General features: G+C 67.7%; 57 protein-coding genes, 4 tRNA genes and 2 pseudogenes (2 of these 63 running past the window's edge). 26 read left to right on the top strand and 37 right to left on the bottom strand.

Annotation, left to right across the window (positions count from 1 at the left end; all coding sequences use genetic code 11):
* The 4 genes from AB0K82_RS13060 to AB0K82_RS13045 form a co-directional block, all read left to right on the top strand.
* Window positions 1-369 carry the 3' end of a helicase-related protein gene (locus tag AB0K82_RS13060; RefSeq protein WP_364396018.1) on the top strand. It extends 2,760 nt beyond the left edge of the window, so 369 of the gene's 3,129 nt are visible here — the last part of the coding sequence; its start codon lies beyond the left edge, outside the window; it ends in the stop codon at window positions 367-369.
* Window positions 366-2,219, top strand: a complete 1,854-nt coding sequence (locus tag AB0K82_RS13055) for a DUF1998 domain-containing protein (RefSeq protein ID WP_364396016.1) — start codon at window positions 366-368, stop codon at window positions 2,217-2,219. Before AB0K82_RS13060 ends, AB0K82_RS13055 begins: the two co-directional genes overlap by 4 nt.
* Entirely contained in the window at window positions 2,213-3,319 is a 1,107-nt protein-coding gene (locus tag AB0K82_RS13050) for an AAA family ATPase (RefSeq protein WP_364396014.1), read from the top strand. Before AB0K82_RS13055 ends, AB0K82_RS13050 begins: the two co-directional genes overlap by 7 nt.
* Before the next feature lie 66 nt (window positions 3,320-3,385).
* Complete coding sequence (locus tag AB0K82_RS13045) at window positions 3,386-5,164, top strand: hypothetical protein (RefSeq protein ID WP_364396012.1); 1,779 nt, start codon at window positions 3,386-3,388, stop codon at window positions 5,162-5,164.
* Window positions 5,165-5,431: 267 nt separating this feature from the next.
* Here AB0K82_RS13045 and AB0K82_RS13040 read toward each other — a convergent pair whose 3' ends face one another.
* Both AB0K82_RS13040 and AB0K82_RS13035 read right to left on the bottom strand, forming a co-directional pair.
* Window positions 5,432-5,653, bottom strand: coding sequence for a DUF397 domain-containing protein (locus AB0K82_RS13040; protein WP_364396010.1), 222 nt, complete (start codon window positions 5,651-5,653; stop codon window positions 5,432-5,434).
* A gap of 17 nt (window positions 5,654-5,670) precedes the next feature.
* Complete coding sequence (locus tag AB0K82_RS13035) at window positions 5,671-6,519, bottom strand: helix-turn-helix transcriptional regulator (protein WP_364396008.1); 849 nt, start codon at window positions 6,517-6,519, stop codon at window positions 5,671-5,673.
* A gap of 385 nt (window positions 6,520-6,904) precedes the next feature.
* Here AB0K82_RS13035 and AB0K82_RS13030 point away from each other — a divergent pair, with 385 nt between their 5' ends.
* Window positions 6,905-7,315: an ATP-binding protein gene (locus AB0K82_RS13030; RefSeq protein ID WP_364396007.1), complete on the top strand. Its 411-nt coding sequence runs from the start codon at window positions 6,905-6,907 to the stop codon at window positions 7,313-7,315.
* On the opposite strand, the gene AB0K82_RS13025 is transcribed toward AB0K82_RS13030, so the two are convergent.
* Together AB0K82_RS13025 and AB0K82_RS13020 are read right to left on the bottom strand one after the other, a co-directional pair.
* Complete coding sequence (locus AB0K82_RS13025; RefSeq protein ID WP_364396005.1) at window positions 7,283-8,188, bottom strand: IS3 family transposase; 906 nt, start codon at window positions 8,186-8,188, stop codon at window positions 7,283-7,285. The two genes, AB0K82_RS13030 and AB0K82_RS13025, sit on opposite strands and share 33 nt — an antisense overlap.
* Window positions 8,189-8,190: 2 nt before the next feature.
* Entirely contained in the window at window positions 8,191-8,514 is a 324-nt protein-coding gene (locus tag AB0K82_RS13020; protein ID WP_364396003.1) for a transposase, read from the bottom strand.
* Between the two features lie 67 nt (window positions 8,515-8,581).
* On the opposite strand from AB0K82_RS13020, the gene AB0K82_RS13015 reads away from it, so the two are divergent.
* From AB0K82_RS13015 to AB0K82_RS13005, 3 genes are read left to right on the top strand one after another with little or no spacing between them, the layout of a single operon-like run.
* The gene (locus tag AB0K82_RS13015; RefSeq protein ID WP_364396001.1) at window positions 8,582-8,824 is read left to right on the top strand and encodes a helix-turn-helix domain-containing protein; all 243 of its coding nucleotides are present in this window, start codon (window positions 8,582-8,584) and stop codon (window positions 8,822-8,824) included.
* A gap of 14 nt (window positions 8,825-8,838) precedes the next feature.
* Complete coding sequence (locus tag AB0K82_RS13010) at window positions 8,839-9,246, top strand: hypothetical protein (protein ID WP_364395999.1); 408 nt, start codon at window positions 8,839-8,841, stop codon at window positions 9,244-9,246.
* 2 nt (window positions 9,247-9,248) lie between these two features.
* Window positions 9,249-10,103, top strand: coding sequence for a tyrosine-type recombinase/integrase (locus tag AB0K82_RS13005; protein WP_364395997.1), 855 nt, complete (start codon window positions 9,249-9,251; stop codon window positions 10,101-10,103).
* A 50-nt stretch (window positions 10,104-10,153) separates the two neighbouring features.
* Here the strand turns inward: AB0K82_RS13005 and AB0K82_RS13000 are convergent.
* From AB0K82_RS13000 to AB0K82_RS12990, 3 genes are all read right to left on the bottom strand, one after another.
* A tRNA-Val gene (locus tag AB0K82_RS13000) sits at window positions 10,154-10,228 on the bottom strand.
* Window positions 10,229-10,251: 23 nt separating this feature from the next.
* Window positions 10,252-10,322 (bottom strand) — tRNA-Cys (locus tag AB0K82_RS12995).
* Window positions 10,323-10,347: 25 nt separating this feature from the next.
* Window positions 10,348-10,420 (bottom strand) — tRNA-Gly (locus AB0K82_RS12990).
* A gap of 140 nt (window positions 10,421-10,560) precedes the next feature.
* On the opposite strand from AB0K82_RS12990, the gene AB0K82_RS12985 reads away from it, so the two are divergent.
* The 5 genes from AB0K82_RS12985 to AB0K82_RS12965 all read left to right on the top strand — a co-directional run bounded on the left by AB0K82_RS12985 (window position 10,561) and on the right by AB0K82_RS12965 (window position 18,051).
* Complete coding sequence (locus tag AB0K82_RS12985; protein WP_364395995.1) at window positions 10,561-11,280, top strand: winged helix-turn-helix domain-containing protein; 720 nt, start codon at window positions 10,561-10,563, stop codon at window positions 11,278-11,280.
* 187 nt (window positions 11,281-11,467) lie between these two features.
* Window positions 11,468-13,738 carry a hypothetical protein gene (locus tag AB0K82_RS12980; RefSeq protein ID WP_364395993.1) on the top strand — a complete coding sequence of 757 codons (2,271 nt, stop codon included), beginning with the start codon at window positions 11,468-11,470 and terminating at the stop codon, window positions 13,736-13,738.
* A complete protein-coding gene (locus AB0K82_RS12975) occupies window positions 13,738-14,727 on the top strand; it encodes a MoxR family ATPase (protein WP_364395991.1) in 990 nt (329 codons plus the stop codon). Before AB0K82_RS12980 ends, AB0K82_RS12975 begins: the two co-directional genes overlap by 1 nt.
* A gap of 1 nt (window position 14,728) precedes the next feature.
* Window positions 14,729-15,856, top strand: coding sequence for a DUF58 domain-containing protein (locus AB0K82_RS12970; protein ID WP_364395990.1), 1,128 nt, complete (start codon window positions 14,729-14,731; stop codon window positions 15,854-15,856).
* Window positions 15,853-18,051, top strand: coding sequence for a DUF3488 and transglutaminase-like domain-containing protein (locus AB0K82_RS12965; RefSeq protein WP_364395989.1), 2,199 nt, complete (start codon window positions 15,853-15,855; stop codon window positions 18,049-18,051). Before AB0K82_RS12970 ends, AB0K82_RS12965 begins: the two co-directional genes overlap by 4 nt.
* A gap of 20 nt (window positions 18,052-18,071) precedes the next feature.
* On the opposite strand, the gene AB0K82_RS12960 is transcribed toward AB0K82_RS12965, so the two are convergent.
* Complete coding sequence (locus tag AB0K82_RS12960; RefSeq protein WP_364395987.1) at window positions 18,072-19,814, bottom strand: serine/threonine-protein kinase; 1,743 nt, start codon at window positions 19,812-19,814, stop codon at window positions 18,072-18,074.
* Between the two features lie 284 nt (window positions 19,815-20,098).
* Here AB0K82_RS12960 and AB0K82_RS12955 point away from each other — a divergent pair, with 284 nt between their 5' ends.
* Window positions 20,099-20,965 carry an aminotransferase class IV gene (locus tag AB0K82_RS12955; protein ID WP_364395985.1) on the top strand — a complete coding sequence of 289 codons (867 nt, stop codon included), beginning with the start codon at window positions 20,099-20,101 and terminating at the stop codon, window positions 20,963-20,965.
* 81 nt (window positions 20,966-21,046) lie between these two features.
* Here the strand turns inward: AB0K82_RS12955 and AB0K82_RS12950 are convergent, their stop codons facing one another.
* On the bottom strand, window positions 21,047-21,469 hold the full coding sequence (locus tag AB0K82_RS12950; protein WP_364395983.1) for an SsgA family sporulation/cell division regulator: 423 nt from the start codon (window positions 21,467-21,469) through the stop codon (window positions 21,047-21,049).
* A gap of 205 nt (window positions 21,470-21,674) precedes the next feature.
* Between AB0K82_RS12950 and AB0K82_RS12945 the strand changes: the two genes are divergently transcribed.
* Entirely contained in the window at window positions 21,675-22,043 is a 369-nt protein-coding gene (locus AB0K82_RS12945) for a TIGR02611 family protein (protein ID WP_364395981.1), read from the top strand.
* 62 nt (window positions 22,044-22,105) lie between these two features.
* A tRNA-Val gene (locus tag AB0K82_RS12940) sits at window positions 22,106-22,177 on the top strand.
* A 97-nt stretch (window positions 22,178-22,274) separates the two neighbouring features.
* Here the strand turns inward: AB0K82_RS12940 and AB0K82_RS12935 are convergent.
* The 7 genes from AB0K82_RS12935 to AB0K82_RS12905 all read right to left on the bottom strand — a co-directional run bounded on the left by AB0K82_RS12935 (window position 22,275) and on the right by AB0K82_RS12905 (window position 26,259).
* The gene (locus AB0K82_RS12935) at window positions 22,275-22,997 is read right to left on the bottom strand and encodes a site-specific integrase (RefSeq protein WP_364395980.1); all 723 of its coding nucleotides are present in this window, start codon (window positions 22,995-22,997) and stop codon (window positions 22,275-22,277) included.
* A gap of 224 nt (window positions 22,998-23,221) precedes the next feature.
* Window positions 23,222-23,413, bottom strand: coding sequence for a helix-turn-helix domain-containing protein (locus tag AB0K82_RS12930; protein WP_364395978.1), 192 nt, complete (start codon window positions 23,411-23,413; stop codon window positions 23,222-23,224).
* Window positions 23,414-23,477: 64 nt separating this feature from the next.
* A complete protein-coding gene (locus AB0K82_RS12925; RefSeq protein ID WP_364395976.1) occupies window positions 23,478-25,334 on the bottom strand; it encodes an FtsK/SpoIIIE domain-containing protein in 1,857 nt (618 codons plus the stop codon).
* Complete coding sequence (locus AB0K82_RS12920; RefSeq protein WP_364395974.1) at window positions 25,331-25,642, bottom strand: hypothetical protein; 312 nt, start codon at window positions 25,640-25,642, stop codon at window positions 25,331-25,333. The genes AB0K82_RS12925 and AB0K82_RS12920 overlap by 4 nt, the downstream gene beginning before the upstream one ends.
* A gap of 36 nt (window positions 25,643-25,678) precedes the next feature.
* The gene (locus AB0K82_RS12915; RefSeq protein WP_364395972.1) at window positions 25,679-25,867 is read right to left on the bottom strand and encodes a hypothetical protein; all 189 of its coding nucleotides are present in this window, start codon (window positions 25,865-25,867) and stop codon (window positions 25,679-25,681) included.
* 15 nt (window positions 25,868-25,882) lie between these two features.
* Entirely contained in the window at window positions 25,883-26,026 is a 144-nt protein-coding gene (locus tag AB0K82_RS12910; RefSeq protein ID WP_364395970.1) for a hypothetical protein, read from the bottom strand.
* Complete coding sequence (locus AB0K82_RS12905) at window positions 26,026-26,259, bottom strand: hypothetical protein (protein WP_364395969.1); 234 nt, start codon at window positions 26,257-26,259, stop codon at window positions 26,026-26,028. The genes AB0K82_RS12910 and AB0K82_RS12905 overlap by 1 nt, the downstream gene beginning before the upstream one ends.
* 267 nt (window positions 26,260-26,526) lie before the next feature.
* Between AB0K82_RS12905 and AB0K82_RS12900 the strand changes: the two genes are divergently transcribed.
* Window positions 26,527-27,273, top strand: coding sequence for an XRE family transcriptional regulator (locus AB0K82_RS12900; protein ID WP_364395967.1), 747 nt, complete (start codon window positions 26,527-26,529; stop codon window positions 27,271-27,273).
* 4 nt (window positions 27,274-27,277) lie between these two features.
* Complete coding sequence (locus AB0K82_RS12895) at window positions 27,278-27,754, top strand: NUDIX domain-containing protein (protein WP_364395965.1); 477 nt, start codon at window positions 27,278-27,280, stop codon at window positions 27,752-27,754.
* Here the strand turns inward: AB0K82_RS12895 and AB0K82_RS12890 are convergent.
* From AB0K82_RS12890 to AB0K82_RS12875, 4 genes are all read right to left on the bottom strand, one after another.
* A complete protein-coding gene (locus tag AB0K82_RS12890; RefSeq protein WP_364395963.1) occupies window positions 27,747-28,298 on the bottom strand; it encodes an HD domain-containing protein in 552 nt (183 codons plus the stop codon). The genes AB0K82_RS12895 and AB0K82_RS12890 overlap by 8 nt on opposite strands.
* 52 nt (window positions 28,299-28,350) lie before the next feature.
* Window positions 28,351-28,800, bottom strand: coding sequence for a GntR family transcriptional regulator (locus AB0K82_RS12885; protein WP_364395961.1), 450 nt, complete (start codon window positions 28,798-28,800; stop codon window positions 28,351-28,353).
* A 238-nt stretch (window positions 28,801-29,038) separates the two neighbouring features.
* Window positions 29,039-29,275 carry a winged helix-turn-helix domain-containing protein gene (locus AB0K82_RS12880; RefSeq protein WP_364395959.1) on the bottom strand — a complete coding sequence of 79 codons (237 nt, stop codon included), beginning with the start codon at window positions 29,273-29,275 and terminating at the stop codon, window positions 29,039-29,041.
* Complete coding sequence (locus AB0K82_RS12875) at window positions 29,272-29,685, bottom strand: ATP-binding protein (protein WP_364395957.1); 414 nt, start codon at window positions 29,683-29,685, stop codon at window positions 29,272-29,274. Before AB0K82_RS12875 ends, AB0K82_RS12880 begins: the two co-directional genes overlap by 4 nt.
* A 273-nt stretch (window positions 29,686-29,958) precedes the next feature.
* On the opposite strand from AB0K82_RS12875, the gene AB0K82_RS12870 reads away from it, so the two are divergent.
* Entirely contained in the window at window positions 29,959-30,690 is a 732-nt protein-coding gene (locus tag AB0K82_RS12870; RefSeq protein WP_364395956.1) for an XRE family transcriptional regulator, read from the top strand.
* 205 nt (window positions 30,691-30,895) lie between these two features.
* Here AB0K82_RS12870 and AB0K82_RS12865 read toward each other — a convergent pair whose 3' ends face one another.
* Complete coding sequence (locus tag AB0K82_RS12865) at window positions 30,896-34,234, bottom strand: hypothetical protein (RefSeq protein WP_364395954.1); 3,339 nt, start codon at window positions 34,232-34,234, stop codon at window positions 30,896-30,898.
* A gap of 581 nt (window positions 34,235-34,815) precedes the next feature.
* On the opposite strand from AB0K82_RS12865, the gene AB0K82_RS12860 reads away from it, so the two are divergent.
* Window positions 34,816-35,217, top strand: a complete 402-nt coding sequence (locus AB0K82_RS12860; protein WP_364396028.1) for a hypothetical protein — start codon at window positions 34,816-34,818, stop codon at window positions 35,215-35,217.
* Window positions 35,218-35,247: 30 nt separating this feature from the next.
* On the opposite strand, the pseudogene AB0K82_RS12855 reads toward AB0K82_RS12860, so the two are convergent.
* The 3 genes and pseudogenes from AB0K82_RS12855 to AB0K82_RS12845 all read right to left on the bottom strand — a co-directional run.
* A pseudogene (locus tag AB0K82_RS12855) lies at window positions 35,248-35,361 on the bottom strand (hypothetical protein); the annotation flags it as partial.
* 544 nt (window positions 35,362-35,905) lie between these two features.
* Window positions 35,906-36,496, bottom strand: coding sequence for a DUF2637 domain-containing protein (locus AB0K82_RS12850; RefSeq protein ID WP_364395952.1), 591 nt, complete (start codon window positions 36,494-36,496; stop codon window positions 35,906-35,908).
* Window positions 36,489-36,713, bottom strand: coding sequence for a hypothetical protein (locus AB0K82_RS12845; RefSeq protein WP_364395950.1), 225 nt, complete (start codon window positions 36,711-36,713; stop codon window positions 36,489-36,491). Before AB0K82_RS12845 ends, AB0K82_RS12850 begins: the two co-directional genes overlap by 8 nt.
* A 625-nt stretch (window positions 36,714-37,338) precedes the next feature.
* Here AB0K82_RS12845 and AB0K82_RS12840 point away from each other — a divergent pair.
* From AB0K82_RS12840 to AB0K82_RS12825, 4 genes are all read left to right on the top strand, one after another.
* Window positions 37,339-37,707: a hypothetical protein gene (locus AB0K82_RS12840; protein WP_364395948.1), complete on the top strand. Its 369-nt coding sequence runs from the start codon at window positions 37,339-37,341 to the stop codon at window positions 37,705-37,707.
* On the top strand, window positions 37,704-38,105 hold the full coding sequence (locus AB0K82_RS12835; protein ID WP_364395947.1) for a TniB family NTP-binding protein: 402 nt from the start codon (window positions 37,704-37,706) through the stop codon (window positions 38,103-38,105). The genes AB0K82_RS12840 and AB0K82_RS12835 overlap by 4 nt, the downstream gene beginning before the upstream one ends.
* Window positions 38,077-39,000, top strand: coding sequence for a phosphotransferase (locus AB0K82_RS12830; RefSeq protein WP_364395945.1), 924 nt, complete (start codon window positions 38,077-38,079; stop codon window positions 38,998-39,000). The genes AB0K82_RS12835 and AB0K82_RS12830 overlap by 29 nt, the downstream gene beginning before the upstream one ends.
* Window positions 39,001-39,511: 511 nt before the next feature.
* A complete protein-coding gene (locus tag AB0K82_RS12825) occupies window positions 39,512-40,063 on the top strand; it encodes an isochorismatase family cysteine hydrolase (RefSeq protein WP_364395943.1) in 552 nt (183 codons plus the stop codon).
* Between the two features lie 43 nt (window positions 40,064-40,106).
* Here AB0K82_RS12825 and AB0K82_RS12820 read toward each other — a convergent pair whose 3' ends face one another.
* The gene (locus AB0K82_RS12820; protein ID WP_364395941.1) at window positions 40,107-40,445 is read right to left on the bottom strand and encodes a short-chain fatty acyl-CoA regulator family protein; all 339 of its coding nucleotides are present in this window, start codon (window positions 40,443-40,445) and stop codon (window positions 40,107-40,109) included.
* On the opposite strand from AB0K82_RS12820, the gene AB0K82_RS12815 reads away from it, so the two are divergent.
* Window positions 40,389-40,661, top strand: a complete 273-nt coding sequence (locus AB0K82_RS12815) for a citrate/2-methylcitrate synthase (protein WP_364396026.1) — start codon at window positions 40,389-40,391, stop codon at window positions 40,659-40,661. The genes AB0K82_RS12820 and AB0K82_RS12815 overlap by 57 nt on opposite strands.
* 129 nt (window positions 40,662-40,790) lie before the next feature.
* Here the strand turns inward: AB0K82_RS12815 and AB0K82_RS12810 are convergent, their stop codons facing one another.
* A complete protein-coding gene (locus AB0K82_RS12810) occupies window positions 40,791-41,024 on the bottom strand; it encodes a hypothetical protein (protein WP_364395939.1) in 234 nt (77 codons plus the stop codon).
* 9 nt (window positions 41,025-41,033) lie between these two features.
* On the opposite strand from AB0K82_RS12810, the gene AB0K82_RS12805 reads away from it, so the two are divergent.
* On the top strand, window positions 41,034-42,578 hold the full coding sequence (locus AB0K82_RS12805; RefSeq protein ID WP_364395937.1) for an MFS transporter: 1,545 nt from the start codon (window positions 41,034-41,036) through the stop codon (window positions 42,576-42,578).
* A gap of 107 nt (window positions 42,579-42,685) precedes the next feature.
* Here AB0K82_RS12805 and AB0K82_RS12800 read toward each other — a convergent pair whose 3' ends face one another.
* From AB0K82_RS12800 to AB0K82_RS12750, 11 genes and pseudogenes are all read right to left on the bottom strand, one after another.
* Window positions 42,686-42,976: a helix-turn-helix domain-containing protein gene (locus AB0K82_RS12800; RefSeq protein WP_364396024.1), complete on the bottom strand. Its 291-nt coding sequence runs from the start codon at window positions 42,974-42,976 to the stop codon at window positions 42,686-42,688.
* Between the two features lie 240 nt (window positions 42,977-43,216).
* Window positions 43,217-44,398, bottom strand: a complete 1,182-nt coding sequence (locus AB0K82_RS12795) for an MmgE/PrpD family protein (protein ID WP_364396022.1) — start codon at window positions 44,396-44,398, stop codon at window positions 43,217-43,219.
* Window positions 44,352-44,621: pseudogene (locus tag AB0K82_RS12790) on the bottom strand (MmgE/PrpD family protein); the annotation flags it as partial. The gene AB0K82_RS12795 and the pseudogene AB0K82_RS12790, both read right to left, overlap by 47 nt.
* Window positions 44,622-45,600: 979 nt before the next feature.
* Window positions 45,601-47,208, bottom strand: a complete 1,608-nt coding sequence (locus AB0K82_RS12785) for a helix-turn-helix domain-containing protein (protein ID WP_364395935.1) — start codon at window positions 47,206-47,208, stop codon at window positions 45,601-45,603.
* A gap of 121 nt (window positions 47,209-47,329) precedes the next feature.
* A complete protein-coding gene (menC, locus tag AB0K82_RS12780; RefSeq protein ID WP_364395933.1) occupies window positions 47,330-48,436 on the bottom strand; it encodes an o-succinylbenzoate synthase in 1,107 nt (368 codons plus the stop codon).
* Window positions 48,433-49,281, bottom strand: a complete 849-nt coding sequence (locus tag AB0K82_RS12775) for a GNAT family N-acetyltransferase (RefSeq protein WP_364395931.1) — start codon at window positions 49,279-49,281, stop codon at window positions 48,433-48,435. The genes menC and AB0K82_RS12775 overlap by 4 nt, the downstream gene beginning before the upstream one ends.
* Window positions 49,278-50,399, bottom strand: a complete 1,122-nt coding sequence (locus tag AB0K82_RS12770; RefSeq protein ID WP_364395929.1) for a M20 family metallopeptidase — start codon at window positions 50,397-50,399, stop codon at window positions 49,278-49,280. The genes AB0K82_RS12775 and AB0K82_RS12770 overlap by 4 nt, the downstream gene beginning before the upstream one ends.
* 1 nt (window position 50,400) lies before the next feature.
* On the bottom strand, window positions 50,401-51,762 hold the full coding sequence (locus tag AB0K82_RS12765) for a serine hydrolase domain-containing protein (protein ID WP_364395928.1): 1,362 nt from the start codon (window positions 51,760-51,762) through the stop codon (window positions 50,401-50,403).
* The gene (locus tag AB0K82_RS12760) at window positions 51,755-53,662 is read right to left on the bottom strand and encodes a S9 family peptidase (RefSeq protein ID WP_364395926.1); all 1,908 of its coding nucleotides are present in this window, start codon (window positions 53,660-53,662) and stop codon (window positions 51,755-51,757) included. The genes AB0K82_RS12765 and AB0K82_RS12760 overlap by 8 nt, the downstream gene beginning before the upstream one ends.
* 343 nt (window positions 53,663-54,005) lie before the next feature.
* On the bottom strand, window positions 54,006-55,871 hold the full coding sequence (locus AB0K82_RS12755; protein ID WP_364395924.1) for an ATP-binding cassette domain-containing protein: 1,866 nt from the start codon (window positions 55,869-55,871) through the stop codon (window positions 54,006-54,008).
* Window positions 55,868-55,974, bottom strand: partial view of a Nif11-like leader peptide family natural product precursor gene (locus tag AB0K82_RS12750; RefSeq protein WP_364395922.1) — the final stretch only. 796 nt of this gene lie beyond the right edge of the window; the window shows 107 of its 903 coding nt (coding positions 797-903); its start codon lies off the right edge, out of view; it ends in the stop codon at window positions 55,868-55,870. The genes AB0K82_RS12755 and AB0K82_RS12750 overlap by 4 nt, the downstream gene beginning before the upstream one ends.

Genomic DNA, 55,974 nt, shown 5'->3' with positions numbered 1-55,974 from the left:
CATGCCGCATTGGTGATCCTTGTCCGGCACGGCCTCGGGCTGTCGGCGGACGATCAGGCCGGTGACGTCCTCCACCATGCCGGCGACCTGACCGAGGCCGCGTCCCGGCTGGCCCGCTGGGCGGCCACGGCGGACCCGTCCGCCGCCGGCGAGGCGAGGATGGATCTGGACGGCCTCCGCCGGACCTGGCTGGACGCGGCCGAGCAGGCGAGGCAGGCGGGCAAGCGTCTCTACTACAAGCCCGCGGGGAAGGCGCAGACGAGCCTGCTCAAATACTTCGACCGGCCCGGCGGTATCTGGGAGGCGCAGCATTCCATGCGGAGCGTCGACCGTGAATGCCAGGTCATCGTGAAGGGGGCCGGGGAATGAGCACCCGCAAACTACGCGTTCGGCAGGCGCAAACAGTGGCGCCTTTCGGAGTGGGCGCAATATTCGACGTCCAAGGCGAATCGTTCGTCGCGGCCGGGATCGCCGACTGGCCGCCACCACGGCAACTAGAACGAATTCACGCGCCCCGATTGGAACGGAAACTGAAGGTCACGGGCCTGTGGGCGCCGTTGCAGGCGCCGGTCGCTGACTACGACGTTCCGAACGCGTCCGGGCCTGCGTTCGTTCGCTTCCCGGCCTGGCTCTTCTGCGGATCCTGCCGGAGAATGATGCACTGGCGGATCCAGGATGAGAAGTTCGGGCATCCGCCTTACTGCGCTTTTTGCAGCCCGCAGCACAAACTCACTCCGATGCGGTTCGTTCAGATCTGCGAGGCCGGGCACTTGGGGGACGTCGATTGGTGGTACTGGGCGCACTCCGGGCTCACGCCGCAGGAACGCGATAAATGTCCGGGGCCCACGGCGCTGAGCTTCGAGGCCGGGGAAAATGCTACCGGGCTTGAGGCTCTGACGGTGCGATGCCGACACGAGGAGTGCAAGGCGGCCCGGAGGGACCTGCTCGATATTCTCGGGACGCAGAAGATGCGCTGCTGCGGGCGCAACCCTTGGGAACGGTTCAGCGAGCGGAGGGACTGCCGGGAGCGGATACAGATCGTGCAGCGAACCGCGGGCAACGTTTACTACCCCGTCGTCCATTCTGCGCTCGACATTCCGGCACCTCCCGTGCCCGCGGCGGGCGATGACGAGGTCACGCGGCGGGTCCGGGAGCACGCATTTTTCGGCACGCTGTGCCAGTCACCCGACGCGCCAGGGGCGGACAGCCTCATCGTGATCATTGCGGAGGCGGCCAAAGCCGACCCATCGCTCGTGAGGCGGTTGCTGGAGGAGGAAACCGGGCGGGCCACCGAGCCCGGGGCCGCACCCGCCGGGGAGGGACCAGATCTGAGCAGAGGCGAATGGGCCGCCTTCACCGCGGCCAGGCCCGAGCGCAGTGCCCATTTCGTCACCCACGAAGTCGGCTTGGGCTCGTCACAAGAGCCGCCGTGGACCGAGCTAGAGGCGAGGATCTCGCGGGTCGTGGTTGCCGAACGGATCCGTGAGGTCCGTGCACTCCAGGGCTTCAGCAGAGTCTCCCCGGATGGCCCGATGGTTCCGGTGGACTCCTCGGGACGCTGGCGCTGGCTGCCCGCCGTCGAGGTGTTCGGCGAAGGGATCTTCCTGACACTTGACGAGGAACGGCTCGGGCAGTGGGAGGACCGACCTGAGGTTCGTGAGCGCATCGTGGGAATGGAGGCGGACCTGGCGAAGTCGTTCCAGCGGGACCGGATCGAAGCCTTTGCCGGTTCCCGGCTCTTGCCCCGGCTGCCTTTGTTGCACACTCTGGGGCATCTTCTCGTCCGGCAGTTGTCCTTCGAGTCCGGGTACAGCGCTGCGTCTCTGCGCGAGCGGGTATACGCGCGTTCTGCGGAGGACGGTGGCCATCAGTACGGATTGCTCATCTACACGGCTTCCGGCGACGCGGAGGGCACGCTGGGTGGTCTCGCGCGTCAGGGCAACCCCGACCTGCTTCCCGAGCTTCTTCTACGGCTGCTGGAACAGGCCGCCTGGTGCTCGGCCGATCCGCTGTGCTCGGAGCACAGCGGCCAAGGGTACGGCAACCTGAACCGGGCGGCGTGCCACGCCTGCGTGCTGATCCCCGAGACCAGCTGCGAGGTGGGCAACATTCTGCTCGACCGGGTGATGGTGGTCGGCGGCTCCGGCGTTCCGGGTTTCTTCGAACCCGTCGTTCAGGCGGCTCGGGAAGAGGCAGCCAACCGGGTCGGTGCGTGGTGACCATCGGCTATCTCGACCTGCTCGCCGAGCAGCGCGTCGTGCTGGACCGTCTCGTCGAGCCTGGCCATCACCTGGTCAGCGGCCCGCCCGGGTCCGGCAAGAGCCTGCTCGCCATCCATCATGCCGCCGCGCTGGAGATCGTTGGCCGTCCCGTGACGCTGATCGCGCATTCGAAGTTGCTCAGACAGCATCTGGATGCCGATGGCGCACGGCTCGGCGCTTCGTTGCCGATCATGACCTTTCACGGCTGGGTGCATGCCTGGTATCGGGAGACAACCAGCTCGCCGCTCAGCGGGGCGAGGATCGGCGCCTTCGACTGGCACCGACTAATGTCCGCGGCCCTGCACGACACTGGACGACGGGGGCATGTCCTCGTCATCGACGAAGCGCAGGATCTCCCGCCGGAGTTCTTCGGCCTGTGCAGGGTTCTTGGGATGGAGGTGATCGCGTTCGCTGACGAATACCAGCGGATCACCAATACCCAATCCACGCTCGACGAGATCGAGAAGGCCCTTGGCGGGTGCGGTCGACTGGAGATCAGCACCAACCTGAGAAACACGCGTCCGGTCGCGGAACTCGCCCGCCATTTCTACCCGGGCCTGCACCAGCCGCCGCTACCGCATCGGGACGGGTCGATTCCGGTGCTGCTGTGGCGCCCGGAAGCACGCCGTCCATTTGCCCGCTGGCTCGCCCGCTACGCCGAGAACCATCGCACCCTCAAGATTGGAGTGGTGGCCAAGCACAGCCGTGAACAGGGGGAGTTGCTGGCGGAGATCGAGCGGGAGCGCCCCGGCCTACGACCACAGATCTATGTCGGTGCGGCCGGAGACAAGCGATACCAGAGGGTCGACCCAGATCGTCCCGGCATACGGCTAGTGAACCGGGCAAGCGTCAAGGGTCTGGAATTCGACACTGTGATCGTCCCGGATGCACACCTGGACGCGGGCGATCTTTCCAGCGTCGATCTGAAAATGTCGTACTACGTGCTCGTCACGAGGACGCGGGGAGAACTCTACATCTGCTATTCCGGTAACCAAGAACCGCCATTGTTTGGCGGGATACCGCAGCGGACCATCGTCCGGGAGGCTCTGCCCGGCTAGGCAGAAGCAAAAGCACGAACGCCGACGTTGTCTAACTGTTGCACGCCCTCGCGTGGAGGATATCGCATGCAGGACCCTTCGGACTCGATGGAGATCGCCGCGCCTGAGGAGAACGGCCAGAGCGATACCGCCGACTCACCTGTTGTGGACGATCAAACACCCAACTCGGACATCGACTCGACAACGGCATCGACGGTTATAGCGGAGGTGCTCCCAGGGGCTGCTGTCGTCTTCGGTGAGATCCCACATGAGCTCAAGCTCGATCTGATCCACTTTGGGCTTGTGCCGGCCGCCGACCGCAAGCAGATATCCACAGTCCTCGCCTCGATCGGAAACACGGCGGCTGTGGCCGGCAACCTCGAAAACGCATTCGCCAGCGTGCAAGGGCTCTACAGGATCACCGACGCGACACGGGCCCTGCTGAAGGCCGGCGGAACGCTCGCCACCAAGGACGGCGCGAACCTCGGAACAGTGATCTCCTCTAGTGGCCTCGCTCAGGCCCGCTTCATCCCCGTTACTGCGGTGAGCGCGGCGCAGACCGCGGCCGCGGTCGGGCCAGCGCTAGCCATGGTCGCCCTTCAGATGCAGCTGAGTGAGGTCACAGGCCTCGTCAGGACCAACATCGCGCTGACAAGCCAGGTACTCGCGACTATCCGCCGCGAGCAGTGGGCCGAGCTGACGGGGCTCGTTGCCGCCGTCGATTGCGCAGTTGACAAAGCGCGAGAGGTTGAATCGGTCCCGACGACCCTGTGGGACACCGTCGCGGGCAAAGAGGCGGACCTGCGTAAGCAGCTTGAACTGTACCGACTCAACGTCGGCAATCACGGCCGGCAGATTCATCGGCTCGACACACATGGCCGCCGTGAGTATCTCGAGACGAACGCCGAGGCAATCCTCTTCGACGCCAACGCCCTGCTGTCTTCCGTCAAGGCCTGGACCGGGTATCAGGCGCTCCACGCCGCGCGGGCGAGAGCCGCTGGACCCGAAGACGCTGGCGAGGCGCGGCTCGTCGACGCCATTGCGCGCCACACTGGCAAGGAGCTCGGCTCCGCTCTCACCGAGACGGCGAGCCTCGTCGACTCGCTGACGCGGGAGCTACGAATCATCGCCGAACTCCCCGGCCGCGCAACGGTGCCGCTGACCCGGAACCGAAAGGACTCGAAGGCCGCCCGCCTAACCTGCACCCAACTTCTCAAGGCGATCCAGCCTCTTGCCGATGCTCTCCATCCCCCAGCCCCTCCGCTCGAAGTTCCGGAGGTCGTCTGCGCGCCCGAATCGCTGGATCTCGAGCCGTACCTTCGCATCCTGCGATGGTTCCTCGAGGACGGTGAGACCCTCCGTGTCCTCGGCTTCCCCGACCAGCTCGATGCCCTCGATCCACTTTCTGCGATCTTCAGCGTAGCGAAGGAGAAGCTGGCGGCAGCAATCGATAAGGCGGCGGCAAAGACACTGGTCGCCGTCACGGATCGCCGCATCATCACGGCCAAGACCAACACATTCCTTGAGCAAGGCGAGATCGGCCAGGACATCCCGATTGACCGAGTGCGATACGTCCGAGCGCCCGCACAGGACGGAAGCGGGCGTTCGGCGATCGACCTCATCACGCGCGACGAGAACATCCGGTGGCTCTTCCACGCTGACATTGACAATACTCAGGTGGACGCGCTCGCCGCCGTGCTTGCCGAGTCAATGACGATTCCGGACGTTGAACGCGATGAGCTTCAACGGCGCCGCTACGCCGCCATCGAGGCGGGCAAGAAGGGCGAGAGTACTGGCACGAGGTCTACCGAACCGATTGAGTCCGAGGCCGCGACCGGCGATGCCGAGCAGGACTCGAGCCAATAGAAGCCGGGGTCGCAGCCGAGCGGGCACGATCGATAGGGCGAGTGAGCAGCTTTTCCCGCGTGATCGATGCTCGCTCGCTCCACTTGGTGGGCAGTGGCGTGCGGCGGACCTGCGCAGACATCGACGCCGCCTCGCGGATCACGTCCGCACCCGGCTCCAGGGAGCCCCGAAACGCCCGCTCATCGGCATGACAGCGCGTCCGACGACCGACATCGGCAGGTTGTCTCTGTCCAGTGCTGCGGACGAACGCAAAGTGGGGCGAGTCCCTCAGGCGCCGAGCGAACCTGTCAGGTTGAACTTGCCCTGCTTGATGTCCTCGATGAACGCCGCCCAAGCCGACGACGTAAACGCCAGCGTCGGCCCGCTTGGGTCCTTGGAATCGCGTACGAGACGCAAGGTGTCCAGCATCGCCGCTTCGACACAGCCTTCCCCGGCGTCGCTGTGGGTGCTCTTGCGGAAGACGACCTGGGGTCTGTTGCGGTCGGTCACGCGCTCTCCCTCTGCAATCACTGTCCCGCCAGCCGCGCGAGCAGCGTCAGCGACTTCTCTGGGCTGAGAGCCGTTGCCTGCATCTGCTCGAACGCGAGGGCGTGGGTGTGGACCCGCCCTTCGTCCTCAACGTACAGAGCGCCTGTCACATTCTCGACATAGACGACGTTCGGGAAGTACTGCTCGGGGAACTGCAGGGTCGAGAAAGAACCTGCAACACCGGGATGGACACCGGCGGCCGCCGGCATCACTTGGAGCATGACGTTCGGCAGCTCCGCCAGCTCGAGGAGCCGCGCGAACTGCGCTTGCATGACCTCGGCGCTGCCGCAGACCCTGTGGAGTACGGCTTCGTCGATGATCGACCAGAAGCGCAAAGGCTGATCCCGATCGGTGAGCACAGCCTGTCGCGCCATCCGTACGGCCACCCTACGGTCGACCTCCGCGGGCGGTTTGAAGCGCATCAGCGCAGCTTTGATGACGTTCCGAGCGTAGTCCTCTGTCTGGAGGAGACCGTGGATCACACCCATGCTGTAGCAGCTCAGCGCCTCGGCCTCGGCTTCCAGCCCGATGTAGGTGGCGTAGTCGGTACTCAGCGGCTCCGTGTCCCACCAGTCGCGTTGACGCGCGGCCCTGGCGAACGTGATCAGGGCGTCACGCCGGCGTCCCGCGATCCCGTACAGGTCGAGAACTCCCTGAACCTCGGATGCAGCGACACGTCGCATGACGGTTTCGATCCGCGACAGCTTGGTCTTGCTCCAGCCGAGTTGTTCGGCCGCTTCTTCGAGCGTCAGCCCGCTCGCCTCGCGTAGGCGCCGTAGTTCGGCGGCCAGTCGCCGCTCGCGCACTGTGGGTTGCCGTGTGGACACTCGCGTCAGTCTGCCCAGCGGCGCAGGCGGCAGCAACCGCGTTCACGCTCATGGGCGCGATAGATCTTGAAATTATTTCTTGAAACAGTTGCGGATACTCTCCCACGCCCTGCACGATGCGTTCAGAGTCAAGGACGGAGAGTGAGGATGGCGATCGGCGTGAGAAGGCAAGAGGGATTTTCGATCACTCTGGTCAGCCCGTCGGTTGGAGAGGACGTACCAACCAGGTACCGACCGCTCTCATCCCCACACAGAAATTCAAGAGCTCGGTGGGGCGGAGCCCCCGACCCGCCCCACCGGTCAAATCGCTGCGGTCCCGGCCAACGCTCATGAGGTCAGGAATGGTCTCGGCCGGGGCCGCAGCCGACATGGGAGGAGTGTCCGAATGTCCATTTCCCCCATCGACGTCCACAGCGGTCTCGCGGATGAGTCCGACGCCATGCGCTGGCGCCGGACGTTCCCTGGCCGTACCGATCAGTCTCGGCCCGCCCGCCACTTCGTCGCGTTCCTTCTGGCCGGGTGCCCGCTCGCCGACGACGCCGTCTCCGTGACGGGTGAGCTGGTGGCCAACGCCCTGACGCACACCCACTCCGCGAAGCCCGGCGGACTCTTCGTCGTCGAGGTACGACGCTGGCGAGGGGGTGCGGCCGTAGCCGTGACCGACCAGGGCGGTACGAGCGAACCGAGGATACGCGAGGCCGGCTGGCTGGCAGAGTCCGGACGAGGACTCCACTGTCAATCCCCTGAAAGCGTGGAGACGGTGTTATGCCACTTCGGCCCTGAGCTGGGCGGTTGAGGCCCTCCGCTGTTCTGCCATCTGATGCTCGAACATGATCGGGGCGAGCCCGTCGTTGGCGCTGTGTCTCCTGCTGGTGTTGTAGAAGTCGGCGATCCAGGTCGAGATCTTGATGCGGGCCTCGGCGCGGGTGGTGAAGTGGTGACGGTGTGCGAACTCGACCTTGAGCGTGCTGTTGAACGCCTCGGCGGCGGCATTGTCCAGGGCGCAGCCGACCCGGCCCATCGACTGGGTGATGCCGTGCCGGCGGCACGCGTCCGCGGTCTTGGCCGCGGTGTACTCCGACCCGCGATCGGTATGGAAGATCACCCCGTCGACGTCCCCGCCGCGCGTGGTGGCGGCCATCTGCAGCGACGCGACTACCAGGGCCGCGTCGTGGTGAGCCGACATGGCGTGGCCGAGCAGGCGGCGAGAGAACAGGTCCTCGGTCGTCGCCAGGTAAAGCGGCCCCTCGTCGGTGTCGATCTGCGTCACGTCCCCGCACCACAGCACGTCCGGCGCCACGGCCGTGAACTTACGGCGCACCAAATCCGGCGCGGCCGGACGCCTTCCCTGACGCGTCAGCGACCTGCGCCGTTTGGGTACCCGCCCGGCCAGGCCGAGCTCGACCATCCGAGCGGCGACGGTGTTGGTCGACACCGTCCACCCCTCATCTCGCAGGTCACGGGCGATCCGCGGGGACCCGTAGGTGCCGCCCGAGGCGGTGAACAGGCGTCTGATCTCGGTATCGAGCCGGTCCCGCCGCTGCTCGCGAGCGGTCGGCTTGCGGTTGATCCACTTGTAGAACCAGGACTGGGAGACCTCCAAGGCCCGGCAGGCGATCGCGTGCGGGATGCCGTGCTTGGTCCTCTGGGACGCGATGAACTCCGCCACGATCACTGGTTCATCGAGTCCTTCACCCACAGAACCACTGATCGCTTGAGAACCTCACGCTCCATCTCAAGCTCGGCACGGTCCTTCTCCCACTGCGCCCGCTCGGCCCGCAACCGGGCCAGTTCCTCGCGCTCGGACTCGCCCAGCCCGCCACCGGCAGCCTGGTCCTGGCTCTGCTCGCGGTCGGCCTGCACCCAGTTGTGCAGCGTGTACGGGCTGATCCCCAGATCACGCGCGACCTGCGCGACCGGCTTTCCGGTCTCCTTAACGATCCGCACCGCCCCGGCACGGAACTCCGGATCAAACCGGCGTCTTTGTTCTCCCACGACCCAACCATCTCTCTGGTTCAGGTCTCCACGCTACGAGGGGAAGCGCAGAGGCGGGAGCGGCGCGATGAGCGCGCCGCAGCTCTACACGCCGGTCGAGGCTGCGGAATTGCTCAAAGTCCCGGAATCGTGGCTGCGGAAGAAGGCTGCCGCTCGGGCGATCCCATGCACGTTTCTCGGCAAGCACCTGCGTTTCAGCGACGACGACCTGGAGGCGATCATCAGGTCCGGCTCAAGACCGCCGGTCAGGTCGAGCTCTCGTCTGCGCCCGAGCTCCGCAGGTCGAAGCAGCCGGACCGAAACGGAGTGAAAGAAGGTGAGGCGATGGCGTACGCGCAACGACACGGCAAGGGATGGAGGGCGCGGTACAAGAAGCCGGACGGGAGTTGGGGCTCCCGGTCGGGCTTCGAGACCAAGGCAGCCGCCGAGGCGTGGGGAGAGGACCAGGAGTCGCTGATCCGGCGGCACCTGTGGATCGATCCTCAAGAGTCCGAGACGCCCTTCGGGACGTTCGCTGAGGCCTGGCTGACCGGTTCTCGGCTGGCCATCACAACACAGGCCAAGTACCGGTCCTACCTGGACAACCACGTCCTCCCGCAGTGGGAGGACTGGCCGCTCATTCAGATCTTCAACAACCATATGGAGGTGCAGGGGGCTGGGTCAACGAGCTTCACGACGAGCTCGCCGAACCGACGGTGGCGTCGGTCTTCGCGCTGTTCTCCACGATCATGAATGTGGCGGTACGGGCGCGGAAGATCCCGGCCAGCCCTTGCCAAGGCATCCGGGTCACTACAGGGGAGTACGAGGCCGACCGGCAGGTGGCGACCCCGGCGCAGTTCCTGCGCGCGGCCGTCCGGCTGCACGACAGCTTCGGCTACGCCGGCTTCGTGCTGACGCTGATGGACGGCTACACCGGAGCCCGCTGGTCGGAACTGGTCGGCCTCCAGCCACACGAGTACGACGAGATCAACAAGGCGATCCGTGTCCAGGAACCGCTCACCGAAACCGGAGGCACTCTGGCCAAGGCCAAGCGGACGAAGACGCCCGCCGGGAAACGCTGGGTCCAACTCCCGCCATTCCTGGCCGAGATGTACGAAGCGCTGCTGGACGACTGCATCCACCCCTACGTGTTCGTGGGGGAGAAGGGCGGGAATCTGCGGCGCGGCAACTTCAGGCAGCGGTTCTGGCGGCCGGCCTGGGACGGCGACCCGGACAACCCCGATCCGGGCAAGCGGCTCGCGCCGGTGCTCCCGGGGTTCACCTTCCATGAGGGGCGTCACACGCAGCGGACGTGGCTGGCCGAGGACGGCATCCCCGAGGTCGCGCGAGCGGCCCGTCTGGGACACAAGATGCCCGGCATGGCCCGCGTCTACGAGCATGTGACCCCGGCGATGAAGCGCCGGGTGCTGGAAACGCTCCAGGAGCGTTGGGAGTCGTCCCTGCTGGCCCTGCGCGGCCGGGAGCGGAAGCGGCTCCTCGTGCTCCACCCGCAGATGGAAGAACAGATCAATCGACTGACGGCGCGGCGACAGGCCGAGGCGAGCGAGGGCGACAAGATCATCGCCCAAATATCGCCCAGACAAGCCTGAAGCCCCGCCTCTCTGGAAGAGAAGCAGGGCTCCTGACCTGCACTTTCACGTGGTGGGCGATACTGGGATTGAACCAGTGACCTCTACCGTGTCAAGGTAGCGCTCTCCCACTGAGCTAATCGCCCTCGCGAAGCAGAGTGTGCTTCAGAGGTGGAGACGGGATTTGAACCCGTGTACACGGCTTTGCAGGCCGTTGCCTCGCCTCTCGGCCACTCCACCGTGAGGCCTTGGGAAGACCTCTCCGAGCGGACGACGGGATTCGAACCCGCGACCCTCACCTTGGCAAGGTGATGCTCTACCAGCTGAGCCACGTCCGCGTGTCTCGGGGGCGTCCCCCCTCGGCAACGGGGTAAACACTAGCGGATACTCGGCCCCACCCCCAACTCGATTGGTCCGGCCCGCGTCGCGGGTCGATCTTTCGACGTCCGTCTAAGCGTGCGCGGCGTACGGTCGAACCATGCGAGCACCGTACGACTCGGACATCGCGCCGGTGGCAGCGCTGCTGGCGGACCGTACGCGCGCGTCGATGCTGACGGCCCTCCTCGATGGGCGCCCGCTCGCCGCGGGAGAGCTGGCCAGGACCGCCGGGGTCAGCGCGGCGACGGCCAGCTCTCACCTGGCCAAGCTGCTGGACGGGGATCTCGTGACCGTCGTACGGCAGGGACGGCACCGCTACTACCGCCTTAAGGGCGCGGAGGTGGCCGCCGTGATCGAGGCGATCAGCCGGATCAGCCCGGACGTCGAGGTCCGCAGCCTGCGCCAGTCCCGGCAGGCGCGCGCGCTTCAGGAGGCCCGTACCTGTTACGACCACTTGGCGGGCCGCGCCGGCGCCGCGCTGTTCGAGGCGATGCTCAGCCGCGATCTGCTCGAGACCGTCGATTCGTCGTTCAACGATCCCGCGGCGTCCGCGTACGAGGTGACGGACAAGGGGGAGCGGCAGCTGTCCTCGATCGGCGTCGACGTCGCCGGGCTGCGCCGGGCGCGCCGGAGGTTCGCCGGGCACTGTCTGGACTGGACCGAGCGCCGCCCGCATCTCAACGGAGCGCTCGGCGCGGCGCTCACGGCCCGGATGATCGAGGACGGCTGGTTCGAGCGCGGGTCGGCGCGGCGGGCGCTGCTCGTGACCGAGAAGGGCCGGAGCCGGCTGGCCGACGTCTTCGGCTGTGTCCTCGCCTGAGCGGCCGATTCCGTGGCCGCCCGGCCCTTTTCCGCTCCTGATGGAACCGCAGGCCGCGCCGCTGTGTCCGATATACGGCACGTTGCCGCGTCCAATATCTCTCACTCAGGAGGTTTGAGAGGCTTGGACACATTAAGGTGTCGCGTGCGTCGCAGCGACGTTCCGGCGCGGAGGGGTGACGAGATCGGTGAGCGGGGAGCGTAAGTTCTTCCGTCGTGATCGGCTGACCGGGCTGATCGCGATCGGAGCGGTCGGGGTGTTGTGCGTGGCCGCCGTCGTCTTCGGAGTCGGAATGGCCAGCGCGAAGTACCATCTCGCCGATGTCGGCGGCTGGCTGACGTCATCCAAGAAGGGCGAACTCGTCCACGTCAACGGCCTGTCGGGCAAGGTCGACGGCAAGGTCACCCTGTCCGGCACCGCCGGCCACAAGATGCGGGTGATCCAGCAGAACGGCGTCGTCCTCATCGTGGACGAGACGACCGGCGTGGTCAGCCGCGTCGACCCGGCCCACCTCAACGTCGTCCAGGGCGTCTCCTACCGCGGCGCGGCCGGCATGCAGGTCGTGTCCGGGTCCGGCGCCGCGTACGCGCTCGACCAGGTCAAGGGCAGCGTGCAGCGCCTGGACCCGATGACCCTGGCCACGCAGGGCGACCCGATCAGCCTCACCGGACCGCTCGGTTCGGCCGCCATCGACGGCAACGCGACGCTCTGGGTGCCGGTGCCCGCCAACGGGCAGGCGGCGTCCGTGCAGAACGGCCGTCAGGGACAGCCGATCGGGGTCGGACGGGCCGGTGACGACCTGTCCCTGACGATCGCGGCCGGGTCCGCGGTCGTCACCGACTTCACCACGGCGGAGAGCCTCGTCCTTGGCGACGGCGGTGTCCGGGTGAAGATCAAGCTGCCGTCCATCGTCGCCCAGCTCGGCAAGGGCAAGGTGACCGCGCCGCCCGTGACCACGGAAGGGCAGCTCGTTCCCCTGCTGGCCGGTAAGTCGCTGATCGTGGTGAACTCGGGCAGCGGCTCGGTGAGCAGCGTCTCTCTCCAGCTGCCGCAGCACCAGCTCACGACCCCGCAGGTGCTCGGACAGCGGGTCTACATTCCGGACCAGACCTCGGGCAGCCTCCTGGTGTACGACTCCGCGACGAACCGGATGGCTCCGGAGGTCCCGGTCACCGGAAAGCCCGGTCCGCTCGAGGCGTTCGTCAAGGACGGCCTGCTCTGGGTGAACAACCCTGACAGCCCCAAGGGCGTCGTGGTCGACGGGTCCGGCGAGCACAAGCCGGTGCAGAAGTACACCGGGAAGGTGCCCGGCGGAGCCGAGAACCCGATCCCTAAGGGGACCGACGACGGCCAGGACAACACCGGGCAGGACAACGGAGACAACGGGGACAACGGGGACACGGGGCAGGACAACGGCGGGAACGACAACGGGGGGAAGGACAAGGGAGGTCACGGCAGGCTGCCGACGCCCCGGCTCCCGGTCCACCCGACGCTTCCGCGGCCGACGATCAAGCTGCCGACCAAGCCCCCGAAGACGACACCGATCAAGCCAGCGGAGACGCCGACGGCGCACCCGACGGACACGCCGAAGGTCACGCCGCCGAACAAGCCGACCAACCTGCGGGCGGCGGCGCAGCCGGACGGGAGCATCAAGGTCGACTTCCAGCCCGGCGGCGGCGGGAAGGCGACCGGCTACAAGCTCATCACGCCGAGCGGCCTGACCGCCACGCCCGCCAGGATCGCCGCGGACGGTCCGGACTACACGTTCACCGCGAAGGGCGGAACCTGCGGCACCGAGTACGTGTTCGCGGTCGCGGCGACGTACCAGAACGGCGACCACGAGTCGGACGTCGAGTCGGACCAGTCCGACCCGACCCTGTCCTGCACGCAGCCGGACGCGCCGAGCGGCGTCACGGGCACCGGGACCACGCAGGGCGCGAAGATCAGCTGGCAGGCCCCGCCGAACGCCACGGGCGTGACCTACAAGCTCCAGGTGACCGGCCCGAAGAGCTACACCAAGAGCAACTTCTCCGGCACGTCGGTGACGATCCCGACCATCTGGAAGAACGGCTCGTACAGCATCCGGGTGACGGCCTCCAACGGCGCCGGCGGCAAGACCGCCAGCGTGACCAGGGCGCTGGCCGGCCCGTCGCACACCTACGGCATCCACAACGGCGGCAACCCGAACGAGTCCAGCAAGATGTGGGCGCAGGCGAGTCCCAACAGCACCGTCGTCGAGTACATCAAGAACGCCAACAGCCAGACGGTGGTGGTGGACTGCCAGAAGATCGGGGTTCAGTACAACCACCCGAACGGCAAGGCGGCGTTCAGCGGCAAGCTGTACGACCACGTCAACCACAAGGGCAACATCGGATACATGATCGGCTACCTGCCCGTCACGCCGCACTCTCCGTGGCAGGAGCTCGCCGGGCCGACCATCTGGGAGTGTGCCGGCTGATGACGGCCGAGATGCACCGGGCGTCCGACACGGACGCCCTGGCGGGACGCTTCGCGCAGTTGTTCGGCGCGCTGGCGGGCAACATCGAGCGGGTCATCCGCGGCAAGCGGGAGAACGTCGAGCTGGCGCTGTTGTGCCTGCTCAGTGAGGGACATCTGCTGCTGGAGGACGTGCCGGGGGTCGGCAAGACCACCCTGGCCCGTACGATCGCGGCGAGCGTCGACGCGCGCTGGACGCGGATCCAGTTCACGCCCGACCTGCTGCCGTCCGACGTCACCGGCGTGTCGATCTTCAACCAGTCGAACAACCAGTTCGAGTTCCACCCCGGCCCGATCTTCGCCAACATCGTCGTCGCCGACGAGATCAACCGTGGTTCGCCCAAGACCCAGTCGGCGCTGCTGGAGGTCATGGAGGAGCGGCGCGTCACCGTGGACGGGCAGCCGAATCCGGTGCCCCGCCCGTTCATGGTGATCGCGACGCAGAACCCGGTGGACATGGACGGCACGTACCCGCTGCCGGAGGCGCAGCTCGACCGGTTCCTCATGAAGATCTCGATGGGGTACCCCGACCACGCCTCGGAGGTCGCCGTGCTGGCCGGCACGCCGACGGGGCCGCTGATCGACCAGCTCTCGAAGGTGGCCGGCCGGGACGACATCAAGAACATGATCGACTTCGCGGGCCGGATCCACGTCGCGCCGCCGCTGTACGACTACCTCGTGCAGGTCGTCGCGACGACGCGTCAGCACCCCGACATCCGCCTGGGCGCCAGTCCCCGCGCCAGCCTCGCGCTGCTGCGCGCCGTACGCGTGCGGGCCGCGGCCGCCGGCCGGTCGTTCGTCGTCCCCGAGGACGTGAAGTCCCTCGCGGGGCATGTCATCGCGCACCGGCTCATGCTGACGCCGGAGGCGGAGCTGCGCGGCCGTACCGCCCCGGAGCTCGTCGCCGAGGCCCTGTCCCGGGTGCCGGTGCCGCAGTCCACCGGGGCCTGAGGTGCTCACGCCCGTCGGCTGGGGGGTCGCCGTGGCCTCCGCGGTGCTGTACGCCGTCGGCGCCGTCCTCGGCTACCCCGAACCGGTGGCCCTCGCGGTCGGCGGATTCCTCGCCGTCGTGACGGCGGTGCTGTGGACGCTGCCGCAGCCCAGCCTCACCGTCGTACGGGAGGTCACGCCGGACCGGGTGGCGCGCGGCGAGCCGGCCACCGGCGTGCTGCACGTCACCAACACCGGCCGGGCGCGCCGGGCGGGGATGCGGGCGTACGACGCGTGCGGCGGCGGGCGGATCGACGTCCGGGTGCCCGTGCTGCGCCCCGGAAGGGCCGAGACGATCCGCTACGCGCTGCCGACCGACCGGCGCGGGGAGATCCCGGTGGGGCCGCTGCGGCTGGTCCGCGCCGACCCGTTCGGGCTGGCCCGGCGGGTCCGGGAGTACGGCGAGCCCCGCACCCTCCTGGTCCGCCCGCACACGGTGGCCCTGCCGCTCCTGCCCTCGGGGCGCAACCACCACCTGGAGGGGCCGACGTCGGACACCGCGCCGGCGGGCACGGTGACCTTCCACGCGCTGCGCGAGTACGCCATGGGCGACGACCTGCGCCACATCCATTGGCGGTCGAGCGCGCGCACCGGCACGCTCATGGTCCGCCAGCTCGTCGACGCGAGCATGCCGCAGACGACGGTCGTCGTGGACACCGACGCCGGCGTCTACGCCGACGCGGACGACTTCGAGCTGGCGGTGGACGCGGCGGCGTCCATCGCGGCCGGCGCGGCACGCATGAACTTCCCGGTCCGCGTCCTCACCGCGGACGGGCCGCTCGTGGAGACCCGTGGCGGTGCCCGCGACGTCGAGGAGCTCCTCGACCGGCTGGCCGGCCTGTCCCGTACGGACGGCGCGCACGGCGCGGTCGAGGTCGCCCGGCGCGTACGGGCGGGCGGGGCGCTGGTCCTCGTCACCGGCGGGCGCGGGGAGGTCTCCCGGACCGGGGCGCTGCGCCGGCGGTTCGACCGTGTGGTGTGCGTACGCGTCCGGCCCGAAGCCCCCGGACCGAGCCTGCCCGGCGTCGCGCTGATCGAGATCTCCGACCTGGCGGAGCTGCTCGTCGCGTGGAAGGGCGCCACGCGATGACGACGACGGCGGCCCCCGCCGAGCGGGGCACCGACGCGCCGCCCGCGCCCCGCCGGGTGCTGCGGGTACGGCTGATCACCGCGCTCGTCATCGTCACCGCGCTGGCCGGCGTCGGCGGCGCGGCGTTCCACCGGGTGTTCACGCTCGGCGACCTCGTGCCCGTGGTGACGGTCGCGGCGGTCAGCCCGGTGCTGCTCGTGGCACTGCTGTCCTGGCCGCGGCGCCGGACCTGGCCGCTGTGGATCTCCGTCCTGGTCACCGCGGTGGCCTGGACGCTCGTCGCCGCGCTGACGCTGTTCCACGGCGACTTCACGGTGGTGGGCGGGGCGCTGCGCGATTCCTTGAAGGGGACGCTGACCTCGCTGCTGCCCGCCCCCGGCCGTCCCGAGCTGCTCGTCCTGCCGCACGCGCTCGTCTGGCTCGCGGCGTTCGCGGGGGCCGAGCTGAGCCTGCGCACCAGGATGAAGGCGACACCGGCGCTGCCCGCGGTGGCCGTCTTCTGCGTCGCCCTGCTGCTCGGCGTGCACGGCCCCGGGTCGAATCTCCCCGTCGCCGCCGGGCTCGTCGGGCTCGTCGGCGCCCTCATGATCGTACGGAGCGGCGGGCGGCCGCTGTGGCTGCTCGCCGGCGTCCCGGCCGCGGCCGCCATCGGGCTGCTGGCCGCGGCCGTCGGACCGTACCTGCCGATCAAGAGCGCGGCGTACGACCCGCGGGCGACGGTCAAGGCGCCGCCGCCGCAGCAGCGGGACAGCATCAGTCCGCTCGACCGGGTGTCGGCCTGGCTGCAGACCCCCGACCAGCAGATGTTCATCGTTCACGCCAACGCGCCCGAGGACTGGCGGATCGCCGTCCTGGACCGTTTCGACGGCGTCACGTGGACCTCCGGCGCGCGGTTCGTCCCGGCCGGCAACCGCATCCCCGACGGCGTCACCGTCGGCCGTACGAGGGTCGTCCAGCGCTTCACCATCCAGGACCTGCCCGGCGTGTGGGTGCCGGCCGCGGACCGGCCCCGGACCATCGAGGGCCTGGCGGTGGCGACCGATCCCGGCAGCGGCGTGCTCGCCACGGCGGAGCCGCTGCACTCCGGCCAGGCGTACACGGTCACCTCGATGGTGCCCGACTACGATCCCGGCCGGCTCGCGGCCGCCCAACCCGCGCGGGACGCCGAGGCCCAGGCCGCCACCGACCTCCCGGAGACACCGGGGACCACCGCGAAGACCGCCGAGGTCCCGCCGTTCCGCCGGCTCGCCCAGCAGATCACCAAGGACCAGGACACGGCGTTCGGGCGCGCCGCAAAGCTCGCGGACTACCTCCGTCGCGCCGCCAAGTATGACGTGTCCGGCCTGCCCGGCCACACCTACGCGCAGTTGCGCTACTTCCTCGGTAGTTCCAAGCGCGGCACCTCGGAGCAGTTCGCCACGGCCTACGCCGTCATGGCGCGCTCGCTGGGACTGCCGACACGTGTCGTCGTCGGCTTCCGGCCCGGCGTCGGCGGCAACGGCGCCTGGCAGGTCCGCTCCGGTGACGTGCTCGTCTGGCCCGAGGTCGACTTCGCGGGGCTCGGCTGGGTGCCGTTCTTCCCCACCCCCGAACAGGCCGGCGCCTCGGGCAAGTCGGCCTCGGTACCGGCGGGGGAGACGCAGCAGAAGCTGGAGGCGGCGCAGAAGAGCGCGGCGGCGGCCCGCAAGAAGGACACCGGATCGGGCCAGAAGGGCGCGTCGCCGCCCAAGACCCCGACCCGGCGGCCGCACAAGACGTCATCGACGCCGCCGTGGCTGTACGGCCTGGTCGCGGTCCCGGTCCTGCCGACGGTCTACCTCCTCGGCGTGCTGATCGTTCCCGTCCTGCGGCGGCGGCGCAGGCGCGGCGGCGCCACACCGGCCGAACGGATCACCGGGGCCTGGGCGCAGACCCGCGAGGCGCTGGGCGCGGTCGGCCTGCCCGCCGCGACCGCCCTGACCGCCCATGAGGTGGCCGCTTTCGGCGCCCAGCGGATCTCCGGGGCCGAGTCGCACCTGCGCCCCCTCGCCGACCTCGTCAACCGGTCGCAGTACGCCGCGACACCGCCCGGACCGGACACGGCCGAGGCCGCGTGGCGGCACACCGACGAGATCGGCCGGCTCGTCCGGCGGACCGTCGGCCCGCTGCGACGCCTGATCCGCCGCCTGCACCCCGGTTCCCTGCGCCTGCGCTGATCACCGGGGCGGCCGGGCGGTCACTGGGTCGTGGCGCCTCGGATGCACTTCGGCTTGGACCACGCGATCGCCGCCGCCTGCCCGTCGCTCTGCCCGATGGCGACCAGCGCGCCGACCGAGAAGCAGTACCCGCGCTGGGCGTCCAGGCCGGAGAGGTTCACGGTCGTCGAACGCGGCGCCAGCGGCTGCGGGGGCGTCTGCTCTCCCGATCCGTCGGACTGCTGCACCCAGATCGGGTAGTTGTTGTTCTTGGCGATCTTCCAGTGCAGGACCACGATCTGCCCCTTGTCGACCGCGCGCAGGCCCCAGGGGGTCGCGGCGATCATCACCTGGGACGGGACGGCCACCGGAGTGGGCGAAGCGGACGTCCGCGACGCGGTCGGCGTCGGCTTCGCCGTCGGCGTATCCTTCGTGCCGCCGCCGACCTTCCCGAGCACCAGGAAGCCGCCGATGCCGATGGCCGCTCCACCCACCAGGACGGCGAGCACGGTGGCCACGATGGCGCCCGGCCCACCCTTCCGGTCGTTCGCCGGCGTGCCGGTCGGATCGGCGCGCCCGGCGGTCGCCGGCTGCGCCTGCGGCGCGGCCTCAGGGCGAGGCGGTGCGGACACCGGCTCCGCACCGAACGGGCGGGACATCGGGTCGTGATCGGGCCAGGCGCTCGGCGTCTGCGGGAGCCCGGGCATCGGCGGGTGCGCGAGTCCGGCGCTCGGCACACCGGGCGGGGCGGCGATCGGGGGGACCGCGGGCGGCTGGACCGCGGGCGGCTGGACCGGCCGCGGTCCGGACACGTCCGGATGCTCCGCCGGCAGGTGCGGTGGGGTGTACTGCTGGGCCAGCAGGTCGAAGCCGGGGCCGGTGAGCCCGGAGTGGTCCGGCTCCGCGACCTGCGGGGTCGAGGTGGGCGCCGGTGTGATCGAGTCGCTGCCCGCCAGCTCCGTCATCGGAAGCCCGAGCTCGATCTGCAGCTCCTGCAGCCGGTGGGCGAACTCCACGGCGCTGGGATACCGCTCGGCGGGCGTCTTCGCCATCGCCTTGGCGATGACCTCATGAACCTGGGGCGGGACGTCATGGCGCGGGATCGGCGGCGGCGGATCGTTGAGGATGCGCATCATCAGCGCGCTGATCCCGCTGGTCCCCGCCTTGAACGCCGGGCTGCCCGCCAGCAGCTGGTACAGGCTCGAGGCCAGCGAGTACACGTCCGAGGTGACCCCCGGCGGCTCGCCGTTGACGACCTCCGGCGCCGCGTGGTGCGGCGTGAACGCGGTGGTGTGCGTGGCCTCCGACGAGCCGGTGAGCCGGGCGATGCCGAAGTCCGCGAGGGCCGGCTCGCCGTACTTGGAGACCAGGATGTTCTGCGGCTTGACGTCGCGGTGCAGCACCCCCGCCTCATGCGTGGCGGCCAGGGCGCCGGCGATCTTCACACCGGCCCGCAGGACGTCCGGTAGCGGGAGCGGTCCCTCGCGTGACAGCCGGTCCCGCAGCGACCCCCGCTGGAAGTAGTCCATCGCGATGAACGGGCGCCCGTCGTTGGTCACGCCGGTGTCCAGCACGGTGACGACGTTCGGATGGCCGGTGAGCCGACCGGTGATCTGGCACTCCCGCTCGAACCGGCGCATCGTGTCGTCGTCGACGGCGTCGACGGACAGCACCTTCAGCGCGACGATGCGGTCCAGGCGCTGCTGCTCGGCGCGGTAGACGACGCTGAACCCGCCCTCGCCCACCCGCTCCAGGATGCGGTAGCCGGGCACCTGGTCGATCATTCGGTCTCTTCTTCGTTGGAACGGCTGAGGCTGACGGGATGAATCGTGTCGATGGTAATGCCTGTTTCAGGCTGTTCGCTGGGTTCGCGAAGGTTGATCCACAACGTCGTTCGACGCCGGAACGGACCCCGGCGTTCCCGCGGGCGAGGACCGTTGATCGGCGGCGCTCCGCCGCGCGTAATCGGCTCGAACCAGGTGCGTGCGGGTCGTAGTGTGGGGTTCGGCCGGGCGTCCAGCCTGGCGAAGCAGGGGAGAACCGGGCCAAAAGGGCCCGGAGTGGAGAGGTGGCTTTCGCAGTGGCCGAGCTCAGCTCCCAGACCGGGAACGTCCCGGTGTGGATCAATGGAGAACTGTACGCCCCGGAGAACGCTCGGGTGTCGGTCTTCGATCACGGCATCCTCGTCGGCGACGGCGTGTTCGAGACGGTGAAGGCCGTACGCGGGGAGGCCTTCGCCCTGACCCGCCATCTGCGGCGGCTCGCCGTCTCCGCGGCCGGCCTGGGACTGCCCGAGCCGGACCTGGACGCCATCCGCCGGGGCACGCTGGCCGTCCTCGCCGCCGCGCCGTCATGGGACCTCGCCCGGATCCGGATCACCTTCACCAGCGGTGTGGGCCCGCTCGGCTCCGACCGCGGCTCCGAGGGCGCCACGGCGATCGTCGCCGTCGCCGAGCAGACGCCGTTCCCGCCCACCGCCGACGTCTCCGTCGTGCCGTGGCCGCGCAACGAGCGCGGTGCCCTCTCCGGCCTCAAGACCACGTCGTACGGCGACAACGCCAAGGCCCTCGCCTACGCCCACGAGCACGGCGGGGCAGAGGCGATCTTCGGCAACCTCGCCGGCAACCTCTGTGAGGGCACCGGCTCCAACGTCTTCATCGTCCGCGACGGCCGTCTGACCACGCCTCCGCTGTCCTCCGGCTGCCTCGCGGGCATCACCCGGGCGCTCGTGCTCGAGTGGGCCGGCGGCGAGGAGGAGGACCTGCCGCTGGAGGAGTTCGCCACCGCCGACGAGGCGTTCCTCACGTCCACGACCCGCGACATCCAGCCGATCCGCGCCGTCGACGGCAAGGTCTTCCCCTCGGCGCCCGGCTCGGTCACCCGTAAGGCGATGGAGGTCTTCGCCGCGCGCGGCGCCGCCGACCTCGACCCGTGACAGGCGTACGGCCCCGCACCATGGGTGTGGGCCAGCGCTGGGAGGCGCCTGGTGCGGGGCCGTACGGTCCGTGCGGGGGGTTCAGATGTGCCAGAGGAGGTCGTCGAGTTCCGCTTCGATGTCGATGAAATCAGCTTCCCGGCCGGCAGGAACGATCGCATAGGTCCGGTCAAGGAAGTCCGTGAGAGGGGTCAGCGGTACCTCGAAGTGCGCCCGGCCGAACGGCGACGACAGCGTCAAGTTCAAGATCCGCTCGCCGCTCTTCTCCGCCGGCCACACTCGCACGTCACCCCTGCCGACCTTGCGCACAATGCCGACGGTCAGCAACTCACGAGCAAAGATCCACTCCACCGGTGCCTCGTTCCCGACATGGAACGCGACACGGATCGCATAAGGATCATCAGCGGAGTAGTCCAACGTCGCAAGCAGCGGGATGATCGTTCGATCCGGGACGATGAGCCGAAGGCCGACCTCGGCGGAGGCAGTGGTGCTGCTGCTGTTCATCGGTCATCCTTCAGGCGTCAGTCCCGCATCGCGGGTTTCTCGGTGAGGACTTCGCTCCCTCCAACGGGTGTCCCCCTGGCTCTGTGACGCGTAACTGTCAAAAGTCCTAAGAACATTCCGCCCCCCGTACGTCATGTGACCTACCTCACCGGGCTTGATACCCGCTCTGACCTGCGTGGAAGCGAAGTGACCTAGGGTCGATCGCATGAGGGAGACGTTGACCGACTGGCGCGAACGCATCCGCACCCGCCCCCTGCTGAACAACGTCTGGCGGCTCGCCGTGTTCAGCGTGGGTGTGACGGTGCTCGCAGCCGGTGTCGCGATGCTCGTGCTGCCGGGCCCGGGATGGGCAGCGATCTTCGTAGGCTTTGCCATCCTGGCGACCGAGTTCGCCTGGGCGCAACGTGCCCTCACCTCCGCGAAGCAAACGGCGAGCAAAGCGAAGGAGAAGGCCCTCGACCCACGTGTGCGACGCCGGAACCAACTCCTGGCCATCTGCGCCGGTGTCATCGTCGCCGCCGCGATCGTGGCCTACCTCCAGGCCTTCGGGCTAAACCTTCCGTGGAGCGCCTGATCGCCGATGCGCGAAGAGGGCGGGGGATGCGCTAGTCTTTCAGGCGTCGGTTGATCCGCCTGGGGCGATTAGCTCAGTGGGAGAGCGCTTCGTTCACACCGAAGAGGTCACTGGTTCGAACCCAGTATCGCCCACCCAGTGTGAGAGCAGGTCAGAGAGGGTTCCGGAGTTCACTCCGGGGCCCTTTTTCGATCTTCAGGTCTGGTCGGGGAGCCAAACGGGGAGCCACCGTCACGCGGACTTGTGCTGACTGAAGATGGTGTTCATCGTTTCGGCACCCTTGGTGATGACGGGCCGGAGCTGGTGCCGGTACACCTTCTCGGTCACCGCGGTGCCTGCGTGCCCGACGAGATCGGCGATCGTCTCGATGGGCACACCGTTGTCACTCATGATCGAAACGAACGAGTGACGGAGTTCGCGGGGAGTCCACTTCTCCCCGATGCCTGCCTTCCTGGTGATCCCGCGGAACGCCCGCCGGACGTTGCCGGCGTCGAGCGGCGCTCCCGTGCGGGTGCAGAAGACGAGGCCGTGATCCTGCCAGTCCTTCCCTGCTTTGAGCCGTTGTGCGGCCTGGCGCTTGTGATGGAGGCGCAGCGCTCGGGCGACCTCTTCGGGCAGTTCCAGCGTTCGGCGTGACTTCTCCGTCTTGGTGTCGCCGTGCGCCCGTACGGACCGCCACACGTAGATGGCGAACCGCTGGTGATCGAAGCCGGCTTCCGTCACCGGACGCCATCCGGTTCGGTCGTCGATCCACGCCACGACGTGATCCCAGCGGAGCGCCCGTGCCTCTTCGGTCCGGACGCCGGTCATGAGGCTGAGGACGACGTAGGCGTGGAGCGGCGAGGCTTCGGCCTTCTCCAGTACGGCCGTCGCCTGAGCGAGCGTCAAGGCCTTGCTCGGACGTCCGGCCCTGCCCTTGGGGGTGGTGACCAGTTCGGCGACGTTCCTCAGCACCTTGTCGCGGGCCTGGGCCTGCCGGATGGCCCGCTTGAGGATCGAGTGAACGCCTTGGAGGCTGCGCGTCGACAGCGTCTCCGTGAGGCCGTCCAGCCACTCGTCGACGTCGTCTGCGCGCAGGTCCTTGAGCTTGGCCTTGCCCGGTTATCAAGAGGCGCGGCCTCGGGGCCTTCCCTGCCGGGGCGCACCCCGAGGCGTGTAGAGCAACGTAGCACGGCGTTCTACGCACGCGTCAGTCCTTCCGTCTCGGTCCGCTCGATGAACTCGGCAAGGTGCTGGTCGGTGATCCGGCGCAACTTGCCGATCTTGATGCTGCGGAGCTGGCCGGTACGGAGCAGGAAGTAGACCTTGTCGCGGCCGATGTGCAGCATCTCCGCCACTTGCTCGACTGTGTACGCCTGCAGGTGCCTCACCTCCTCTCCGCCTGGTCGCCTCCATCGCTGTGTCGGTGCGTTGGGTTGCTTGCTCCGGCTTGTCTCACGTCTCATCTCGTGCGCTTACGTGCAGGCGCGCGCGAGGGTGAGACGTTGAGACGAGGCATCCGCCGTCGCCGGACTCGGAACTCGCCGCGCGGTACCGCCCTCGGCGGACCTGGACGACTCGGCCGGCGTCGACATGTTCGGCGAGTCGCCGGTAGAGGGTGGGGCGACTCATCCCGGTGATCTTGATCAGCCTAGCGACGGAGATGCCGCTATCCGGAGCGTCGTACAGGGCCTCCCACAGGCGCCCTTCGGACGTCGCCGGCTGCTCCGGCATGGGCTCCGCCGGGGCGGTGTCGTGCGGCTCGTCCGGCGTCTGGTTGGAGTCGGGGTCGGGCGCCGGATGGGGTGGGTTCAGCACCGGCCGATGTACGGCGTAGCGGTCCGCGGTGGCCGTGACGCCCTGGTCGGTGATGAGGTAGGCGCGCGCTCGCTTGGTGGTCGGGTGTTCGGGTGCGGAGATGAGGAACTTGCCGGGCGCGTCGAGCGTGTGAGCGTGCCAGCCCGCGTTGAACGCCCCTTGCCCGAGGATGAGATCGACGTCGCGGCGTTCCCGCACGCGCAGGCAGATCCGGACGTCCATCTGAGAGCGCGTCGCGCCATGCCCCATGGCTTTCTGCGTGGGGCGTTGGGTTGCGGCGAGCAGCGTCACCGCGACCGCACGTCCACGGCGGGCGATCGAATCGGCGTAGGCGGTGGCGGCCCCGGGGAGTTCGGCGTACTCGTCGACCGCAATCACCAGGGCGGGACGTCTGCGCGTCGGCTCCCACACGCGTGCGCCGTGATGGCCGGACTCCGTGGCACGACGGTCCAACTCGGCAACCGCGTCGCGGAAGAGCCGTGTCGCCTGTTCGGGTGTAGTGGCCAGGCGATCGAGAGCGCGGACCCAGGGGCGGAGTTCCATGCCGCCCTTGAGATCGATGCCCCAGATCACCACGTCCTCGCAGGCGGTGAGGGCCGCGAGGATGACGTTGAGGACGCCGGACTTGCCAGAGCCGACGACTCCGCCGATCAGGGCGTGACGGCGCAGCAAGAGCACGGTTGCCGGGGAGGCGTCCTCGAACACTCCCAGCGGGATCGGCTGCGCGATGGAATGGATGTCGGGTGCTTGCCAGGGGACCGGGCGTGCGTGCGGATCGGTGTGCAGCACGCGCATGAGGAAGTGGTCGGCCCGCGCGGCGTCGGGTTCGATGCGAACCGCTCCCGGACGGGTGCCCAGGGCCGATTCGATGGCGGAGAGCTTGCCGATTGCGTCGGCGACCGTGTGCCCGCGGCGGAGCGCCATGCGGGCGGTCCAGCCCCAGGCGTCCACCACGGCGGACATCACGCGAGAGCCGTTGAGACCAACCGACTCGGCGATCTCGGGCCAGGCGTTGAGGGTGCGCTCGACGCGGACGCGTGCGCGCCTGCGCCGGTGCGCCCACCCCGGGACCGACAGCAGTACGCCACCGACGAGCAGTGCCTGGGGGAGTGGTCGGCTCGTGGGGCCGGCGCTGGTCGCTGCGGCCATCCATCCGCCTGCGAAGACGGCGACGAGAGCCGCATACAGCCGTTCGGAACGCCTGGCCAGACCCGCGCGGTGGCCGAAGCGCAGCAGCACGGCTGCAGTTACGACAGCGACGCCGACGAGTTCGGGCCACCAGCCCGGATGAGTCGTGTGGAGGAGCCATGCGGCGAGGCCGGTGAGGCAGGCCAGGTTGAGGGGCGCGAGTTCGGAGCGGTAGCGCCACACCCAGCGGGCGATCAGCACGCCGATCATGTCGGGTAGCTGGCTTTCGGAGTTGATGACCATCATCGGCTGGATGCCGTGGCGGCTCATCTTGCGGGCCTGGCGTCGAAGCTGGCGTGTACTCATCGCGCGGCCCGCCTGTCCGCCTGGGCGTGCAGCTCGTCGCGGAGGTAGGCCAGGCAATCGGCCTCGCCATCGGCGTAGGCGGCGAGTGTGGCGCGGGCAGCGGCCGTCAGGTTGGCCTGGTCCAGGCGGACCGCGGAGGCGATCGCGGCGAGGGCTGCGATGTCGGAGAGGGACGTGTCGATGATGCGCCAATAGGTGGCGAGGGCGGGCAGGGAGTCAGCGAATGCGGCGATGATGTGGCGGGCGGTGTCGTTGCGGGTGGTGGCCTCCTGCAGGTCAAGCCTGGCGGTACGAGGATCGTTGGGCACTTAGGCATCGCCTCCTCAGGTCGGGGATGGATGGTTCTAGGCGCCGGTGAGCCATCGCACGATGGCGGTCACCAGACGCCGGATCTCGGGGGCGGCGTTGGTCGCGGCGAGGAAGAAGCCGAACAGCAGGCACAGCACGGCGTGCCAGACGCGCAGTCCCATGTAGCGCCAGGCGAGCCAGGCGACTACGCCGAGGAGCACGACGAGCGGCACGGAGACGGTCATGGACGTCACCTCCTCTCAGAGCCAGTCGTTGCGGGCCTTGCGACGCTGCCAGCGAGCGCGGCACCGGCACTTGCGGCAGATGCGGTTGCCGATCTCGATGAGCGCGCCACAGGTGCAGCGGCGTCCGGTGAAGCCGTCGGGGAGTCGGCGCATGTGCATCACTTCCGTCCCTTGATCAGTTCGGCGATCTGGGTGTTCTCGGTGGCCTGGTCGTGGGTGTTCTTGCGGACGTAGACCCCCAGCACGGCGCGAGCGAAGCCGGCCAACGGGGTGGGCGCCTGGTCTTCCAGCGCGGTCCAGGGCGCTTCGCGGCGAGCACCGACGAGGACGAGCAGGAGCAGGACGAGGGCCAGCGCGGTGACGGCCAGGGCGAGGAACGTTACGGCGATCATTCGGTCACCTCCCAGAGCAAGCCCGCGGTTCCGTCGCATCCGCAGCACATAGACAGGACTAGACGTGTATAGATTCGAGTGGCCAGTCGTTAGCGCTTTTCGGAGGGTGGGAAATCGAGGCTTCGGCTCGTATTTATTCGGGGCAATTTCCTTACGCCCCCAACGATGCGCCGATCAGCCCGGACGAGCACCAGCATGACTGGACGTGTTCATGACGTCTTACTAGAGTCAATGAGTCCTGAGACGTCCCTCGACCTGGCTGGATAGATGACAAACGAAAGACTCCGAGCGGCGCTGCTGGAACGGGGCATGACCGTTGCATCTCTCGCCGAGGCCATCGGAGTCGATGAGAAGACCATCGAGCGCTGGATCAGCCAGGGCCGCACTCCGTACCGGCGACACCGCTACGCTGCGGCAACACATCTCGGCGTCGACGAGACCTACCTCTGGCCGGACGCGATCTCCCGCGAGCAGGTGGCCACAGCCTCAGAGAGCGAGATCGTCAACGTCTACCCCCACCGCTGGGCCATGCCTCGCGACATCTGGGGACGACTCTTCTCCCAAGCCGAACGAGAGATCGACATTCTCGTATACGTCGGGCTTTTCCTCGCCGAAGACACCGGCGTGCAACGCCTCTTCGCGGAGAAGGCCAGAGCTGGCGTGCGCTTCCGAGTCCTCCTCGGGCAACCCGACTGCCCCGCGGTCGCCCTGCGCGGCGAAGAGGAAGGCATCGGGGACGCCATCTCAGCCAAGGTCCGCAACGCCATCGTGCTCTACAAGCCGCTCCGCCAGCTCGACGGCGTGGAGTTCCGCCTACACGACACCGTCTTGTACAACTCGATCTACCGGGCCGACGACGATCTCCTCGTCAACACCCACGTCTACGGCAACGTGGCCTCCAACGCGCCCGTGCTGCACCTGCGCAGCGTCGCTGGCGGGGACATGGTGACCACCTACCGCGAGAGCTTCGAACGCATCTGGGACGAGGCCAAGCCCTTGGCTGCGGGAGACTGACCGCATGGCCCGCCGGATCGACTACCACGACGACCCGAACGCTCCCAAGCCCAACAGCATGGTCCCCTCGGTCAACGTCGTGGTCACCAACGACGACGGCGACATCCTCATGATTCGCCGGACCGACAACGACAACTGGGCGCTACCTGGGGGAGCGATCGACCTCGGCGAGTCAGCAGCCCAGGCCGCGATACGTGAAACGCAGGAAGAGACCGGCATCACTGCCGAGGTCACCGGCCTGGTCGGCATCTACACCGACCCGCGCCACGTGATCCACTACACCAGCAACGACGAGGTACGGCAGGAGTTCTCCATCGTCCTGACCGGCTACCCGGTGAGCGGGCAGCCGACCCCGAGCAGCGAATCGAGCGAAGTCCGCTGGGTGCCGGCTGCCGACATCGCCGGTTACGAGATGGATCAGGCGATGCGCAAGCGGATCGAGCGGTTCCTATCAGCGGACGATGCTCCGGAGATCACCTGACGCGCGCCTGAGCGTGCTGAATCGTTCGCACCGCTCCGATGAGATGGGAAGACGATCGCTGGATGAACCGGGTAACGAGGTGCCCATCACCGTAGCGAGCCTGGATCTCGCTGAGGCGATCCTCAACGGCTACCGGATGCCCGTCTGGCGTCGTCGTCATGTCGCAGTAGGTCAACGCATCCGCTAGGAAAGGACTCGCCGACTGAAACTCCTCCGTGAGCTGAGCGGCAAGGCCGCGGTCTTCGGCTTCGTGCAGCGCGCAGGAGTGGTAAGCGACCAGGCCGCAGAGGACAGCGTCGGCGTGCTCGACGTCGCGCAGGTATCGAGCGCCGTCGAGTGGATGGAAGCCGGTCACGGCCAGGGCCGGTGAGTACCCGATGTCATGCAACCATGCGGCGCTCTCGACAAGACCGGCTTCGTCACCGAGCAGCGGAGCCAACGACCGTGCCTGCCGGGCAACACCTTGAACATGAGCCCAGCGACGGGGCAACGGTCCTTCGAGCAGGGTACGGGCGACGTCGCGCGCCCAGTCAGGATTTGCCATGCACCGAGGCTAGATCTTGAGGCAGGGACGTCTAGGGACGCGGGAACGGTGTCTAAGGACGTCTCCGCACGAAACGTCCCTTGCCATGTCGGACCTCGACGAGACCGGCCGCTTCGAGATGGGCGAGCGCCTGCCGAGCAGTGCCCCGGGCAACTCCGTACTGCGCCATGAGCGCAGCCTCACTGGGCAGGACTTCCCCAGGAACGAGCTCGCCGCTGTCGATCTGCTGGCGCAACTCGGCGGCAATTCGGAGATAGGTGTACGGCGTCGTGACGTAGCCAGCCACCATGCGGCCCTTGCCGGGGAAGGTCTGGATCAGCCCTTCCGCCTCAAGCAATCCGAGGGCGCGCCGAACCGTGTTGCGCGCGACAGAGAACTCGTGGCACAAGGCGGCCTCGGACGGCAGCAGGGCTCCGGCGACGAGTTTACCCGTGACGATGCGTCCGCGTAGCGCATCGGCAATCTGCGCATACGCTCCCCAGGGAGCCGATCCGGAACTCACCGTCTACCTCGTGCCCCGCCCTCTTGATGCTCAGGCTGCCGCTACTGTCCGTCGCTTCCAGCGTCAGCACCGTCTTGGTCCAAGCCCGCCACGAAGTACCGAGCCTGATCCGGGTACTTCGAAATCAACACCTTAAGGTGCTGAACCTCCACCACTTGTGACGCTCCGGTGAAGCGCATCGAATCTAGCAGAGCGTAGAACTCCGCCAGTGATTGCTGAAGCTTCTCCTCTCGCGTGCTCATTCCGCCGCCTTCCCCCAGTGCTCCGGCGGGCGGGTGTAGCTGCCCTTGTGGGGGAGCGTCCACAGGTAGCCGCGCTCTCGAAGATTGGCGACCGCGCGATGTACGGTCCCTGGCGAAGCGTTGAGTTCCACCGCTAGTCGCCGCTGCGAGGGAATCTGACGTCGGGGTTTCCATTCGCCAGACTCGATCCGCTCCTGAAGCAGCCTTGCGATTGCTTCTTCTCGTCTCGTCATGCTCCTGCCCCGATGAGGTACTTACACCAAACGATCTTTCCGCCGGACGGCAGTACTTTGCAGCCCCATTCCTTGGAGAGCGTTTCCACGAGCAGCAGCCCGCGTCCGTTTTCGTCCTTGTCCAAGGCGGCTCTCTTCCTGGGCAACTTTTTACTTACATCCCAGACCTCGATATGCAGCGCTTCCGCCACCACGGAGAGGCAGAGGTAGATCGGTGCGGCCTTGCCGGCCAGATTGCTCTGGCCAGACATGTCGCAAAAGACCCCGGTAGCGTTCACGGCATTGGTCACCAGCTCACTAACCAGCAGCTCGACCGTGACCACCTCTCCGTCGAGCCCCCAGGCGCCGAGAACCCACCGCGTGTATGCACGCGCACGGCCGACAGCAGATGGCAATGCAACCGTGAGCATGCAGTCCGATCGTGGATCCATGGTCCGCCTCGCAGCACTTGTAGCCTCTTGTTTTTCAGGGCGTGGTTCCGTGCCCAAGAGCAACGTTCAAGCAGGCAGCTCGACGCCGCTACCTGAACTCACGGACGTCTCGGGATTTCTCGACAGGGCATGTGGACGTCCTGGGACGGCTGCGCGATGTCCGGAGACGTCCCCAACCTATGGTCTAGCCTCGTTACGAACGCCCTACGTCGATGCAGACGCTCGTGCCAAAATAGAGGTGGAGAAGGAACCGTGAACGCAGAATTACTCGCAGCTATTGCTGCGTCCGGAATCGATGAGTCGGATATAGCAAGACGCCTCGGCGTTGACCTGAAGACGGTAAAGCGCTGGATACATGGCCGTCTGCCATACCCGCGCTACCGTCGCAGCCTTGCCGAGATGATCGGCGTCGAGGAAGAGGTAAACTGGCCTCATGCTAAGCGAATGTATGCAGCAAGGGCGGTAAAGTCGACGAACATCGAGGCTGCCTACGCGCATAGGTGGGCTGTGCCGCGCGAAGTATGGCTTACGCTATTCGGATCTGCCAGGCGAGAAATCGGTGTGCTGGCATACGCAGCGCTCTTTCTTGCCGAAGACAACGGAATCATTTGCGTTCTGGCGAATAAGGCGCGCGCAGGCGTTCGCGTTCGGATCCTACTTGGCTGCCCAGAAGGGTCCCAAGTATCCGCGCGCGGAGTATGTGAAGGGATCAATGCTGCCATCGCGGCGAAGGTGCGTAACGCCATCACGCTATACCGGCCTCTCGTTGAGATCGACGGCGTGCAGATCCGACTTCACGACACTGCTCTCTATGCGTCGATTTATCGAGCTGATGAGTACGCCCTGATCAATACTCACATCCACGGGGTGCCCGCATCGCATGCCCCAGTATTCGAGATCCGACACACGGTTCCAGGTGACATGGCAGAGACTTACTTTGAAAGCTTCGACCGTGTGTGGGCGGACGCGACAGATTGCGCCTGAAATACATAGCGCTACGGTGAAGGTGAAGGTAAGGGAAGCTGCACGATCAGTTACCCGCAGCACGCTAAGGCGATCACCTAGAACCGTTTATGGCATCGGCTCTAGTGATCATCTCGCATTCTGGTCCCATCCGTCAGGTACTCTCGCTGACGAGGCCCTCTTGGTCACTCACGATCCGGTTCTAGACTGGCGAATAGGCGGTAGCCTAAATCTCTCCACGGATACGTTTGACTCGTTCGATGGCCTTCGCGGCATCACGTTTCTGGGTATAGATCCTGACGCCTGCTTTGCCGACAGCTGCGACGTTAGGATCCTCTGATCGGCTGTATTCCTCAAATTCTGCCACTAGTCGATCCATGCGCTCGGATTCCTCGCCCCATGCCACCCCGAGTTCGGCGCGCAGTGCGATAATCTCCGGTTCAACGTCTCGAGGTATAAGAAGACGGGCCAGATCTGCGGTAGAAGGCTCCGGGCCCGACAGTCCATCCCTTACGGCCAATACCTCTTGTGGCGTCATCTTCCCTTGGTCAAGTGATCGTTGTAGCCAATCCACATCCCCGCCGGGAAGGGTGCGCAATAGAAACCAACGCAAGTCGGACGATCCGAAGTGGTCCAGTAGGTCGGTTCTTTTATCGCTGGGAAATGAGCGCAAGAAGGTCTCAAGCCGATGGGGTACGGCGCTGCAGCTTTCTAGTGCTTCGGTAAGAGTGCGCGCCACATAATCATACAGTTCATTCGGATACCAGCGACTCATGAACGCGGCAAGTTCGTCTATATGGTAATCGTGAAGAGAGGACACCGATTCGAGATCCAAGAGTTGAAATGCTGAAAGCCATTCCAGTTCGATCTCGGCCGGCGACCATGCCTGATCTTTCTCTGCCTTCGCCATGAACAAGGCTAGTGCAACGACTCCTCTGGTTGACTCCACGCAGCGGGTAAGCATGGCGCGTTCTTGATCAGGAGTAGTGATGTGTCGCATGAAAAGCGATTCCATCAGACGAAGATCTGCTGGCTTCAGTCGTTGCAAGGCCATTTGTCGCGTCGTCTCCGAAACCGCCTCGACCAGGACGCTCTCAATTGTTGAAGAACGTGCTATCGGGTCGTCCAGACATTGCTCTAGAAGACGTTGCGGCATTGATGCCGAAGTCCGTAGCGCGGCTCTTACAAAGGGCCATGCATCCGGAAACAATCCAACCGCAAGAGAAGTTTCAACCCATGGTATTGGGTTTTCGGCTCGTTCGGCTATTGTTTCGCAAGCCCATTGAAGCCGCGGCGGCCATGTAGCGTTCGCGAGCGACAGATCAGTCCTTATTTTCATCAACAAGGGAATGATTTCAGATGGTTTGTCTTTGGCCCAACGTGTTGCAAGTGAAATAATGTTCTCTCGCAGTCGTTCTTGGGACCTCTGCCGCCCGTCGCCGTGATCAAGATTTACGAGGAAAATCTCGCTAACATCGTCGATCCGCACTTCAATCTGGACGCCATGTCGACGTGCGAGATTCCGCAAGAGCATGGCTAGGCCGGGATGGTTCCTGGTGAAGCCGCTCAGATCTACGATTAGCTTAGTTCCGAAATGCTTAGCGGCGTCGATGCTTGCAGATGCGTGGTTAATCCCGAACGGCTGGTCATGTCCGCCACCGATACGCAGCCAATCGTAGGCTTGGTCTATCGCAGCTTTTATAGGCTCTGCTGGTGATTGCGAGAGACGTTCCCTAATGATTGGCCAGATCTGCTCGAAGATTTCTTTAGTCTCGTCAGGATCAACGATTGTCTCGGTGATTACCATTTGCCGCATGTCGGCTGGGTTTAGGTATCGACTTTGCAGATGAAGCGACAAGCATGCCGTAACCACCGCGCTGTAGACCTGCCATGCGCGTGAGTCGGCCTCGCGGTCCGCAATCCAGGCATCGGCTCGCCGAACAATTAGCTTACGTATCTTCTTCGTGCGTTGTAGTTCGGGGTGGTAGTCCGATATAAGCTCTTGAATTTGCCGAAGTGCATGCCCTAGTGTATGTGTGGGTGAGCGTTGATCCATCCAAGCGAAGTCGAGTAGGAGGTCGACCGCTTCTGAGAATAGGTACCGTCGAGCAATAACTGCAGATATCCGAGTAAGTTCTTGCAAGTACCAGGTGTCTTCAAGCCCTGAATCCTGCAAAGACCTAAGCGCCAGCTTAACTGTTTGCAGGACATGCTGTCCCTCTTGTGATCCAAGTAGGGCATAGCGGAGCATGAGCTCGGGAGAAGCGCTATCTGGGAGCAACCTCTTCATGAGGCGACGTGCAACGCTTCGTGCCTGGTTCGCGCCGAGGAATGCGCTTTCGATCGCGATCTCAACCAGGTCGTCCCGTCTGTCGGTCCACGAATCTACGAGGTCGTCGACATTGAAAACTGGAACGTCTGTCCTGAATGCATGTTCGGCGACTAGCGCGCGAGCGAGCATCGGCGGGCGAACATTGTATTTCCGGGACTCTTTCCCCCTGTTGTGATCGTAAACATTGGAAACGTCCACTATTCCGCCCTGTGCGGCCTTCAGTATCAGAACCCGTGCTTCGGGGCCGCTCAGTGCGAGATCTGCGGCTAGCTTAGAGATCTCGCTATTCAAGATGCCGCCGAGTGCGGCGATGGCCGTAAGGACGTCGATAGCATTCTTTTCGACTCCCGCGCGACGTAGATAGCGCTCAACTTCTCCGAGCAGTGCGCGTCCGTCTGCCAGTGATGTCCATTCCTGGGTTTTCAATAGGAGATCGGACAGGGCCACTGCCCAGCCTGGTCGCCCTTCAGCTTGGTCGAGAATTTCTTGCCGGGCAATGTCACCATGAATGCCCATCGCCCTGATAATGGTATCAATATGTTGGCGCTCAAGGAGACTAACCTTGATTTCGGTTGAGACGGAGAATGCATCTTCAACTGACTCAACCTCGTCCTGCCAGCAGATCGCGATGATCCTATATTCTAGGAGATCGCCTTCAGTGCGACGTAGGTGAACAACTTCTTTGAGGGTATCAATCCGCTGGCCGGCGTCGTCAATCGCAATAGCTGCCGGTGAGAGTGCTCGCAAGTCGTCTAGTAGGCGGGTGCTAGAGGCAGCTTCATCGACGAAGTACACGTTCGGGACTTCCGCGGCTAGCCGCGTCTTGCCGACACCCGGTGAACCAGTAAGGATTATGTCTCCGTCTGAATCCGCGATTTGAGTCAGCTCATCATCTCTTCCCGTTAGCGGGAGGTGGGCCCATGGACTTTCTGCAAGGCTAGCCGGCGCCCGGGTCAGGGTGATTGATTCGCTTGATAGGCCGAGGAGTTCTCTCCGCCACTCGCCATCGCGCCGAAGTGCGCTACTGAAATATTGTCGGTCGTAAATAGAATCCACTATCACCCCGAACTCTGCCGCCTTTTGTCGGAGCTTCTCACGCTGTTGTTCGTTTAGCGCGGCGGGATTCGCTAGTATGATGCGGTGTACCGGTCGACTGTGTGCTGCCATGCTTTTTAGGCCTGAAACCATGTTTGCCTTTACGCCATCGACGCTGCGCGCGGTCGTGACCAGCAATCGGATCGGTGGTTCCTCGGTGTGAGAATGGATGTCTGCGTCTCTTCCCCAGTCCGTGCCGCCAGGTATTGGTGAAAGTCCGGGATATATTGCGCCTAGTAGGTCGGTGGCGCACCGCTCAAAAAGTGCGTGATCGAGATGCTTTGTGGAGAGTGCTTGCTCTATCCGAAGTAGCTCGTGCAACGGAGGCTCTTCCTAGGTTGCGATGATGATGGAGAAGTAGGATTCAGTCGTGAAGCTTGTAGCTCGGAATGAGCTGCGATCTTGGAGATCGGCGTTTAGGCCAAGTTGATCACTGGTAGATGAGCGAGAGATGTGTCGACCTCTTGTGTCGGTCCACCTGCTTGGAGACGCCCTCTGCCGTTGATCCACCTACTGACAGAGGTGATTGAGGTTCCGAACTGTGCTGCGAGTTCGGTATAGGTCGGACGGCCGTTTGGAGGTGATCCCCAATAATGTTCGCGCATTTCGCTAATCAGAACGTCAGGAAATCGCCTGGCCGCGTGGTGATTCTCTCCACGCGGCATCGTGCCATGGTTGATACAGTCCCGTCGGTTCTCTGCTTGGGTCCCAGCGGCTAGATGGCGCGGATTGCAACATTCGTTGCGATGCTCGGGCTTTGGGCAACGGTGCAGGATGATACTGGGGACATCGGAGTAGTGATCGATGCTGTGCTGCAACTGGTATGCGATGCGGTGTGCAAGAGCCGCTTGTTGCCCTTGCCACCTGAACTGCCCATAGCCAAACTTGTTTCGGGTCTTTCCGATCCACGGCCAGCAGTCTTCAGGTCCTTGTCGGTCGATATTCACCCAGAACTCGGCACTCCTGGCTCGCAGCTCCAAGTCATCGGGATCACCTACGGCAATCTTCCACCCGCCGGCTGGCGGCGGGATCGGCTGCGTCACTTCGCGCGGGCCGCGACGGCCTTCGCGTTGGGCGTGGAACCGATCTTCAAGATTCTCGGCCACGGTTCCTGGAACTAGGTGAGCTGGATTGCAACACGGCTTGTTGTCGCACAGGTGGCGCAGCACGGTTCCCTTCGGCGGTGGCACCTTTAGACCGTTGGCTAGCGTGTAGGCGACAACATGCGCAGCGGTGGTGCCTAGCTGTTTTTGGAATAGAGCCATCCTGGCATAATCGGATCTGTAAGCCCTTCGGTGGGGCCAGCATGAGTTCGAACTTCCGGATCGGTCAACCTCGGCCCAGAATCGCGCCTCTCTTTGGTAGCGTCGTTCGGGTACTTCGTCGCGTCCGTAGCGCTTACTGCCGTTACGGAAATCGCGGTCGCCATGTTGGTGGCCATGGAGGTGTCTGTAAGTGCGTCTGCTGACGATGGCATTCATCATCTGCGGGCTGATCCCAAGCTTCCTCGCAGCCTCCGCCTGCGTGAGCCGACCTGATCGGATCTCAGCCAGCGCCCAGAGCGCTTGGGTGTCAGTGAGGGAACGCTGAGGGGGCATACGTAATAAACTAGCGGCTCTCGCAGCGATTGTCGTCGTGTTGCCATGACCTGGCCGACGATCAACTGAGTCCAAGATGGTTGCTTTGAACGACTGGGAACCGTTCGGGTGAGCCTCCCGTTGTCCCAGCTTGCGGTTGCTCGGAAGGGCAAGCCGGTACCGGTGCGTATAGAGACGACCCCTGCACCACCGTATGGTGCAGGGGTTGTCCTCATACCCTCTGCTCGATGATTCGTTTGACTCTGCGCCGATCGATGTTCAGCTCACGGGCTATGGCCCGTTGGCTATTGCCGGCTTCGTATCGCGTGCGTATCGCCTGCTCCAGCGTTGGTGCGCCCGATGGCGCAGGTGGTACGTCGATTTCGACTTGCGGTGGGGGCTGGCTCGCTGCCTGGTGCGTAGCCTTCCCCGTAGAGGGACGGTGCTCGTTTCTGATGAGCATCATCAGCAGTTCGTAGGAGCCGACGAGAGCCAGGGCGGGCCAGGCGCTGACCAGGGCACCTATCGGTCCGTGTCCCACGCCGTGTGCCAGGTTGGCGCCGATCGTAGCCACGATGCCGACTCCGAGGCTCCACAGCGCCAGTGGTGGTACAGCCCTGGTGCGCCGGTTGGCGTCGAGTACCACCATGGAGGCTGCCCAGATGAGGCCGTCCACGGTGAGCGGTACGAGTCGTGCGGTTGTGCCCGACTCGCCGTGAGAGCGCACCAGTTCGTAGGCGTGCCGGTAGGAGATGACGGCGGCGACGGCGGCCACGCCAATGACGGCGAGGGCGGTGGTGGCCCGGATGACGCGGTCAAGCACGGGCCAACTCCTCGCGCCAGGAGGCGACGAATGGATCGCCCTCGCCGTATCCGCAGGCGAGTCGTTCGGCCAAGGTCAGGGCCGTGATCGCCTGGTTGTAGGTGAGGGGGACCGGCCAGGTGGTGACGGTCCACTGATCTCCGGTCCGATTCGCCGTGGCGACCTCGCGGCCGTCGACCGTGAGGGACATGTGGTCTTCGTTGATCTCGATTGCCATAGGGGCTCCTCTCCCGTCCGGGAGGGGAGCCGCGGGAGCCAATTTTGGGAGCCAACGCCTTCAGGCACCCTCAGACTCACCGCGACTCCTCCGGACGTAATCGCAGGTGAGAGGCGCCCCGCGTGGCTCGCTGCCGACCAGGGAGAAGATTGACTGACCAAATATGGTTCACACCGAAGAGGTCACTGGTTCGAACCCAGTATCGCCCACCCAGGTCAGAGGCCGGTTCCGATCAAGGAACCGGCCTTTTTCGTGTCCGTACAGCTGCGAAGTACAGCAGTAGGGGCCGCGAAGGGGGCCAGAAACAGGAATTGTTCCGGTCGGGAGGATGCGCAGGTCGTCGCGACCGCATGTCTACCATCGGAGTGGTAGGAGCGGTGAGCAGGCGCGGCGGCCTGCGGGCCAGTAGGCGAGAGGTGACCATGGGATCAAAGCCCCTGTCATCGCAACGCGGCCCGTGCCCGGGCACGGAACCAGGACATGGCCGATCATCCCTCGTCGAGCGCTGGCGCGAGTCGGCGCACCGGCACCTCACCCCCACGAAGCGGTCTCTCCTGGCGATGTGGATCTCCTTCGGCACCACCTGGGGCGTCGTACGATTGATCACGCACGGTATCCGGGGCGGGTGGCTGCCTTGGGGAACATCTCCACGGGCGGCCGGCATCTGCACCACTACAACTTCGGCATAGCCACGCTCGCCGCCGTCGGCCTGATCGCGGTTCGCGGTCACGGACAGGCCGTGGGACACCCCGCGGTCGCCGCCGCGTACAGCGCCGGCACCGCGTTGATCACCGATGAGTTCGCCCTGTTGCTGGACCTGCGGGACGTCTACTGGGCGGAGCAGGGGCGGCTCAGCGTGGACGTCTGCCTCGGCATTCTGTCCGTGCTCGGCACGTACCTGACCGCCCGACCACCGTTCTGGCACGAGATCGCGACGGTGACCCGCCACCACGTCAGCTCCACGGCCAAGCGACGCCTGACACCCGCCCCATGAAGTCCGGCTTCTCGGGCGCGACCCGCGAGCTGGACCTTTTCATTTGGGGCAAGTCGATGATCATCGAGAAGTTCCGGCGGTCCCACCCGGTGGTCTCCCATCCTGACCGGGAGGAGTTCCCGGTGCTGACGATGCAGATGCACCCGGATCCGAAGATGCCGCGGTTCCATATCGCGCTGCTGTCCGCGCTCGGCGCCCGGCCGAACCTGGGGCTGCTGGAGCAGTCGGCGTTGCGGCTGTTGCGCGAAACGCGTGTCCCCGTCCTGGTGATCGACGAACTCCAAAACGTGCTGCGGCGGTGGCGTCAGGTCGGCCGTGCGGCGAAAACCCCATGCATGCGTGTCCGTGTGCTTCCTAGAATCGGGTCTTGTGCTGTCCCGCCCTTCCTTCATCAGTGACGAGGCGATCGCGCATGGGGTCGCTACGCACTGGCTGTCCGAGATTGTCGATATCAGCTACCTGCCATGGGGATTCGGCGCCCACCATTGGCGTGCGATCGGCGGGGGCACCACTCTGTTCGTGACATTGGACCAGTTGGGGCCCCGGCACACCACGACGTCCCTGGAGGCTGCCTACGCCGGGGCCGCCGCCCTGGCCGCCGCTGGCCTGGACGTGGCATGTGCGCCGCTGCCCGCCCGGTCCGGACGGTTCACGGTCGACGTCGGGGCCGGCGTGCTCAGCGTGACGCCGTGGCTGGAGGGCCGGAGCCCGACCGAGGCGGAGGCCCGCGAGCCCCGACATGTCCGCGAGGTCGTTCTCGCGCTGGCCGCGCTGCATCGCGCTGCCCCGCCTGATGGCCTGCGGTCTTGGACTCCGCAGGTCGGCCCTGAATTCGCGGATGAGTTGCGAGCTCGCACCGCCAAGCCCTGGACTAGCGGGCCGTTGGCGGAGCAGGCACGGGTCGCCCTTGCCGCACACGACGATGTGATCAAAGACTGGACGGGCCGCTACCGGGAACTGGCGGAAATAGCATTCTCCCGTCGGGACTCATGGGTGCCGACACACGGCGAGCCGCACAATGACAACCAGGTCATGACCGCCCAGGGGTTGAGGCTGGTCGACTGGGAGTCGCTGGCTCTCGCACCGCCCGAACGAGACTACGCCGACCTGCTCGCTGCGGCAGACGGCCTCTTGCTCCCCGACCCCGCGATGGTCGAGTTGTTCGCGCTGGACTGGCGGCTTTCCGAGATCGCCGAGTACGCGCGCTGGTTCGCCGCTCCACACACCGGCACCGACGACGACCACACCGCTATGGAAGGGTTGTACGTTGAATTGGCGGGGGATGTGGAATAGGTCCGCGTTCCCAGGGGTGTGCCGGGCCGCACCTGACCGCGTCGTGCTGGCCCCGGCCGCAGATGAGGCGAGTCGAGACATCCCGGCGCTTCGGACCCGGACCGTACGCCAACGCCCCATCGCCGTCTGCGCACGAATCACCATCAGTCATCACCGTCACGCAGAGCTGCTTTGCCCGTGGCCTGGGGCTCAGTCGGCAGGGCGGCGCGTTCGCGCTCGGAGCGGAGATCTGTTCGGCTGCCACCGTGATCCGGCGGTCCAGCCCGGCGGCCGGCCGGGCGGCGATCTGACGCCGGCTCAGTGAAGGTGACGCTAGACCTGCGGGGGCTCTGCCACGATCGTGTGCGGATGCTGACGCCTTATGTGTGGATCGGGGGGAGCCTTGCCGCCGGATGCCGAGGTGCGGCAGCACGAGTGGTGGATCGATCCTCGGGAGTACGCCCGGCATGAGGCTCGCCGTGGTCGCCGGTTCGCGTTCGTGAACCTCGTCCCGGCCCGTACCGCGCTCGTGGTGATCGACATGGTGCCGTTCTTCGTGTCCGGCAACCCCTACTGCCGCGGCATCGTGCCGAACATCGGCCGCATCGCCGATGCCCTTCGCGCAGCGGGCGGCACGGTCGCCTGGGTACTTCCAGCAGCCGGCGAAAGGACGCCGGTGCTGGATGAGTTCTTCGGCCCGGAAACAGCCGAGGCCTACCGCGCGTCCGGCGGGACGGGGCCGCTGCCCGAGCGGTTGTGGCCGGAACTGGCGGTCCGTCCGGGTGATGTGCTGGTGGAGAAATCGGCTCCCAGCGCGTTCTTCCCCGGCCGGTGTGACCTTCCCGGGCTGCTGGAAGAGCGCGGAGTCGACACCGTTCTGATCAGTGGAACCGTCACCAATGTGTGCTGCGAGTCCTCCGCCCGCGACGCCGCCGCTCTCGGACTGCGGGTCATCATGGTCGCGGACGCCAACGCGGCACGACGCGATCAGGATCACAACGCCACACTGCACACCATCTACCGCTCCTTCGGCGACGTGCGCACGACGCCCGACCTGCTCGAGATGATCCGGCCGGCCACCTGACCTCACCCACCGCGAGACCCCGGAAGCCGCCTGCCCGGCGGGCTCACGAGCCGCCGAGCACGCGGTAGGGCACCTGGCTGCGGCGGTTCGCGTCGATGGCCAGACGTCCGCCGGCCATGGGCCGGGCGCGCTGGGCGCAGTCGCGGCGTTCGCAGATCCGGCAGCCCCGGCCGATGGGGGTGGCCGCGCGCGGGTCGTCGAGGGCGATGCCCTCGCCGTAGACGAGCCGGTGGGCGTGCCGGGCTTCGCAGCCGAGGGCGACGGCGAAGTCGGCGCGTGGTGCGCGACGCCCGACGCCCAGGCGGGCACCGCCGAGGCGGCGCGGCTGGGGGAGCTGCACGCCGCCCTGCGCGAGGCCACGATCGAACGCAGGGGCATCCACCCCAACCTCGACTACCCGGCCGGCGTGGCCTACCACCTGATGGGCTTCGACATCCCGATGTTCACGCCGATCTTCGTGATGAGCCGGATCACCGGCTGGATCGCCCACATCATCGAGCAGGTCGACCACAACGCCCTGATCCGCCCGCTGGGCTTCTACAACGGCCCGACCCAGCGCCCGGTCCCGGCCCAGCGCCCGGTCCCGGCACCGGCCTGAGTGAGCCGGACCAGCCGTTTCAGTCGCTGTGCCGCCTGGCGCTTGTGGTGCAGACGCAGTGCTCGGGCGACCTCTTCGGGCAGTTCGAGCGTGGTCGTGGGCGCGGCGCCGGCTTCGATCTCCAGCGGTTCATTGACCGAAGGCGAACGCGCGGTGCTGCTCGATTCGACCGGATCGCGACGGGTCCGGCTGCTGTGCGAACTGCAAGCCGGACACACCGGGCCGCGCTGGGCGCTCGGCAACAACAGCGATCAGCCCGAACATTGCATCCATTTCCCAAGAGAAGTCGGTCAGGGGCGGTACACATTTTGCCCCCAGGGACAAGAAATACCGTACTTGTCCTGCCCGGTTGGTGATCTGCACGATTAACTCATGACAGAAGATGAGTCGGATCCCCGCCGCTGGGCGGTGCTTGTCGTCCTGTTGGCCGGAATGCTCATGGGAGGCATGGACCTCACGATCCTCAATGTCGCACTGCCCACCGTGGGCCGGGAATTGCTGCCGTCCAGCTCCCAACTGCTATGGATCATGGACGGTTACGCGCTCACCGTGGCGGCGACGCTGGTGATCTGCTCCACCTTGGGAGACCGGCTCGGGCGCAAGCGGATCCTGGTGACGGGGTTGACCGTCTTCGGGCTCGCCTCGCTCGTGGCGGCCCTGTCCTCGGCGCCGGGTCAGCTCATCGCGGCCAGGGCCGCGCAGGGTCTCGGCTACTCGATGATGCTGTCGAGCACTGTGGTCATCATCCGCGTCGTCTTCCCGATCGCCCGCGAGCGGTCGCTGGCGTACGGACTCTGGGTGGCAAGCTCCAGCACCGGCGCGGCGCTCGGGCCGGTGCTCGGCGGCGCCCTGGTGGAGCGATTCTTCTGGGGGGCGGTGTTCCTGGTCAACGTGCCGATCGCGGCGGTCGCACTGCTGGCCGGCGGGGTACTGGTCCCTGAGTCCCGCAACCCCGCGCCGCGCCGCTTCGACGGCGTGAGCGCGCTGATCTCGGTCCTCGGCCTGGCGGGCGCCGTGTACGGGCTGCAGCACATCGGGCAGCCCGGGGGCGTCTCGCCGGTCACCGTGGGCGTCGGCGTCCTGGGTGCGGCGTTGCTGGTCGTCTTCACCCTGCGCCAGCGCCGTATTCCCAACCCGCTGCTTGACATGCGGCTCTTCACCGACCGCCGGTTCTCGGTCGCCACGGTGTCGATCCTGCTGTGTTACGGCGCCTACACCGGGCTGCTGTTCCTCCTGACCCAGCAGTTGCAGCTGGTCGACGGCTGCTCACCGCTGACCGCGGGCCTGTCGCTGGTGCCGGTGGCGGTGGCCGGCGCGGTCGGCGGTGTGCTGGCCCCGCGGCTCGCCGCGGCCGTCGGCAACCGGTGGGGAGTGACGGCCGGAGTGTCTCTGCTCGCCCTGGCGTTGCTCGCGCTCTCGGTGTTCGGGGCGGCCGGGAACCTCTCGGCGCTGGTCGCGGCCGGCCTCGGCGCGGGCACGGTCATGACGCTGGGCGCGGACTCGATGATGAGCTCGGCACCGCCCGAGCGGGCCGCGGAGGCCGGCGCCGTCCAGGAGGTCGGGTTCTCGCTCGGGGCCGGGCTCGGCGTCGCGGCCATGGGCATCATCACGATGGTGGCGTACGGCGCCAGCCTCAAGCCCGTCGACGGACTGACGGCCGCCCAGGCGGACGCCGTCTCGGGGTCGTTGAGCGTCGCGATGGACCTGGCGGCCAAGCTCGCGGGCGGGACGGGGGAGGCGCTGCGCAGCAGCGCGCAGCACGCCTTCGAGACGGGCTTCTCCGTCAGCACCGCAACGGTGGCGGCGGTCCTGCTCGTGCTCGCCACCCTGACCGCCGTCCTCCTGCGCCCCGGCGGGGCCGAGGCCGCGGAGGACACCCCGCAACACACCCCGGCAGCGCACGAGTCGACGGTCTGAGGCCACGGCCGCGTGGGAATCCGTAACAGCGGGCACGCGGGAAACGGCCATCTTGTGGGGCGGCGTACGCCCCTACGAGATGGCCCTCACGCGTCGGTCCGGCGGGTTCAGGCCGCCGTGGAGTCTGGGACGGTGCTGCGGACCTGCTCCCGGTAGTAGTCGCCCCACTCCTCCAACTGGGTCACCAGGCCCCGCAGGCTCATGCCGATCTCGGTCAGCGAGTACTCCACGCGCGGCGGGATCTCCTGGTAGACGGTGCGTCGCACGAGACCGTCCTCCTCCAGCTCGCGCAACTGACGGGTGAGCATCCGCGGAGTGATATCGGGCATCGCCCGATTCAATTCACCAAAACGTAGCGTTTCACCGAACAGATATTTCAGGATGCTGAGCTTCCACATACCCCCGCAGACGGTCATCGCGACCTCAAGAGTGCAGTAGTCGATCATCTCATCCACGCGCCGCCGCATGTTCCTCCCACTATTCGTCCCCCGCCGATCTCTGCTCGGCATCCTGATATCCCCATGTTAACTACATCTGTCTGAACAGGCATTGAGTCGTTCCGGTAACCGCCGGTCACCGTCCGCTCAATGATCCGTTGCTGGGAAGGACTCAGTGTGCGCGGGAGCCCTGCGGAAGCATCACCGACTCCGCGTCGATGCGGCGGGAGTTGTGGCCGGTTCCGTCACGGGCACTGCCTTCCACGCCGGTGACAGGACATCGGACAGGACGCGCTCGGGGTCTCCGAGTCCGTCGAGCACGCTCTCGGTCGCGTCCGGGGGCACTGCGAGCGTCATGACGTCCAGCCACTTTCGCCGCAACTCCACGTCTGACAAGGGGAGGTCGGGATCGCCGGGCGCGACGGTGCACAGCTCCTCGGCCTCCCGGCCGTCGACGGTCCGTACGCGCACACGGGAGGGATAGGAGGCGGGGGGAGCACTGTCGAACTCGGGGGCGTGGGTGAGGCGCACCCGGGCGGCGAGCTGATCGCGACGGGGATCGCCCAGATGTCCTTCGTCGATCTGCCGTGCCCCCGCGGCGCCGTCGAGCACCACTGCGGCGAGCACATGCGGAAAACTGTATTGCGCGTGTTCCAGCGTTCGCGGCGAGGTCTCGCTGAGGAAGAGGGCACCACGGTGTGTCTGCACCTCGATTTCCGCGACCTCCTCAGCGGTTGCCCCCAGCTCCCGCAGTAGTGATTCGAGGCCGTGGGCGGCCGCGTGGATGTAGCGGCAGCACGCGTACTTCTTGAAATAGGTGCGCCCGCTCTCGAAGCTCTCACCGAAATTCATGACAAAGTCGTTGTCCGCGGCTCCGGGGACATCGAAAGGGGTCGCAGCGAAACCCGACAACGCGGGCGGGCGGTATCCGGCCGGAAGGCCGAGAAATCCGCAGCGGGCGAGGTCGGCCGCCGTCACGCCGGCCAGCGCACCCCAGCCGATCGACTCCTTCGCCATCGGCAGGGCGAACGTCGCCATCGGCGCGTGCTGCCACGCCAGAGTGATGGCTCGCGTGGTGGCGTCGGCGTCCAGGCCGTACAGCCGGGCCACGGCCGCGGCGGCGCCGATGCTTCCGGCGGCGCCGGTGCAGTGGTACCAGTCACCGGCGGGCCGCGGCGACAGCAGAGCCCCCGCGCGCAACCCCACTTCGTACCCCGCGACCTGGGCGGTCAGGAAGTCGCCCACGGTCGTGCCGGGCGGCGCGGCCGCGAGCCCCGCGGCGACCACGACCGATCCGGGATGAATGCCGCCGCCGAGGTAGACCGTCCTCGAAGTCCAGCGCCGTCGCCGCGGTCGCGTTGGCGAAAGCCGCTTTCGCCGGATCGGCGAATCCGCCTCCGGCCAAGGGGGAGCTTCCGGGAGTGGTACGGGCGTAGGCCGAGGCGAGCCGAGCGGCCGTCGTCGCCGCCCCGCCGAACATGACGGCCACCACGTCCCGCAGCGTGTTGATCGCCCGGCCGCGTACGGCTTCGGGTATGTCCGACCATCGCACACCACTCGACCAGGAACTGATGCGTCGGGAGAGACCAGGAGAATCGTCAGGCACAAACGGAGTTTGTCGCGGGGGCGGGGCGTCGACAAGTACGGACTTTGTTGTCCCTTAGTGCCGAAATGTGTACTGCGGGGCTGTGCGAGCGAATCCCGCAGCCGGCGCGGGCAGCCACCCCCGGAGACCGGACCCGTGGGGGTGTCACCGAAGGCGGTCGCGTCGCCGACGCTGACCACCATCCCCGGGACCGCGCGAACACTGGGACTCGGAAGCCGGACCGTACCGTCCTGTGGTCCTTGAGGAGTGCCTTCACGCAAGACCGGGAGGAACCCCGGCGCCGTGGGCGCTCGGCTCTGTGCCGAGACTTTCCGTCGTCCCAGCGGCCAGGACTTGGGGCGTTAGCGTCGCGATCGCCGCTTCCCGCGGCGGCGGCGTGCCGAATGCTCGGTGATGGCGCCCGTTGACCCGGGCGAACGTCACGTACCACGAGCCGGACGGCCCGTTGACCGAGCGTTCGGTCGAAGCGGGCACCCGTCGGACGGGGCGCTGAGAAGAGGTCTCACCGTCGCCGGGTCCACACGATGGTCGCCATCGTCGTCACGACCGTCCATGAGGTCGGCTGTAACGCGGCAGCCGATGCCGAAACATCCGGGGCTGGTGCCCTGTTCTGTGCCGGGTCGGCTGGGGCGGTCTACGGGTGGTTCGACCACCGACTCACCCCGAACGCCGACCACGGCCTCGGCGCCACCATCGCGTCGATGGCCCGGGGCGCCACCGTCTCCATCGCCACGGCGGGGGCCCTCCAAGCCGTGGACGCACTAGCCGCACCGGTCAGGAGGGCAGCGGCGCGTGCAGCCGCCGAGCCGTCTGCGAGAGCAGCCGCCGAGCCGTCTGCGAGAGCAGCCGCCGATGCCGGTTCTGAAGGGGAAGCGACGAGTATCCCCGGAGCAGTCCGCGCGTCGCAGACAGTAGATACCCCGACATCTCTAAGTGATCTGACCCGTACGACTTCCTCCGGAAGGGTTAGCGTTCGGGATCACGGGCCGGGAGTTCCGGGTCGGCCCGCGGGCGGCATGAGGCGGAGTTGGAGCATCGCCTCGAACCGGGCGTCCGGATCGGTGAGGTCGAGATCGGCGACCTCCATCAGCCGCTTGAGGCGGTAGCGGAAGGTGTTCGGGTGGACGTGCATGGCGGCCGAGGCCGCGATCACGTCGCCGAACGTGGCCAGCCATGCGGCGAGGGTCTCGGTGAGTGGAGTGTTGTGCTCGGCGTCGTATGCGCGGAGCCTGACGACGGGGCCGTCGGGCAGTTCGTCCTCGGCTGCCATCCTGTCGGCCAGGTCCATCAGAAGGTATGACGTATAGACGTCCGACAGGCGTGCGAACCTGGCCCCTGAGCGTCCGCCGCGCAGAACCCGGAGCGCACGGTCGGCGTCGTTCCGCGATCGCGGCAGGTCCACCGGACGCGCCGCCACCCGGCCGATGCCGATGACCACGGGGACACGGGCGCCGATCCGGGCGAGGAACTCCTCGGCCACGCGCAGCGCCGACTCGTCAGAAGCGGTCGGCAGGATCGCGTAGGTGACGCCGCCGAGCGAGGCGGTGGCGGTCCGCGGATGCACCGCGGCCAAGTGCAGGGCGAGGGCTCCCGAGACCTGGTTCCCGGCGGCCATCCGGTCAGGCGCCGGGGAATCCCCGGACACCGCCATCGCCAGTACACAGGCGGGTTGAGCCGAGAGCCCGAGGCGTACGGCCGCCTCGGGCGCGCCTGCGCCGCCTTCCAGGATCGTGGCGAGCAGATCGGCACGGAGCCGGCGTTCTACGTCCTCGCCCGCCCTCCGGCGGAGCAGGTGCAGCGCGACGACCTTCGCGGCCTCGACGAGGGACTGTTCGTGGTCGGCGGTGAGCGGCTCGCCGACCACGACCCAGATGGAGCCGAGGATCTCTCCGCCCGCCCGGACGGCGATCGCCACGCGGGGCTTGTCCGCGATGCCCTCCACGTAGAGGGGCCGTTCGCTGCGGTAGAGGGCGTGGAAGGCTCCGCGTTCCTCCAGCGCGCGCAGCTTGTCGGCGGGCACCTGACGGTCGAGGATCGTCGCGATCCTGGCCTCGTCGCCTTCGTCCTGCCGGCTGGAGAAGGCCAGCACCCGACCGTTGCGATCCTCCACGGTCACCGGGCCGTCGAGCAGCGCCGCGACCGCGTTGGCCAGGGCGAACAGGTCCCCGGCGACCGGTGGTTCTCCTCGGTCCTCGGCCGCGCCGACCTCGTCGACGGCGAGCAGGGACCGCAACAGCGCGGCGACCTGGGCCCAGGACGCTCCCGGCGTGAGACCCAGCACGGTGATGCCGGTACGCGTGGCGGCGTCCCGCACTGAGTCGTCCACCGCGACCGGGGACCGTACGATCACCGCCGCGGCGCCGAGCCCGGCCGCCCGCTCGACGAGCGCGACGACCTGGTCGGCTCCGTAGACCCCGACACCCAGCACAACGGCGCCCGGCAGCCGAGCCGGCTCGTCCCGGGCATCGTGAATCAGCACACCGCCGACGGACCGTACGGGATCGGGCTCGCCCGCCACGACCTCGACCAGGGTGGAGCCCAGGTCGGTGAGGATACGGCCGAGCACGGCCGCCGACGGCACGATCACCGTCACACCATAGGTGAACCGGAGGATCGGCCGGCATGGACGCGGAAGCTCGGCGCAGCCGTCGATCAGGCGGGCGCGCGTCCCGCGTCGAAGGCCGTCCGCGGCCGGGACTCGATCCCGCTCACCGGGCGATCCACTCGGTGGAGACGGTGACCTCGGCCAGCCGTTCCGGGATGGGCCGGACGCCGAGGCCCGGGCCGCGGGGTACCTCCAGGTGCCCGTCCCGCAGTACGAACGGTTCGGTGATGTCGGTCCGGTAGTACCTCCCCGAGGCGGACGTGTCGCCGGGCAGCGTGAAGCCGGGCAGGGCGGCCAGCGCGACGTTGGCGGCCCGGCCGAGCCCGCTCTCCAGCATTCCTCCGCACCAGACGGGCACGCCGTGCGCGGCGCACACGTCGTGGATCCGCCTTGCCTCCAGGTATCCGCCGACCCGGCCCGGTTTGATGTTGATGATCGAGCAGGCCCTGAGGGCGATGGCGTCGGCGGCAGCACGTGCCGAGACGATCGACTCGTCCAGGCAGATCGGCGTGCGTACGGCCTGTGCCAGTTGCGCGTGGCCCCGTACGTCCTCCTCGTCCAGCGGCTGCTCGATGAGCAGCAGCCCGAACTCGTCCAGGCGCGCCAGGTGCCGGGCGTCCGCGAGGGTGTAGGCGGTGTTGGCGTCGACATGGAGCGGCACGTCGTCTCCGAAGCGCTCGCGGACCGCGCGGACCGGCGCGACGTCCCAGCCGGGCTCGATCTTCAGTTTGATCCGCTTGTACCCCTCGGCGAGGTAGCCCTCGACGGCGTCGAGCAGTTCGGGGATCGAGTTCATGATTCCCACCGAGACGCCGGCGGCGACCCGGTCGGTGGTGGCCCCCAGCCACTCGCCGAGCGACAGCGACCTGGTGCGCAGCCAGGCGTCCAGGACGGCGGTCTCCAGAGCGGCCTTCGCCATCCGGTGCCCCTTGAACGCGGCGAGCGCGGGGGCCACCGCCCACGGATCGAGTTCGGGCCGCCGGAACAGCGCCGGGATCAGGTGCCCGCGCAGCACGTCGATCGCCCCATCGGTGTACTCCGCGGAGTACACCGGGTCGGCCATCGTGACGCACTCGCCGTAACCCTCGCCATCGCCGGTCTCGACCCTGACCAGCAGGATGTCCCTGGTCGTCTGCGTCCCGAACGACGTGCGGAACGGAGACACCAGCGGCATCGCGATCCGGCGCAGTTCCACTCCGACGGGTTTCATGACCGCTCCTCCCGACCTCGTTCGATCACGTACCAGCCGGCCCTCTCGAAGCCGGTGACGGCGCGTCCCTCGGCCATCAGCCCGCCGAGCGTGTCGCGGACCGCCCGCTGCCATTCGAGCGCCAGACCGGGGTCGGCACTTCGCATCGCCTCCATGTCGCCCGGTATCCGGACCAGGACGACCTCACCGTCCCGCCGCCCGGCGGCCGGGCCGCCGTCGGGCTTGGCGTCGAGTCCGACCACCGGCTCGGGCCCGGGATCCGCGACGTGCGGCCGCCCGCCGCAGGCGGCCGACACACGCTGATCGGCCAGATTCCAGTGGACCAGGATCCGGTCGCTCTCGATGCCCGCGTTGACCTCGTCCCGCATCGCCCCGTAGAAGTCGGGGAGGTACTCGGCGGGTACCGCGCCGAGCTTCGCCAGGTTGAAGTACGCGTTGCGGCTGATCAGCGGGTCGTACGTCCAGGTCACCGTCGTGATGCCGCGCTCCAGCGACCAGGCGCGCTGGTGGACCTTCATCGCGTATCCGACGCCGCGTCCCCGGGAACCGCTCCCGACTCCGGCGATGTGCGAGTGCAGCCCGGCGGTGGCCAGCAGTCCGACGCACGCCCCGACCATCCGGCCGTCCGCGTAGGCGCCCACGACATACCCGCCCGAGTGCCCGATCGACTGCATCAGCTCCGGCATGATCAGTGTGCTGCCCGCCGGAGGCCGCCACACGCGGTCCAGGAGTGCGCACGCCTCGCGCAGGTCGAGGGGGTCCTCCAGTTCCCGGATGCTCAGCCCCGCCCCGAGCGAGGCCAGGCGGGCCGCTTCTCTCGCCTCGGCGACGAGCCCGCCGGTCACACCGGCTCCTTGGTCAGCTCGCGGACCAGCGCCGCCACCAGCGCGGTTCGGCGCGGCAGCTCCGCCACGATCACGTGTTCGTGGTCCGCGTGCGCCCCGCCGCCGACGGCGCCGAGCCCGTCCAGCGTGGGGGTGCCGGCGCCGGCGGTGAGGTTCCCGTCGGAGCCGCCTCCGACGGCCACTCCCGACAGCGACCCGAACCCGAGCTCGCCGTACAGCCGGCGGGCACGGGCGAACAACCGCGCCGACGAACTCTCCTGCAGCGGCGGCCGATCGGGGCCGCCGGACAGTTCGAGCCGCGCGCCCTTCAGCACAGGCGGAAGCGCGCGGATCGCGGTGTCGACCCGGTCCTGTTCGGCGGTGGTCGCCGCCCGCACGTCCACCAGGAGTTCCGCCGAGGCGGGCACCGTGTTCCGGGTGGTTCCGGCCGAGGCGACCGTCGGGGTCACCGAGGTCCCCGCCTCCGCGTCGCCGAGCGCGGAGATCGCCAGGATCTGGTGGGCCAGTTCGTTGGTCGCGTTCACCCCGCGGTGTGGTTCGAGACCGGCGTGCGCGGCCCGGCCGGTGATGCGCAGATCGTAGGTGGACACCCCCTTGCGCGCGGTCTTGAGGGCTCCTTCCTCGCTGGCCTCCAGGACCAGGGCGGCGGACGTACGGCGGGCCTCGGCCTCGATGAGGCTCCGCGACGTGCGTGACCCGGTCTCCTCGTCGCTGGTGACCAGCACGGTCACCCCGTCGAGATCGTCCAGTACGGACAGGGCGTGGAAGAGCTGGGCGAGGCCGGCCTTCATGTCGAAGCACCCCGGCCCGGTCAGCCGCCCGTCCTCGATGGCGAACGGACGGGTGCGCAGCGAGCCGACCGGCCAGACGGTGTCGAAGTGGCCGAGCAGGAGCACCCGGTCGCCGGAGCCGAACCGCCAACGCAGATGCGGCCGTCCGCCGGCGTCCAGCCGTTCGGGGGACCGCCCGGTCAGGCGGGTCCCGAGTCCGGCCACCGCCTCGGCGCACTCGCGTACGGCCGCCAGGTCCGCGGTGGGCGACTCCACGGACACCAGCTCTTCGATGTCGGAGAGGAGCCCGGCCGACCGGGCCTCGACGGCCGCGCGAAGATCACGCACGTCAGGCGACCTTCGGTGTCGCGCGGCCACCGTGGTGGAGATACCGCGAGCCGTCCGGGAGCGCGTAGAAGGTCGCGGACAGCCAGCCCCTGATCCCCGGTCTGCGGGTCACGAACACGCCCGGCTCCAGCGGGCGCAGCTCCTGCTCGATCTCGCGTTCGGGCTCGGGGATCAGGTCGGCGAGTACCCCGGTCACCGTGGTGCGCATGACGAGGTCGTCGCCACGTTCGAACACCTCGATGCGCGTCGAGGCGCGCTCGTACGTGCCGGTGTAGCGGGACACGTCGTCCGCGACGGGCTCGGCGGCCGGTTCGGGCGGTTCCGGCATGGCCACCCCGGCCAGCTCGGCGAAGATCTCCGAGTAGAGGTCCTGGTAGAGGCCGCTCGGGTCGCCGCCGTTGGTCAGCAGGCACACGGCCAGCCCGGCCTCCGGGAGTACGCGCAGGAACGCGGACTGGCCGATGGTGTTGCCGTCGTGGCCGTACAGGCGGTGTCCCGACCAGTCCATCAGGATCCAGCCGAGCCCCCACGCGTCGCCGAACGTGCGGGTGTCGGGCAGGGCGACCTGGGGTGTGTGCATGGCTTCGGCGCTCGCGGCCGACAGCAGGCGTGTGCCGTCCCCGGCCAGGCCGCCGTCCAGGTGCAGCCGGGCGAAGGTGAGGACATCGCGCGGGGTCGAGCAGATGAGTCCGGCCGGGCCCGCCGATCGCATCAGCGTCCACTGCGGCGCGACCACCGGCGGCTCACCCACGTGGCCCGCGGCGGCGCGGAACCGGAGCACGTCCTCCGGCAGCGTCGCGGTGTGGGTGAGGCCGAGGGGCTGGTACAGCCGCTCGCGCATCAGCCGGTCCCACTGGACGCCGGTGACCCGCTCCAGCACCCTGCCGACGAGGGTGAGACCCGCGTTGCAGTACGACATGGTCGCGCCCAGCGGGTGGTTCGCGGCGGCCTCCACGAGCTTTTCGACGTAGAGCTCCAGGCAGTCGTCGCCGCGGCCGGTGTCGAGGAAGAAGTCACCGTCGATCCCGCTGGTGTGCGTGAGCAGGTGGCGCAGCGTCACCTTCTCGGTCAGTTCGTCGGTGCTCAGTTTCAGCTCGGGCAGCACCGAGACGATCGGCGCGTCCAGCGCCAGTGCCTTCTCATCGACGAGCATCATGGCGACGGTCGTGGTCCAGACCTTCGAGATCGAGCCGATTTGCCACAGCGTCTCGGTGGTCGCCTCGATCCCGGCGTCGGCGTTGGCCAGGCCGGTGGCGGTCTCGATCAGGTCGCCGCCGGACAGGATGCCCAGGCTCGCGCCCGGGACGCGGTGCCGCTCGGTCAGCGCGGCCAGGCGGTTCGTCCAGTGGGTGCTATCAGACATTCTCGGCTCCTAGATGTTGCTCGACCCAGCCGATGAGCCGGCGGGAGTAGTCGGCCCGGTGGGAGGGCCGCCCGTGGAGGATGAACAGGTGGTTACCGCCCGGATACCGGACGAGACGGACGGGTACGCCGCGCATCCGCAGCGCGTGGAACCACTGCTCCGCCTGGCCGATCGGACAGCAGTCGTCGGCTCCGCCGTGCAGGATCAACGTGGGCGCGCGCACGCCGTCCACATGGCTGAGCGGAGAGAGTTCCACCAGCCGGTCGCGGGGGCCGATCTCCATGGCGGTCAGTTCCTCGCCCTGGTCGGAGGTGCCCGCCATGGAGAGCAGGTCGGTGACGACCCCGCCGGGAACGGCGACCTTGAAGACGTCGCTGCGTGCCGACAGCCAGCAGGTGAGGTAGCCGCCGTAGCTGTAGCCGGTCAACGCGATCCGGGCGGGGTCGACCAGGCCCTCGTCGATCAGGGCCTGGACGGGCTCCAGGACGTCTCGCTCGTCGGCCTCGCCCCAGGCGCCGATGGCGGCCGTGTAGAAATCCTCGCCGTAGCCGTCGCTGCCCCGAACGTTGAGCGCGAGGATCGTCCAGCCGCGAGCGGCCAGCTCATGGTGGTAGAGGTGCACGTGGTCGGCGTGCGGGGCCCAGGCGTTGTGCGGTCCGCCGTGCACGTCCACGAGCAGCGGCCCCATGGCGGGTGCGCCGGGATCCCTGATGAGCAGCCCGTGCACCCGTGTGCCGTCGGAGATCGCGAAGTCCCGTTCGGCGATCGAGGGAAAGGCGACGTCCGGGAGGGAGCCGGTGGTGTGCTCGGTGAGACGTACGGCCTCGCCCGTGCCGAGGTCGAGCAGCGCGATCTCGGCGAAGCTCGATCCGTCGGCCACCGCCAGGGCGGCCCGCCCGGCCTTGGCGGCGACGGAGCACCCGCTCACCCCGGCCACCGCCGCCAGCGGGATCTCGGCGATCCCGTCGGCGCCGAGCCGGTAGAGCCGGGTGACCCCACGGTCGCGCGCGCAGAAGACGATCTCATTTCCCTCGGCGTCCGTGAACTGCGGCGACGCTCCCGGATAACCGGGCATGCCGGGCATCACGTTCCGGTCGAGCGGAGCGCTCAGCGCGACAGGGGAGGAGCCGTCGAGCGGCTGGCGCAGCAACCCCAGGTGTCCGGCGGTGACGGTGCTCCTGCCGACGAGCAGGAGCGCGTCGCCGCCGGGGAACCAGGCGACCGTCGCGGTCAGACCTCCGACATTCCCGGCGAGCCGCCGCCCGGTCCCGTCCGCCTCGATCAGGTAGACGGCACGGGCACCGGTCACGTCGGCCCGGTCACCGAACGACGCGGCGAAGGCGAGCCGGGTTCCGTCGGGGGACCACGCCGGTGGCCCCGTGAGGAAGTCGCCGTCGGTGAGCCGTCTCGTCCGGCCCGTCGCCACGTCGACGACGAACAGCTCCGTACGAACGTTGCCGATCAACCCGAGGCCATCGGCCTTGTAACCGAGCCGATCGATCTCGACGGGTGCCACCGGGTCGAGGACGGACGCAGGGGCGGCGAAGGCGATCCGGGTTCCGTCCGGACTCCAGACGGGGGCGCCGGCGGCCGGTTCTCTGGACGTCAGAGGCGTCGCCTCCCCGCCATCTGCGGGCAGCAGGTGGATCCGGCCTGCGCGCAGGAACGCCACGGTCGAACCGTCGGGGGACCAGCGCGGTGTGGTGTCGGCGGGACCGTGGGTGAGGCGCCGAGGCGCCCCGCCGTCGGCGGTGACCTCCCACAGCGAACTCTCCGCCCGGTCCAACTCGGCGTTCTGGGTGGTCAGGGTGTAGACCACCCGGCCCCCGTCGGGGGAGAGGGCAGGCTCGCCCGGGATCGCGAAGCTAAACAGATCGTCGATGACGAGTGGCCGGGTCACCGGGCCTCCTCAAGAGTGGGCATACAGACAGCACCGCCGACTGGGTGAACAGTAGGCATCGGGCCCGGGACCGCGGTTCGTACCGCCGTCCGAAAAAACGGCCCGGCCCCTGTGCGTCCCGATGACACCCACGGCCGAATGCCCGAGCGCCCGCCACTTTGGGGGGTGCCGTTGTCCATCGGCTGCTCGTGGTGGACGGCAGGGGGCGATGTGCTCGGCGCTGCGCCGAGACTTCTTGTCGTTCCAGCGACCAAGAGTTGGGGCGCAAGTGTCGCGTCCGCCGCAACGGCGCGGACTCCCGCGGTGGGAGGCCAGGGCCGGTGATCGAGACCGGCGGCCGGGCTTAGGAGGGGCGGGAGAAGCGGCGGGCGGCCAGGAGGAGGCCCAGTAGGGCGGCGAGGGTGATGAGGGTCCATTCGGCCAGGACCGGGGGGTGCCAGTGGCCCCAGCTCAGCCGCCGGAAGAGCGGGCCCGGCTGGCCCGGTAGGTAGGCCGCGACGGTGCGGCGCATGCCGTCGACCGCGTAGCTGAGTGGATTGATCAGCGCCAGTGTCGACATCCAGGTGGGCATGGCGGCGAGCGGGAACATCGCGCCCGACAGGAACGTCAGCGGGGCCATGAGCACGGTCAACGCGGTTCCGAAGGTCTGCGGCCGGCCGATCAGGGTGGCCGCCAGGACGCCGAAGGCCGTCATGGCGAGCGCGGTCAGGACGAGTTCGACCAGGAGCAGCGCGTACAGGCCGGGGTCGAAGGGGACGCCGATCGGGGTGGCGGCGGTGAGGAGCAGCGCCGCCTGACAGGTGGCCGCGGTGGTGCCGCCCAGGCACTTGCCGATCAGCAGGGTGCCGCGCCGGACCGGGCTGACGAGCATCTCGCGAAGGAAGCCGTTCTGGCGGTCCCACAGCACTGAGGAGCCGACGGAGACGGCCGGCCCCTGGGCCGCCATGAGCAGGATCCCGGAGAACAGGAACAGCTGGTAGGCGGGCCCGCCGCCGGCCGTGGGAAGGAGACCGGCGACGCCGGCGCCGAAGACGAACAGGAACAGCAGCGGCTGCAACAGCGAGATGGCGGTTCCGGTGCGGTCGCGGGCGAAGTGCAGGATCTCGCGCCGCCATACCATGCGCAGCGCGCGCACTTCGGCGCGCAGGCCCCGGGGTGCGGGTTCGGCCGGTGCCGGGCCGGTGCGCGGACCGGACACGGGCTCGGGGCCGGGGGAGGGGGCGTCGGGTTCCGCCGGGACACCGTCGCGGATCCGGTGCCCGGTGTGGTGGAGGAACACGTCGTCGAGGCTGGGCGGGACGACCTTCGCCTCATGGACGAAGACGTCGAGTTCGGTGAAGATCCGTCGCAGGACCCGCGTGCTGTCGGTGACCCGTACCGACAGTCCGTACGGGCCGGCGGCCACGTCCAGGCCGAGGCGTTCGCGCAGCAGGCGGGCGGCCGCCGCGTCGTCGGCGGTGCGCAGGTCGATCCGGTCTGCTCCGAGGACCGACTTCAGCTCGTCGGGAACCCCCTCGGCGACGATGCGTCCGTCGTCGATGATCGCGATGCGGTCGCACTGGTCGGCCTCGTCCAGGTAGTGCGTGGTCAGGAACAGCGTGACCCGCTCGCTCTGGCAGACCTGCCGGAGATGCCGCCAGACCCGGGCGCGCGCCTGTGGGTCCAGGCCGATGGTGGGCTCGTCCAGGAAGAGGACCTGGGGGCGGTGCAGCAGCGCCCGGGCGATCTCCAGGCGCCGCCGCATGCCGCCGGAGTAGGTGCGCACCAGCCGGTCGCGGTGTCCGGTCAGCCCGACGAGGGCCAGGGTCTCGTCGATGCGGGCGGGCACCGCGGCGACGGGAACGTCGTACAGGTCGGCGTGGAAGCGCAGGTTCTCCGCGGCGGTGAGGTCGCCGTCCAGCGTGGTCTCCTGGAAGACCATGCCGAGGCTGCGCCGCGCCCCGGCCGGGTCGGTGCGCGTGTCGTGGCCGGCGATCTCGACGCGGCCGGACGTGGGCGCGGCCAGCGTGCAGAGCATCGCGATCGTCGTCGTCTTGCCCGCGCCGTTGGGGCCGAGGAAGCCGAAGCTCTCGCCCGGAGCCACGGTCAGGTCGATTCCGTCGACCGCGGTGACGTCGGCGTACCGCTTGCGCAGGTCGGTCGCCCTGATCGCGGGGACGACGGGCGCGGTTCCGGCGGACGCCGGCGCCGGACTCGGTCGCAGGCTCACGACGGCTCCGGGAGGCACTCGGCCCAGTGCTCCGGCACGACGAACCCGAAGCTCCACCGGTGGCGCTCGGTCGGGTTGACGATGCAATGCCACAGCAGCCGGT

Source organism: Actinoallomurus sp. NPDC052274, assembly GCF_040679475.1.
Taxonomy (GTDB): Bacteria; Actinomycetota; Actinomycetes; order Streptosporangiales; family Streptosporangiaceae; genus Actinoallomurus; species Actinoallomurus liliacearum.
This window is presented reverse-complemented; position numbering and strand designations above follow the sequence as displayed.

Excerpts from the sequence above, each read along its gene's own strand:
- AB0K82_RS13055 (WP_364396016.1), top strand. The coding sequence starts at position 366 with ATGAGCACCCGCAAACTACGCGTTCGGCAGGCGCAAACAGTGGCGCCT.
- AB0K82_RS13045 (WP_364396012.1), top strand. The coding sequence starts at position 3,386 with ATGCAGGACCCTTCGGACTCGATGGAGATCGCCGCGCCTGAGGAGAAC.
- AB0K82_RS13030 (WP_364396007.1), top strand. The coding sequence starts at position 6,905 with ATGTCCATTTCCCCCATCGACGTCCACAGCGGTCTCGCGGATGAGTCC.
- AB0K82_RS13015 (WP_364396001.1), top strand. The coding sequence starts at position 8,582 with ATGAGCGCGCCGCAGCTCTACACGCCGGTCGAGGCTGCGGAATTGCTC.
- AB0K82_RS13010 (WP_364395999.1), top strand. The coding sequence starts at position 8,839 with ATGGCGTACGCGCAACGACACGGCAAGGGATGGAGGGCGCGGTACAAG.
- AB0K82_RS12985 (WP_364395995.1), top strand. The coding sequence starts at position 10,561 with ATGCGAGCACCGTACGACTCGGACATCGCGCCGGTGGCAGCGCTGCTG.
- AB0K82_RS12975 (WP_364395991.1), top strand. The coding sequence starts at position 13,738 with ATGACGGCCGAGATGCACCGGGCGTCCGACACGGACGCCCTGGCGGGA.
- AB0K82_RS12965 (WP_364395989.1), top strand. The coding sequence starts at position 15,853 with ATGACGACGACGGCGGCCCCCGCCGAGCGGGGCACCGACGCGCCGCCC.
- AB0K82_RS12960 (WP_364395987.1), bottom strand. The coding sequence starts at position 19,814 with ATGATCGACCAGGTGCCCGGCTACCGCATCCTGGAGCGGGTGGGCGAG.
- AB0K82_RS12950 (WP_364395983.1), bottom strand. The coding sequence starts at position 21,469 with ATGAACAGCAGCAGCACCACTGCCTCCGCCGAGGTCGGCCTTCGGCTC.
- AB0K82_RS12945 (WP_364395981.1), top strand. The coding sequence starts at position 21,675 with ATGAGGGAGACGTTGACCGACTGGCGCGAACGCATCCGCACCCGCCCC.
- AB0K82_RS12925 (WP_364395976.1), bottom strand. The coding sequence starts at position 25,334 with ATGAGTACACGCCAGCTTCGACGCCAGGCCCGCAAGATGAGCCGCCAC.
- AB0K82_RS12915 (WP_364395972.1), bottom strand. The coding sequence starts at position 25,867 with ATGACCGTCTCCGTGCCGCTCGTCGTGCTCCTCGGCGTAGTCGCCTGG.
- AB0K82_RS12910 (WP_364395970.1), bottom strand. The coding sequence starts at position 26,026 with ATGCACATGCGCCGACTCCCCGACGGCTTCACCGGACGCCGCTGCACC.
- AB0K82_RS12905 (WP_364395969.1), bottom strand. The coding sequence starts at position 26,259 with ATGATCGCCGTAACGTTCCTCGCCCTGGCCGTCACCGCGCTGGCCCTC.
- AB0K82_RS12900 (WP_364395967.1), top strand. The coding sequence starts at position 26,527 with ATGACAAACGAAAGACTCCGAGCGGCGCTGCTGGAACGGGGCATGACC.
- AB0K82_RS12895 (WP_364395965.1), top strand. The coding sequence starts at position 27,278 with ATGGCCCGCCGGATCGACTACCACGACGACCCGAACGCTCCCAAGCCC.
- AB0K82_RS12890 (WP_364395963.1), bottom strand. The coding sequence starts at position 28,298 with ATGGCAAATCCTGACTGGGCGCGCGACGTCGCCCGTACCCTGCTCGAA.
- AB0K82_RS12880 (WP_364395959.1), bottom strand. The coding sequence starts at position 29,275 with ATGACGAGACGAGAAGAAGCAATCGCAAGGCTGCTTCAGGAGCGGATC.
- AB0K82_RS12875 (WP_364395957.1), bottom strand. The coding sequence starts at position 29,685 with ATGCTCACGGTTGCATTGCCATCTGCTGTCGGCCGTGCGCGTGCATAC.
- AB0K82_RS12860 (WP_364396028.1), top strand. The coding sequence starts at position 34,816 with ATGGCGCGGATTGCAACATTCGTTGCGATGCTCGGGCTTTGGGCAACG.
- AB0K82_RS12845 (WP_364395950.1), bottom strand. The coding sequence starts at position 36,713 with ATGGCAATCGAGATCAACGAAGACCACATGTCCCTCACGGTCGACGGC.
- AB0K82_RS12835 (WP_364395947.1), top strand. The coding sequence starts at position 37,704 with ATGAAGTCCGGCTTCTCGGGCGCGACCCGCGAGCTGGACCTTTTCATT.
- AB0K82_RS12805 (WP_364395937.1), top strand. The coding sequence starts at position 41,034 with ATGACAGAAGATGAGTCGGATCCCCGCCGCTGGGCGGTGCTTGTCGTC.
- AB0K82_RS12800 (WP_364396024.1), bottom strand. The coding sequence starts at position 42,976 with ATGTGGAAGCTCAGCATCCTGAAATATCTGTTCGGTGAAACGCTACGT.
- menC (WP_364395933.1), bottom strand. The coding sequence starts at position 48,436 with ATGAAACCCGTCGGAGTGGAACTGCGCCGGATCGCGATGCCGCTGGTG.
- AB0K82_RS12765 (WP_364395928.1), bottom strand. The coding sequence starts at position 51,762 with ATGTCTGATAGCACCCACTGGACGAACCGCCTGGCCGCGCTGACCGAG.